The organism is Streptomyces sp. NPDC044719 (genome assembly GCF_056433405.1).
In genome coordinates this window covers 277,048-332,377 of sequence record NZ_JBWKHE010000007.1, presented here as the reverse complement: position 1 = coordinate 332,377, position 55,330 = coordinate 277,048, and the positions used below count along the sequence as shown (strand labels likewise).

Below are 55,330 nucleotides of genomic sequence, written 5' to 3'. Positions count from 1 at the left end.
GCCGGCCGCCGCCATCTCCCTGTTCGCCCGGCCCCTGGAGACGAAACAGGGCGCGCAGATCATGCTCGACGACCTGGTCCACGTCCTGAGGGTGGACGAACTGCGGTCGGCGGACGTGTCACCCGGCCTCAGGGACCGGCTGGTGTCCGCCGCCGAGGAGTGCCGACGCGTCGGCGCCCTGTCGGACGCCTACTGGGCCTGCTACGCCCGCCCGGCGGACGGACTGCGCGGGGACTCGGACGAGATCACGTCCCTGTGGCTGGACGAGATGAGCGGGCACGTGCCCGGCTATCTCCAGTACCGGCTGCGGCTCTTCGCGAGTCTGCTGTTCGAGACCGGCTATCACTACAAGGCGGGGATCACCCGCAACGACCTGGGCGTCGAGGTGGCGCACCCCCGCCTGGAGGACACGCTCGGCACGTACGTCGACGGCATGGCCAGGGACCTGCCGTGGCTGTTCCGGGGCTGGTTCTGGCTCGCCGTGGCGCTGGTGCTGGCCGTCCGTCCGGGCAGGGGCGTGTTCTCGATGCCGGTCCGGGCGCTGGGCATCAGTTCGGCGGCGTACATCCTGGGCTATCTGCCGATCATGCCCGCGACGGACTTCCGCTACGTCTACTGGCCGGCGATCGCCTGCTCCCTGGGCCTGCTGCTGCTCTGGCTGGGCCGGGGCACGGCTCCCCCGCCGCCGAAGAGCCCCGGCGCCGCCGCCGACCGTGCCGTGACGGCACATCAGCCGGCGGACACCGGGGGCCGGTAGAGCGTCAGTCGAGGACCGGCAGCAGCTCCGGCAGGTGGCCGTCCGAGGCCGCCGCCGCCCGCTGCCGCTCCTCGGGGACCTCCCCGTAGAGGGTGTTCCGGGCCTTGGCGGGACGCCCGGCCGCATCCGCCACCGCGATGAGGTCCTTGACCGACTTGTACGAGCCGTACGACGAGCCCGCCATGCGGGAGATCGTCTCCTCCATCAGCGTGCCGCCGAGGTCGTTCGCGCCCGAGCGGAGCATCTCGGCCGCGCCCTCGGTGCCCAGTTTCACCCAGCTCGTCTGGATGTTGGGGATGTACGGGTGCAGCAGCAGCCGGGCCATGGCCGTGACCGCGCGGTTGTCCCGCATGGTCGGGCCCGGGCGGGCGATCCCGGCCAGGTACACCGGCGCGTTGGTGTGCACGAACGGCAGCGTCACGAACTCGGTGAAGCCGCCCGTGCGCTGCTGGATGCCCGCGAGGGTGCGCAGGTGCCCGAGCCAGTGCCGGGGCTGGTCGACATGGCCGTACATCATCGTCGAGGACGACCGGATGCCCAGCTCGTGGGCCGTGCTGACGACCTCGATCCAGTCGGCGGCGGGCAGCTTGCCCTTGGTGAGGATCCAGCGGACCTCGTCGTCGAGGATCTCGGCGGCCGTGCCCGGGATGGTGTCCAGGCCCGCTTCCTTGGCGGCGGTCAGCCACTCACGGATCGACATGCCGGTGCGCGTCGCGCCGTTGACGACCTCCATCGGCGAGAAGGCGTGCACATGCATGCCCGGAACGCGTTCCTTCACCGCCCGCGCGATGTCGAAGTACGCCGTGCCGGGCAGGTCCGGGTGGATGCCGCCCTGCATGCAGACCTCCACCGCGCCGACGTCCCAGGCCTGCTGGGCCCGGTCGGCGACCTGGTCCAGGGAGAGGGTGTAGGCGTCGGCGTCCGTGCGGCGCTGGGCGAAGGCGCAGAAGCGGCAGCCGGTGTAGCAGACGTTGGTGAAGTTGATGTTGCGGGTGACGATGTAGGTGACGTCGTCGCCGACGGCCGACCTGCGTACGTCGTCGGCGACCCGGGCGAGCGCGTCCAGCGCCGGTCCGTCGGCGTGCAGCAGGGCCAGCGCCTCGTCGTCGGTGAGCCGCGTGGGGTCGTCGGCCGCCGTGCGCAGGGCCTCGCGTACGTCGGTGTCGATGCGCTCGGGTGCCATGCCCGGGGCGGCGGCCTCGCGCAGGGCGCCCCAGTCGCCGTACACCTCGTCGAAGTCGTCCCGGCGGTCGGAGGTGCGGCCCTCGGTGTCGATCGCGGAGTGCAGGTCGGTGCGGCCGGAGGCGGTGAAGACCTCCTCGGGCTCCTGCCACGGCAGGCCCTGCGGAAGGGCGTCGGGGCGGGCAAGACCGGTCTCCGGGTCGGCCAGCGCCGCCACGTGCGGGCGCAGCCGCGGGTCCAGCCAGGGCTCGCCGCGCCGCACGAACTCCGGGTACACGCACAGGCGTTCCCGCAGTTCGAACCCGGCCGCCCGGGACTTCTCGGCGAGCTGCTCGATCTGCGGCCAGGGGCGCTCGGGGTTGACGTGGTCGATGGTCAGCGGGGACACCCCGCCCCAGTCGTCGATACCGGCCGCGATCAGCCGCTCGTACTCGTCGTCGACGAGGTTGGGCGGGGCCTGGATGTTGCCGCTCGGGCCCATGAGGAGCCGGGCGACGGCGACCGTGGCGACCAGCTCGTCCAGTTCCGCGTCGGGCATGCCGCGCATGGCGGTGTCCGGCTTGGCGCGGAAGTTCTGGATGATCAGCTCCTGGACGCCGTGGTACGCCCGGCTCACCTTCCGCAGCGCGAACAGCGATTCGGCGCGCTCCTCGTAGTTCTCCCCGATGCCTATGAGGACGCCCGAGGTGAAGGGCACGGAGGAACGCCCGGCGTCCTCCAGCACCCGCAGCCGCACCGCCGGCTCCTTGTCGGGAGAGCCGTGGTGGGGACCGCCCGGCTCCGACCAGAGCCGGGTCGCGGTCGTCTCCAGCATCATGCCCATGCTGGGCGCGACCGGCTTCAGGCGCTGGAAGTCGGTCCAGCTCATGACGCCCGGGTTCAGATGGGGCAGCAGGCCCGTCTCCTCCAGGATGCGGATGGAGATGGCCCGTACGTAGGCGAGGGTGTCGTCGTAGCCGTGCGCGTCGAGCCACTCGCGCGCCTCGGGCCAGCGGTCCTCGGGCTTGTCTCCGAGGGTGATGAGGGCTTCCTTGCAGCCGAGGGCGGCGCCCTTGCGGGCGATGTCCAGGACCTCGTCCGGGGACATGAACATCCCGTGGCCCTCGCGGCGCAGCTTGCCGGGGACGGTGACGAACGTGCAGTAGTGGCACTTGTCCCGGCACAGTCGGGTCAGGGGGATGAAGACGCTCTTCGAGTACGTGATGACACCGGGCCGGCCGGCCGCCTCCAGGCCCGCGTCCCGGACCCGGGCGGCCGAGGCCGACAGGTCCTCCAGCTGCCCGCCCCGGGCCTGGAGGAGCACCGCCGCCTCGGCGACATCGAGGGAGACGCCGTCCCTGGCCCGTTTAAGGGCGCGACGCATGGAGTTCTCGGTGGGGCCGGTTCCGGAGGTCGCGGAAGTCGTCATCCTTCGAGCATACGATTGCGCTGATCAACCCGGGTGAGCCCCGTCAGTGGAAGGCCAGCCAGCCTATGCCCAGGGCGGATGTGAGCCCGGCGGCGACAACGGCGGCCGGTCTGTTGCGGTGCAGCGCGAACCAGACCAGCGCGGCGGTCACGAGCACGGCCAGCGTGCCGATCGCGGCGGGCAGCAGCCCTTGGCTGTAGCCGTATTCGTCGAAGTGGCGCGCGAGCCAGGCTAACCAGGCCAACCTCATGACGCGGTGACGCTCCCCCCATGCACCCTGACCGAGTTGTCAGGTACCTGGAAGATACCCCGTCAGATCGTCCAGCGCCTTCAGCACCTCCGCCTCCCCCGCCGGAGGCAGTTGCACCACGACCTCCTCGATGCCGAGGCCGGCGTAGTGGGCGAGCTTGCCCGGAGTCGGGTGGACGGCGTACGGGACGACCTGGAGGGCCTCGGGGTCGCGGCCCGCCTCGGTCCAGGCGGTGCGCAGCCGGGGCAGGGATTCGGACAGGCCGCGCCCGCCGATCGGCAGCCAGCCGTCGGCGTACTCGCAGATGTGGGCGAACAGCTTGGGCCCGGCGGCCCCGCCGAGCAGCGTGCGCGGGCCCACGACCGGGCCGCGCGGCTTCCGCACGGGCTTGGGGTGCGCGTGACTGGCCCGGACACCGCCGAACTCCCCCTCGTACGCGACCGGTTCCTCCGACCACAGCGCCCGCATCAGCGCCATCCGGTCCCGGCCCAGCTCGCGCCGGGTGCGCCACCGTACGCCGTGGTCGGCGGCCTCCTCGACGTTCCAGCCGAAGCCGACCCCGAGGGTGAACCGGCCGCCGGAGAGGTGGTCCAGGGTCGCGACCTGTTTGGCCAGGTCGATCGGATCGTGCTGGGCGACGAGCGTGATGCCCGTGCCGAGTCCGAGCCGCTCGGTGACGGCGGCGGCCTGACCGAGCGCCACGAACGGGTCGAGGGTACGGCCGTACTCGCGCGGCAGCTCGCCGCCCGCCGGGTACGGAGTGGTCCGCTCGACGGGGATGTGCGTGTGCTCGGGCAGATACAGCCCGGCGAAACCGCGGCCCTCCAGCTCCCGGGCGAGCCGGGTCGGGGTGATCGTCTCGTCGGTGAGGAAGATCGTTACGGCGATACGCATGGCCCATCTCTACCCGAGGGGGGACCATGCGTCCATACCAGCCGGTCGGGCTTCATCCTTCGGCACTCACACGACCGTCGCGAGCGCCGCGAAGCCGCTTCCGGCCTCGGCGGTGGCCCACAGAGTCGCGGCGACGGTGCTGTAGGGCGCGATGCGGTGGTAGGGCAGGCGAGTGGCACCCGCGAGGTGCGGGGCGAGGGTGCGGAGCACGGGGACGAAGCGGGCCAGGAAGACGGCCCGGCCGCCGCGGCGGTCCATCAGGGTCTCGGCGTTCCGCCAGGCGGCGGACGGGACACGGCTGCCCAGGCGTCCCGTGCGCAGACGGTCGCCGAGCAGGGTCCCGGTGCGGTGGGCGAGGAAGTCACCGGCCACCGCCGCGACGGCGGCGGCACCGATGACGAGGGGCAGGCTCAGGTGTCCGGTGCGGGCCAGCGCACCGGCCGCCAGCAGCAGGCCGAGCGTGGGGACGAAGGCACCGACCAGCAGGACGGACTCGGCCAGGACCGCGGCCGCCAGCACCGCGTAGGCGGCGCTGGCGGGGGCCCGGCCGAGGAGGTCCGGGAGGTCCCACGGGACGGTCACCGACCGGCTCCGGCGACCGCACGCGGCTCGCCCGGCGTGTCCTCGGCAGCACGGTGCGGGCTCCGCAGCTGACAGACCCTGGCCGGAGGAAGGTTCGCCCACACGGTCCAGCGGCCGGTGGCGTAACGACGCTGGTACCCGGCCATGACCTCCTGGACGGCCTGGTGCCGGCGGGCTTCGGCACGGGAGGACAGCAGGGTGCGGGCCTGACGGGTGCCCAGGTAGGCGAAGTAGGCCAGGGTGCCGCCCGGGTGCAGCAGCTCCAGGCAGCGGGTCATGATCGCGTCGACCTGGCCGGGGGTGAAGTTGGTCAGGGGCAGGCCGGAGACGATCACGTCGTAGCGCTGTTCGCCGGGGAGGTCCTCGACGTAGGCGCAGCGGACGCGGACCCGCTCGGGCTCGCCGGCCAGCCGGGGGTGGGTGTCGACCAGCCGGCGCAGGCGGTCGGCGAAGCGCGGGTTGGCATCGACGACGTCCAGGCGGCTGCCCTGCGACAGTTGGGGGATGAGGGCGCGGGTGACGGCGCCGGTCCCGGCGCCCACCTCCAGGACGGTCAGCGGCCGTGGGGCCAGGGCGCGCACCGGTTCGGTCAGCGCTCGGGCCAGAGCCCTCCCGCTGGGGGCGAAGGCGCCGGTGGTGCGCGGGTCGCGGGCCGCTTCGGTGAAGAACGCCCAGTCCATGGTTCGGAGATCCATGGTTTTGACGCTAGGGACGGGGGCACGGCCGGAGATCACTCGTTGTGCGGCCATCACCCCCTACGAAAGTTGGGGGTCACGTGAGACCAGGGTCGGCCGACGGCTCTGCCGGGCCCGCCTAGGATGCCGGGAGTGATACGGAGAGAGAGATTCCGGTGGGGCGGCTACGGGCGCTGGTGCCTGGTCGTGCTGCTGACCGCCCTCGCCGTGCTGAACAGCGCGTCCATCGACGGCGGCCGGTACGCGACACCGGCCACCGTCCTGGCCGTGCTGTGCGGACTGGCCCTGCTGGTGCGCCGGGTGCCCTGGTACGCCTCGGCCGTACCGGCCACCGTGGCGACCGGGCTGTGGGGGTGGCCGCTGCTGCCGCTGCTGCTCGTCGCGCTGTTCGACATGGCGGCGCACCGGCGGGTCCGGGTGGCGGTGGGCTGCGCCGCGGCCGCGCTGAGCGCCAACCTGCTCATTCCGCCGACCTTCTCGCTGTGGACCCCGCAGCAGTACGGTTCCACCCTGTTCGTGCTGCTGGCCCTGGTGGGCGGGCTGTGGGTGGGCAATCGCCGCCGGCTGCTGAAGGCGCTCGGCGACCAGGTCGAGCACCTGCGGATCGAGCGGGAGTTGCGCGAGGAGGCGGCCCGGTCCGCCGAGCGGTCCCGGATCGCGGCGGAGATGCACGACGTACTGGCGCACCGCCTGAGCCTGATCGCCCTGCACACGGGTGTCCTGACGGCGAGGAGCGAGCCGCTGCCCGAGCCGGTCGTGGCACGCCTGGCCCTGCTGCGCACCGCCTCCACCGATGCCCTGGCCGATCTCCGCGACGTCCTCGGGGCCCTGCGCGACCCCGGGGCCGAGCCCGCCGAAGCCGCTCCCGTCCCCGTCCTGCGCGCCGTGGACGAGCTGGTCGAGCAGGCGCGGGCAGCAGGGCAACTGGCCGAGCTGCGGATCGAGGGCCGGCCCGAACAAGTCCCGGCCGCGCACCGGCTGGCCGTCTACCGTCTCGTCCAGGAAGCACTGACGAACGCCGGCAAGCACGCCGAGGGCGCCCCGGTGCGCATCCACCTCGGCTACCGCCCGCCCGCCACCACCGTGGAGGTCACCAACGCCCCCGGCAGCCCGGCCGCGCACGCCGTCGCCTCCGGGTTCGGGCTGGTCGGCCTGCGTGAGCGCGTCACCGCCCTCGGCGGCCATCTGCACGCCGGGCCCAGCGGGGCCGGCAGCTGGCGGCTGGCGGCCCGTATCCCCCACCCCGCCTCCGCCGAGTCCACCAAGTCCCCCGAGACCTCCGCGACCTCCGGGACCTCCGGGACCTCCGGGACCTCCGACCAGAACGGCACCCGCGCATGATCCGCGTCCTCATCGCCGACGACGACGCCCTGGTCCGCCTGGGCCTGGCCGACCTCCTCGACGGGGACCCGGGCATCGAGGTCGTCGCCCAGGCGTCCGACGGACTGCTCGCCGTCGAACAGGCCACCGCGCACCGCGTCGACGTCGCCCTGGTCGACGTGCGCATGCCCCGCATGGACGGCATCACGGCCACCGCCCGGCTGCGCGCCCTGCCCCACCCGCCGAGGGTGATCACGCTGACGACCTTCGACCTCGACGAGTACGTCTACGACGCCCTCACGGCCGGGTCCGACGGCTTCCTGCTGAAGGACACCGATCCGGCCGAGATCCTGCGCGCCGTCCACCTCGTCGCCGCCGGCTCGGCGATGCTCCACCCCAGCGCCGCCCGCCGCCTCATCGACCGCTACCACCGGTCGGGCGCGCCACGGGCGACCGCCGCCCGGGCCGGCCTCGACCGGCTCACACCCCGGGAACGCGACGTGCTGGCCCTGCTCGCCCAGGGGGAGACCAACGCCGACATCGCCGCCCGGCTCGGCATGCGCGAGAGCACCGTCAAGGCCCACGTCAGCCGCATCCTCACCGCGCTGGAGGTCACCAACCGGGTGCAGGCGGCCCTGCTGGCCCGGGACGCGGGGCTGACGGCCTGACCCCGGCGGCCTGTTCGCCTGTTCCCCGCCGTCCAATTCCCTTCCCTTGCCCGGCGGTTCACGGCTGAATACAACGGTTGCACGCACCACGCCCGCACCACCCATGCCATGTCACCGACGACACCTTGGGAGCAGCAGCATGTGCGAGGACCATCAGGAGGACGGCCACGAGGACGGCCGGGGCGGGCTCGCCCGGCGGGCCCTGTTCGTGACGGGAGCGGCCGCCGCGCTTACGTTGGGAAGTGTGAGCTTCGCTTCAGCGGCCGACGGTGACCAGGAGACCAGAACGGTACGGGGCACCCTGCCGCCCGGCTCCCCCGACTTCGTGTACCTGCCCGTCGAGGTCCCGGCCGGGGTCCGGGAGATCAAGGTCGCCTACACCTACGACCGGCCGTCCGTCCCGGCCGGCACCACCGGCAACGCCCTCGACATCGGCGTCTTCGACGACCGGGGCACCGATCTCGGCGGCCGGGGCTTCCGGGGCTGGTCGGGCGGGGCGCGCACCGAGTTCTTCCTCCGCGCCGACGACGCGACGCCCGGCTACCTCCCGGGCCCGGTGCGCGAGGGCACCTGGCACATCGCGCTCGGCCCGTACACGGTCGCCCCGCAGGGCCTGGCGTACGAGATCACGATCACGCTGACGTACGGCGAGCCGGGCGAGGCCGCCCGGCCGGTGTACCCGCCCGAGCGGGCGAAGGGGCGGGGGCGTGCCTGGTACCGGGGTGACTGCCATCTGCACTCCTGGTACTCCGACGGCCGCCGCACCCCCGCCGAGATCGGGGCCCTGGCGCGGGCCGCGGGGCTGGACTTCATCAACTCCTCCGAGCACAACACGCACTCGGCGCACGCGCACTGGTCGGATGTGGCCGGGGACGATCTGCTGGTCATGCTGGGCGAGGAGATCACCACGCGGAACGGGCACGTGGTGGCGCTCGGCACCGACCCGGGCACCTTCGTCGACTGGCGCTACCGTGCCCGCGACAACCGCTTCGGCCGGTTCGCCCGCCAGATCCGCCGCGCCGGCGGCCTGGTCGTCCCGGCCCATCCGCACGCGACCTGCGTCGGCTGCAACTGGAAGTTCGGCTTCGGCGAGGCGGACGCGGTGGAGGTGTGGAACGGCCCCTACACGCCCGACGACGAGGTGACGCTGGCCGACTGGGACAGCATGCTCGTGGCGTCGGTGCGGGGCGAACGCGGCTGGATCCCGGCGATGGGCAGCAGCGACGCCCACCGCGACCCGGACCCCGTCGGCAGCCCCCAGACGGTCGTCCTGGCCGACGACCTGACCCGCCAGGCCATCCAGGAGGGCATCCGGGCCGGGCGGTCGTACATCGCCGAGTCCGCCAAGCTCTCGCTGTCGTTCCGGGTGTCCGGGGGCCGCGGTGAACACGCCGGCATCGGCGAGCGTCTCACCGTCGCCCGCGACACCCCGGTCACCGTCCGCCTGGAGGTCACGGGCGCCCCACGCTGCACGGTCCGCTTCGTCACCGACCAGGGCGTGCTGCACACCAGCGCGCCGCTGCCGGTGGCGGGAGCGGGGGTCGTGGAGTGGCGCACGACGCCGTCGTACGCGGCGTACGTACGGGCCGAGGTGCGGCACGAGGCGGCGGCGGGGCCGATCCCCGGGCCGCTGGCGGCGTTCACCAATCCGGTGTTCCTGGGGCGCCGCGCGGACTGAGGGATCCTTGAGGGGGTACCGCCGCGTGGCCGGAAGGCCGGGCCCACTGTGAGAGCTTCGTGCGAAGGAGACCCCCCGACGATGTCCCGCCTAGCCGACATCAGGTTCCGTGCCGCCACGGCCTTCCAGCGCCGGATCAATCCGCTGTTGCGCCGCCTCCCCCTCCAGACCGTCGTCGAGACGACGGGCCGCGTCTCCGGGCTGCCCCGGCAGACGCCGGTGGGCGGGCGGCGCGTCGGGGACTCCTTCTGGCTGGTGTCGGAGTTCGGCGAGCGGTCGCAGTACGTCCGCAACATCAAGGCCGATCCGCGGGTCCGGGTGCGGATCCGGGGGCGGTGGCACACGGGGACGGCACAGCTGGTGCCGGACGACGATCCGGTGGCCCGGCTGCGGCGGCTGCCCCGCTTCAACGGCCTGGGGGTGCGGGCGTTCGGGACGAATCTGCTGACGGTGCGGGTGGACCTGGACGCCTGAGAGGCGTCAGCCCGGCCACACGATCGCCTGCACCTCGCTGTAGGCGTGCAGGGCGTAGGAGCCGACGTCCCTGCCGACCCCGCTCTTCTTGAACCCGCCGAAGGGTGCCTCCATGTTGCGGCCGACGGTGTTGACCCCGACCCCGCCGGCCCGCAGCCGCCGCGCCACCCGGAAGGCGCGGGCCACGTCCCCCGACCAGACGTAGTCGATGAGGCCGAAGTCGGTGTCGTTGGCGAGGGCGATGCCCTCCTCCTCGTCGCCGAAGGGGATGACGGCCACCACCGGCCCGAAGATCTCCTCACGGGCCACGCGCATGTCGTTGGTGCAGTCGGCGAGGAGGGTCGGAGGGACGTAGAAGCCCTTGGACAGGGCGGGACGTTCGCCCCCCGCCCTCACCACCGCGCCTTCCTTCCGGCCCAGTTCGACGTACGACTCCACCCGGTCCCGGTGCGCCGCCGAGATGACCGGCCCGACCACCGTGTCCCGCTCCCTCGGGTCCCCGACCTTCAACCGGCCCGCGTAAGCGGCCAGTTGCTCGACGAGACGCTCGTACACGCCGCGCTGCGCCAGCACCCGCGTCGGTGCCGTGCAGATCTGGCCGCTGTAGAAGGAGAAGGTCGTCCCGATTCCGGCCACGGCCGAGCCGAGGTCCGCGTCGTCGAAGACGACCGCCGCCCCCTTCCCGCCCAGCTCCATCAACTGCCGTTTCATACCGCGCCCGCACACCTCGGCGATGCGCTGCCCGACCGCCGTGGAGCCGGTGAAGCTGACCATGTCGACGTCCGGCGACTCCACGGCCGCCTCGCCGACCTCCGTACGGGATCCACTGACCACGTTCACCACGCCCGGGGGCACGCCCGCCGCCTCCAGGGCCTTGGCCATCCGATAGACCGACAGCGGGTCCTGCGGGGCGGGTTTCACCACCACCGTGTTGCCCATGGCCAGGGCCGGGGCGACCTTGCCGGCCGCGTTGGCCCAGGGGTTGTTGTACGAGGTGACGCAGGTGACGACCCCGACGGGCTGGCGGACGGCCAGCGCGCCCATCACCCCCGCCCGGCCCATGGGCCCGGCCTCGTTGATCTGGGGCGGGATCGCCCACTCGGCGGGCTCCACGCGCGCGTAGCGCCGGAAGCGGGCGGCGGCGACCCCGACCTGCATGGCGCGTGCGGTGGCCGTGGTCGCGCCGGTCTCCGCCCGGGCCAGCTCCGCGTACTCCCCGACACGGTCGGCGATGATCCGCCCCGCCCTGCCGAGGACCGCCGCCCGTTCCTCGGGCGAGGTCCGTGACCACGGCCCGAAGGCCTCGCGGGCCGCGGCACAGGCCGCGAGCACCTGGTCCCGCGAGGCCTCCGGCGCCCACCCGACGGTCTCCTCGGTCGCCGGGTCGATCACCGCGTAGTGCCCACCGTCCGGCTCCGCCCAGGAGCCGCCGACGAACAGCGCCTGCTGCCTCATCACCTGGTGCTCACCGTCTCCGTGTCCCGGCCCGAGCGCAGCACACGCCCCGGCACGGCACCGGTCACCACGTCGTCCCGGATCGCCTCGACGCCGTTGACCCACACGGCCCGTATGCCGAGCGCCCGGGAGTCCAGCCGAGGGCTGTCACCCGGCAGGTCGTGCACCAGGGTGGCCGGGCCCGCGTCGATCCGCTCCGGGTCGAACAGCACGAGGTCCGCGTGCCAGCCCTCCCGCACCCGCCCCCGCTCCCGCAGGCCGAAGAGCCTGGCCGGGTCGTCGGTCAGCATCCGCACCGCCTGCTCCAGACCGACCAGCCGCCGGCCCCGCAGACAGTCCCCGAGGAACCGGGTCGTGTACGGCGCCCCGCACATCCGGTCCAGATGGGCGCCCGCGTCGGACCCGCCGAGCAGCACGTCCTCGTGCTGCCAGGTCTCCGCCCGCAGCGCCCAGGACGCCGGGTCGTTGTCGGTCGGCATCGGCCACAGCACCGTACGCAGCTCGTCGGCGGCGCAGATCTCCACCAGGCATTCGAAGGGGTCCTGGCCGCGCTCCTCGGCGATGTCCTTCACCACGCGGCCGGTCAGCCCGGCGTTCGCGTCGCTGTAGGTGTCGCCGATGACGTACCGGCCGAAGTTCGACAGCCGCCGGAAGACACCGGCTTCCTTGGACTGGGCGCGGCGCAGCAGCTCGGCCCGCACGGCCGGATCGCGCAGCCTCTCGATCCGCTCGGGCACGGGCAGCGCGAGCACCGGCCCCCACCCGGGGATCAGGTTCAGCGCGCAGAAGGTGCCCAGTGACATGTTCATCGGCGTGAGGATCGGCATGGTCAGCGCCACGACCCGGCCGCCCGCCTTCCGGGCCTGCTCGCTCGCGAGGAGCTGCCGGGGCACGCGCTCGGGAACGGCCGCGTCGACCGTCAGCACGTTCCAGTTCAGCGGCCGCCCCGCCACCGCGCTCATCTCCACGAACAGATCGATCTCGGCGTCGCTGAACTGATCCAGACAGCCCGCGACGATCGCCTCGATCTGCGTGCCCTCGTGCTCACCGACGGCCCGCGACAGCGCCAGCAGTTCGGCCGGTTCGGCATGCCGGGAGGCGACCGGCCGCCCGTCGCCGTCCGAGTGGCTGGTCGACTGGGTGGTGGAGAACCCCCACGCCCCGGCGTCCATGGCCTCGCGCAGCAACCGCACCATGTCGGCGAGCTGCTCCGCACTCGGCTGCCCGCCCACCGCCTCCGGCCCCATCACATACCGCCGCAGCGCACAGTGGCCCACCATGAACCCGGCGTTGACCGCGATCCGCCCCTCCAGGGCGTCCAAATACTCCCCGAAGGAATGCCAGCTCCACGGCGTCCCCTCCTCCAACGCCACCAGCGCCATGCCCTCGACCTTCGACATCATCCGGCGCGTGTAGTCGGCGTCCCCGGGGCGTTCCGGATTCAGCGGCGCCAGCGTGAACCCACAGTTCCCGCCCGCGACGGTGGTGACCCCGTGGTTGAGAGAGGGCGTGGCGTACGGATCCCAGAAGAGCTGGGCGTCGTAGTGGGTGTGCGGATCGACGAACCCGGGCGCGAGAACGAGACCGTGCGCGTCCTCGCTGGTACGCGCTTCCTGGGTGACCTCGCCGATGACGGCAATACGACCGTCCCGTATGCCGACGTCGGCGACAAAGCCGGGCCCGCCGGTCCCGTCGACGACCGTCGCACCTTTGATGACGTGATCGAGCATGAACCCTCAACTCCTCGAGCGAGATGTCCCTCTTAGGGGCGCGGGGAACTGCGCGACCAGCCCCCACGAACCCGCACCCGCCAACGACGCTCAAACTCCCTGCCGGAACCGCGAAGTCCGATGCACAGGATCCGTATCGATCTTGGGAATCACGTACTCCCCGACCAACCGAATCGTCTGCAACGTCTCCTCCTTCGGCACCCCCACCGGCAACCCGAAACTCAACTGATCCGCCCCCGCCTGCTCCCACCGCTTGCACTGCGTGAGCACTTCGTCCGGATCCCCGCAGATCAGCAACTCCTCCTCGATGAGCACCTCCACGAACTCCTCGGTGTACTCCGGCAGCGTCTCGGGCCACACCGGAAACCCCTCGGGCCGCGGAAACGTGTCGTGGTACCGGAAGACCAGCGAGGGCAGATAGTGCAGCCCCCCGCTCGCCGCGATCCGCACGGCCTCCGCATGGGTCGGCGCACAGATCGCCGTGGTCGTGACCATCACGTTGTCGTTGACGAAGTCCCCGACCGGCTCCGCGTCCACGATCGCCGTCTTGTACTGCTCCAGCACCCACTCCATGTCGGAGACCTTCTGCACGCTGAAGCCGAGCACGCCGAGCCCCTTCTTCGCGGCCATGGCGTACGAGGGCGGGGACCCGGCGGCGTACCACATGGCGGGGTGGGACTTCCCGTACGGCTTCGGCAGGATCTTCCTGGGCGGCAGCGACCAGTGCTTGCCCTGGAAGCCGGCGTACTCGTCCTGGAGCCACATCTTCGGGAACTCGGCGATGGTCTCTTCCCAGAGCTCCTTGGTGTGGTTCATGTCGGTGATCCCCGGCAGGAACCCGAGGATCTCGTGCGATCCGGCACCCCGCCCGCTGCCGAACTCGAACCGACCCTCGCTGAGGTGGTCGAGCATGGCGACCTTCTCGGCGACCTTCACCGGGTGGTTCACCGGGGCGAGCGGGTTGAAGATCCCCGAGCCGAGATGGATGCGCTCGGTCGCGTGCGCCAGGTACCCGAGGAAGACGTCGTTGGCGGAGAGGTGCGAGTACTCCTCCAGGAAGTGGTGCTCGGAGGCCCAGGCGTACTTGAAGCCCGACTGGTCCGCCTGGATGACGTACTCGGTCTCCTCCATCAGCGCCTTGTGCTCGGCGAGCTGGTCGGTCTCGGCCCGTTTGCCGACGTATCCCTGTACGAAGAGCCCGAATTCCACGGAGATCCACCGCCCCACGGTCACTTCTGACAAGCCGTCAGATTCATGGCTCCGACTGTTCCACCGGCCCCCGGGAGCGTCAATAGCTGATGGGGCGTCAGATGACGGTCACCCCGGCCAGCCACCCGCCGTCGATCACGAAGGGCTGGCCCGTGATGTACGACGAGTCCTCCGAGGTGAGGAACAGGGCGAGCCGGGCCACCTCCTCGGGCTGCCCGGCCCGCCCCAGCGGCACGAGCTTGCGGTAGAGCCGGTCGAGGCCCCGCGAGGCCTTCTCGGCGTCGGCGTCCGGGTCCAGCCGGGCCGGGTTGGACATCGCCGTGTCGATGGCGCCCGGACAGACCGCGTTGACGCGTATCCCCCGCCCGGCCAGCTCCAGCGCGGCGACCCGGGTCAGCCCGAGAACGGCGTGCTTGCTGGCGGCGTACGCGCCCACCGCGGCCATGCCGGTCAGCCCGGTGTACGAGGAGGTGTTGACGATCGTGCCCCCGTCGGCCATCTCCGGGGCGACCGCCCTGATGCCGAGGAAGCAGCCCACCTGGTTGACCTGGACGACCTGCATGAACTCCTCGAGGGGCGTGTCGAGGAGGGAGTTGAAGCGCAGGATGCCGGCGTTGTTGACGAGCCCGTCGACGTGCCCGTACGCCTCCTTCGCCACCGCGACGGCGGCCCGCCAGTCGTCCTCCCGGCCCACGTCGAGATGGACGTACCGGGCGCCGATCTCCTTCGCGAGGGCCTCGCCCTGGTCGTCCAGTACGTCGGCGACGACCACTCGAGCCCCCTCGGCGGCGAACAGCCGGGCCTCCTGCTCGCCCTGGCCGCGCGCGGCGCCGGTGACGATGACGACCCGTCCGTCGAGCTTGCCCATGGCTCTCCTCACAGGTGGGGGGCGACCTCGGCGCCGAACGCCGTGATCTGATCGGTGAGTTCGGTGCGGCTCCGGCTGCGGAACCGCACCTGGATCTGGTGCGCGCCCATCGCCCGGTAGGCCCGCAGCGACTCGGCGAGCTCCTGCGGACCGCCGGAGAGGGTCCGGCGGCCCACGTCCCAGCGGGGCGTGCCCACGTACAGCGGCTCGGTGATGGCGCCCACCGTGAAAGCGCCCTGGATGCCGGCCTGTTCGCGCAGCTCCCGGATCCGGGCGATCCGCGCGGGCAGCCGGTCCCTCGGATCCCCCTGCGGCAGCCAGCCGTCGCCCTTGAGCGCGGCCCGCCGTACGGCGGCGGGCGAGGAGCCGCCGACCCACAGGGGGACGCGGTCCTGCGCCGGACGGGGCCGCTGGCCGAGCCCCTCGAAGTCGTACAGCTTGCCGTGGTGCTCGGGGAACTCGTCCGGTCCGAGGGCGGAGCGCAGGGCGTCGAGACACTCGTCGAGCACGGCCCCGCGCTGCCGGAAGTCCACACCCAGGGCCTCGAACTCCTCCTGGACGTGCCCGGCACCGACCCCGAGGACCAGCCGGCCTCCGCTGAGGTGGTCGAGCGTGGCGTACTGCTTGGCGGTGAGCAGGGGGTGCCGCAGCCCGACGATCGCGACATGGCTGAGCAGCCGGACGCGTTCGGTGGCGGCGGCCAGGAAGGAGAGCGTGGCGACGGGGTCGTACCAGATGGTGCTCATCGCGGCGGCCAGCCTGCGGGGGATGCCGACGTGGTCGCAGCTCGCGAGGTAGTCGAACCCGGACCGGTCGGCCGCGCGGGCGATCTCCAGCAGGTCGTCCGGCCCGGCCTCCGCCTCCCAGCCCTCCGCGTAGAGGGTGCTCTGCGACTGGACGGGAAGCTGCATCCCGTACCGCAGGCTCACCGCGCACCACCGGCGCCGCCCGGCCACAGCCCTTCCTCCGTCAGCCCGAGCAGCTCGATGGCGTTCCCCCGCACGATCCGCTCCACCACGTCCGGCTCCAGATGCCCCATCTGCGCCTCGCCGACCTCGCGGGACTTGGGCCAGGTGCTGTCGGAGTGCGGGTAGTCGGTCTCGTACAGCACGTTTCCGACGCCTATCGCGTCCAGGTTCCTCAGCCCGAAGGCGTCGTCGAAGAAGCAGCCGTAGACGTGCTCGGCGAACAGCTCGGACGGCGGCCGGTGCACCTTGTCGGCGACTCCGCCCCAGCCCCGGTTCTCCTCCCACACCACGTCCGCCCGCTCCAGGATGTAGGGGATCCAGCCGATCTGCCCCTCGGCGTACATGACCTTGAGGCCGGGGAACTGCTCGAACTTGCCGCTCATCAGCCAGTCGACCATCGAGAAGCAGCAGTTGGCGTAGGTGATGGTGGAGCCGACGGCGGGCGGGGCGTCGGCGGAGGTGGACGGCATACGGCTGGAGGAGCCGATGTGCATGGCGACGACGGTGCCGGTCTCGGCGCAGGCGGCGAGGAAGGGGTCCCAGCCGTCGGTGTGGATGGAGGGGAGCCCGAGGTAGGGCGGTATCTCGGAGAAGGCGACGGCACGGGCCCCGCGCGCGGCGTTGCGCCGGACCTCGGCCGCCGCGAGCTCGGCGTCCCACAGCGGTATGAGGGGCAGGGGGATGAGCCGCCCGTGCGCCTGCGGGCCGCACCACTCCTCCAGCATCCAGTCGTTGTAGGCGCGGACGCAGAGCAGGCCCAGTTCGTGGTCCTTGGCCTCGGTGAACGTCTGGCCGCAAAAGCGCGGGAAGGTCGGGAAGCACAGGGCGGACTGGACGTGATTGACGTCCATGTCGGCGAGCCGGGCCGGGACGTCGTAGGAGCCCGGCCGCATCTGCTCGTACGTGATGACCTCGAGCTTGATCTCGTCCCTGTCGTACCCCACGGCGGTGTCGAGGCGGGTCAGGGGGCGGCGGAGGTCCTCGTAGACCCACCAGTCACCGACCGGGCCGTCGTCGCCGGGCTGTCCCATCACGGGCCTGAAGCGCCCGCCGAGGAAGGTCATCTCCTTCACGGGCGCACGGACGATCCGGGGCCCGACGCCCCGGTACTTCTCCGGAAGCCGGTCCTGCCACACGGTCGCGGGCTCCACGGTGTGGTCGTCCACGGAGATGATCAGCGGAAACGAGCTGTCGTGGGTGTCCATGGCGCTCACGGTAGCGCCGATCTGACGGATCGTCAGCTATGCGGAGGGCATCGACAACCGGCTGTGGACATGCATCGGCCGCGACGGCTCCCCCTCCGCGCCGCCGCGGCCGAACCCCGTGTGGGAGTGGCTTACTTCGTCGGCTTGAAGGGCTCCGACGTGGCGTGCAGGTCCTTCGTCTCGAGCGGCTCGTCGGTGGCGTGCAGGTCCTGCTTCTTCACGGCACCCTCGTCCGTGGCGTGCAGGTCCTCGGTCCCCAGCGGCTCGTCCGTCGCGTGCAGGTCCTGCGGCTTGAGCTCGTCGCCCATGATCGTCAACTCTCCTTGGCGTGGGTCGAGTAGTGAGGTGCGCGGGCCCGCCCGGTCACTCCCCCGAGTCCGACCGGGCGGGCCCATCCGAGCCGCTCACCCTAGTCAGCCGGTGTGCGACCCAGTGCGGCGACCCGTCTGCCCCCCGACGCGACGGATCGACTACGTCAAGCATGGCGTGGGGCGATAAACGAACGATGAACGCGACCGGCCGGACCCAGGAGCCTCGTCAGGCCGCCTGGACCGGGGACAGCAGCGCGCGCACCTCGGCGGCCTCGGGCGAGCCCAGCTCCTCGTAGATCCCGGCCGCTTCCTGCCAGCAGACCTGGGCCCTGCCCGTCTGCCCGATGCCGCTGAGCGCGCGGCCGAGGACGGTGAGGACGTTGCCGCGCCGCCACTCCCCGCCGATGCCGCGGAGCACGGTGAGCGCCATCTCGGCGTTCGAGGCGGCCTGCGCGGGACGTCGGGCGGCGAGGTCCAGCTCGGCCAGCCGGAACAGGCTCATGCCCTCCCAGAGGCGCTGCCTGCTGTCACGGAACACCTCCAGCGCCTCCTGGAGCCGGCCGGCCGCGTCGCCCAGGTCGCCGCTCTGGGTGAGCGCGAGGCCGAGGGCGTAGCGGGCGTTCGCCCCGCGCATGGAGTTGCCCATGGCGTCGTAGATGGCGATGCCCTCCTGGGCCAGCGCGACCGCGCTCTGGGTCCGCCCGGTCGCGAGATGGATCCGGGACAGGTTGCACAGCGCGGCGGCCTCGCCGGGCCGGTCGCCCAGGGCCCGGAAGTGCTCGATGGCCCGGGAGAGGTGCTCCTCGCCGTCCTCGTGCCGGTTCTGGTACAGCGCGATGATGCCGCGCGCGTTGCGCGCCCAGCAGACGGGCAGCAGGTCGTCGGCCTCCTGGGCGAGGAGGATGGCCTGTTCGGCCTCCTGGTCGGCCCGTTCGAAACGGCCGCTCATGTGGTGGACGATGACGACCGTCGTCAGGGCCCGGGCCTCCGCCCGCCTGATGCCCTGCTGCCGGGCCGCGTCCAGCAGGGCCTCGGCCGTCGCCTCGTACTCCCTGGAGTTGGCTCCGGACTCGGAGAGGTCGTGTGCGGCCCACAGCAGATCGATCGCCCGGGGGAGCGTCTCCGGCGCTCCCGCGGACTGCCGTACGCACGCGAGGACGCAGATGGCCTCCGTGTACAGCCAGTCCTGCGCGGCATGCCGGTTCTCGAACCGCAGCCCCGGATACGAGGCCGGTTCGAGGTGGTCCACCAGCCGGTCGCCCGGCCGCTCGAGCGCGTACACGCCCGCCGCGGACGCCAGATAGAAGTCCAGCAGCCGCGACATGGCCGCCGTCCGCTCGCTCGGCGGCCACTCGTCGCGTTCCGCGCACGCACGCGCGTAGAGCCGTACGAGATCGTGGAAGCGGTAGCGGCCGGGGGCCGCCGACTCCAGCAGGGACGTGTCGACGAGGGACTCCAGGAGGTCCTCCGTGTCCTCGACGGGCAGGTCCAGGACCGCGGCCGCCGCCGGGAGGGAGATGTCCGCGCCGTCGGCCAGGCCCAGCAGGCGGAAGGCGCGGGCCTGGGCGGGCTCCAGCTGGCCGTAGCCCAGCTCGAAGGTGGCCTTCACGGCCAGGTCGCCGGCCTGGAGTTCGTCCAGGCGGCGGCGTTCGTCGGCGAGCTTCGCCGCGAGGACCGACACCGTCCAGGTGCGGCGGGCCGCCAGTCGGGACGCGGCGATCCGGATCGCCAGCGGCAGGAATCCGCAGGCCGCGACCACGTCCAGGGCCGCCTTCCGCTCGGACGCGACCCGCTCCTCGCCCACGATCTTCGTGAACAGTGCCAGCGCCTCGTCCGGGGACATCACGTCCAGGTCGATCAGGTGGGCGCCCGCCAGGTCCACCATCCGCACGCGGGAGGTGACCAGCGCGGCGCAGCCGTCCGTGCCGGGCAGCAGGGGGCGTACCTGGGCGGCGTCGCGGGCGTTGTCCAGCAGTACCAGGACGCGGCGGCCGGCCAGGACCGAGCGGTACAGCGCCGCCCGCTCCTCCAGGGAGTCGGGGATCGCCGAGTCGGCCGTGCCGAGCGCGCGCAGGAACGAGCCGAGGACCGTCTCCGGCTCCGCCGACCGGGCGCCCGCGCCCTGGAGGTCGACGTACAGCTGCCCGTCCGGGAACGCCGCGCGCGCCTGGTGGGCCACGTGCACGGCGAGGGTCGTCTTGCCCACGCCGCCGATGCCGGCCAGGGCCGAGACCGCCATGACGCGGCCTTCGGCGGCGGTGAGGATGTCGCCGAGCTCGCGGACGAAGCCGGAGCGGCCGGTGAAGTCCGGCACCGTCGCCGGCAGCTGCGCCGGGCGGACCGGGGCGGAGGCGGGCTCGGGGGCCGGGGAGGAGGGCTCGGCAAGGCCCGGGTCGGCCTGGAGGATGCGCTGCTGCAGCTCGCTCAGGCCGGGGCGCGGGTCCACGCCCAGTTCGTCGGCGAGCAGGCGCCTGGTGTCGGCGTAGACCGCCAGGGCCTCCGCCTGACGGCCGCTGCGGTACAGCGCGAGCATCAGCAACTCGCGGAGCCGCTCGCGCAGGGGATGGGCGGCGGTGAGGGCCGTGAGCTCCGAGACGGCCTCCGCGTGGCAGCCCTGCTCCAGGTCCATGTCCAGGCGGGATTCGAGGAGCTGGAGCCGCCATTCCTCCAGGCGGACGCGCTGCGCCTCGGCGTACGGGCCCGGTACGCCGGCCAGGGTCTCCCCGTCCCACAGCGCGAGAGCGCGCCGCAGGGTGTCGCGGGCGTGGCAGAGGTCGCCCGCCGACCGGGCCTTCTCCGACTCTGTGGCCAGGTCCTGGGCGACGGCCAGGTCGAGGGCGCCCTCGGCCAGGCCGCGGACCGCGTAGCCGCCGGACTCGCTGACCAGGACGCCCGGGTCCAGCACCTTGCGCAGCCGGGAGGCGTACGTCCGCAGCGCGGCCAGGGCCTGCGAGGGCGGTTCCTCGCCCCACAGGGCGTCGATCAGCTCCGCGGCCGTGGCCGTACGGCCCTCGCGCAGCAGCAGGGCGGCGAGCAGGGCGCGTTGCTGGGGGGAGCCGGTGGTGATCGGCGTTTCGCCGCGCGAGGCGCGCACCGGTCCGAGCACGCCGAAGCGCAGCGTCGTCGAGGCCACCGGTTCTGCCGACTCCTGCGAGGAGTCCGGACGCCGCTGCTCCGGTACGCGCGGCACACCATCCGGTACACCGTTCATGCAGTCCCCCTAGACATCCTGAGCAACCACGCCAGTTTGCCTTGTGCGCGGCGGATACGTCAGCCGTGGGAGACACCGATCACAGGGCGACGCACGGGAGTCCACAAGGTCCGCACACTCTCTCCGCACATGAAGGAGCAGGGGCCGTTTTTGAAGGGGAGTTGGAGCCTTCGGGCGCGCTGCCCAAGCGCCGTACCCAGGTCAGGAAGTGGCAGGGGTGGCCAGATGCTCCAGTTGGCGGGTTGTGTCGCCGGGACGTGCCCGCGGACAGCGCGTCAGAATGGGGCACCAGCCGACTCCGACGCGAAGGCGGACGCATGCCCGGTGAGCAACCCCAGTTGTACGAGACCCTCGACGAGCGGTTCCGGACGGGCCGTTGTCAGGCCGGGGACTCGAGGCTGGAGGTGTTGTACGAGGGGTGCCGGTGGGCCGAGGGGCCGGTGTACGTGCCCGCCGGGCGGTATCTGCTCTGGAGCGACATTCCCAACGACCGGCTGCTGCGGTGGGACGAGACCACCGGGGCCGTCGGCGTCTTCCGCTCCCCGGCCGGGTATCCCAACGGCAACACCCTGGACGGGCAGGGCCGGCTCATCACCTGTGAGCAGGGCAATCGGCGGGTGACCCGGACCGAGCACGACGGGTCGGTCACCGTGATCGCCGAGCGGTTCCGGGGGAAGCGGCTCAACAGCCCGAACGACGCCGTCGTGAAGTCCGACGGGTCGGTGTGGTTCTCCGACCCCGAGTTCGGGATCTCGAGCGACTACGAGGGGCATCGCGGCGAGAGCGAGATCGGCGCCCGGAACGTCTATCGCGTCGACCCCGGCAGCGGTGAGGTGCGGCTGGTGGCCGACGGCTTCCAGGGGCCCAACGGGCTCGTGTTCGACCCCGGCGAGCACCGGCTGTACGTGTCGGACAGCCTCGCCAACCACATCCGCGTCTTCGACGTCCGGGACGACGGCACCCTCACCGGCGGCGAGGTCTTCGCCGAGTGCGCCAACGGCAGCTTCGACAACATCCGGTTCGACGACGCGGGGCGGCTCTGGGCCGGCGCCATGCACGGGGGTGTGCACTGCTACGACCCCGACGGCACCCTCCTCGGACGCGTCCTGGTCCCCGGCACCGTCGCCAACGTCCGGTTCGGCGGCGCCCGGCGGAACCGGATGTTCATCGCCGCCGACACCACCCTCTACTCCCTCGTCATGTCCGTGACCGGGACCCCGCCCCTGCCGCCGGCCCCCTGAGCCCGCAGCGCCCCCTTCAGGACCTTCCCGCTCGCGTTCCTCGGCAGTTCCGCCACGAACTCCACCGCGCGCGGGACCTTGTAGTTCGCCATCTCCCGGCGTGACCAGGCGATCAGGTCGTCCCCCGTCACCAACGCCCCCGGCCGCCGTACGACGTACGCCCTGCCGACCTCCCCGAGCCGGGCGTCCGGTACGCCGATCACCGCCACGTCCGCCACGTCCGGGTGGAGGCCCAGGAGCTGCTCTATCTCGGCGGGGTAGGCGTTGAAGCCGCCGACGATGAACATGTCCTTGAGGCGGTCGGTGATGCGCAGGTTGCCCTCGGGGTCCAGGACGCCGATGTCGCCCGTGCGCAGCCAGCCGTCCGCCGAGAGCACCTCGGCGGTGGCCGGTTCGTCCTCGTAGTAGCCGGTCATGACGTTGAAGCCGCGCACCAGGACCTCGCCCGGCGCTCCGGGGCCGGGCGACCCGCCCTCGGGGTCCACGACCCGTACCTCCGTGCCGGGGATCGCCCGGCCCGACGTCGACGCGATCACCGTCGGGTCGTCGCCGCGCCGGCACATCGTGACGACGCCGCCCGCTTCGGAGAGGCCGTACGCGGTCAGGACCGTGCCGACGCCGAGTTCGGCGCGCAGGCGCTCGACGAGACGCAGCGGCACCACCGCCGCTCCCGTCACCACCAGGCGCAGGGCCGACAGGTCGTGCGCGTCGCGTGCCGGGTGGTCCAGGAGGGACTGGAGGAGGGTCGGCGGACCTGGCAGCACCGACACCCGCTCCGCGGCGATGTTGGCCAGGACGGTGTTCACGCCGAACACCGGCTGGGGGATCATCGTCGCGCCCCGCATCAGGCAGGCGATCACCCCGGCCTTGTAGCCGAAGGTGTGGAAGAAGGGGTTGACGATGAGGTACCGGTCGCCTTCCGTCAGACCCGCCAGCTCGCTCCAGATGCCGTACGCCCGCAGCGTCTGCGCGTGGGTGATGACCGCGCCCTTGGGGCGGCCCGTCGTGCCCGAGGTGAAGATGATGTCCGAGGGCCAGGAGGCCTGTATCGCCCTCGCCCGGTCCCGGACATCGCCCTGACCCACGCCCTCTCCGCTCGCCAGGAAGTCCTTCCAGGTGAGGAAGTCGGCGGGAGCGTCCTCGGAGAGTACGACCACGCGCTCCAGGGCGGGCAGGCCGGGCAGCGGGCCGGCGCCCGGGCCCTCTCCCGCCGCTCGCCGCAGCGACGCCACGTACGACGTGCCGAGGAACGTGCCCGTCACGAACAGCAGCCGCGCCCCGCTGCGCCGCAGGACGTCCGCCGCCTCCGCGCCCTTGAACCGGGTGTTGAGCGGGACCAGTACCCCGCCCGCCGACACCGCGCCCAGTGCCGCCACGATCCAGTCGAGGGTGTTCGGCGCCCAGATGCCGACCCGGTCGCCCGGAGCGACCCCGTTCGCCAGGCAGGCCGCCGCCGCGCGCTCGACGCGTGCGCCCAGTTCCGCGTAGGTGATCCGGGTGCGGCCCTCGACGACCGCCTCGACGTCCGCGTACCGCTCGGCCGCCGCCCGGACCAGGTCCGGAACGCTCTCCCATGCCGTATCCGCTCGCACAGCACGCCTCCAGCAGTAGCCGAGTGGCCCGAGTGGCCCCGCACCGTAGCTGACTGTCCGTCAGATTAGCTGTAATCTGACAGTCTGTCAGCGACCGTCGTTCGGGCCCGGAGGTGCGCGCACCATGCCAGCAGGATCGGGGAGCCTCAAGGACGCCACCGCCGTCGTCGGCATCGGACAGACCTCCTTCGCCAAGCGACTCCCCGAGGACGAACGCACCCTGGCCTGCCGGGCCGTGCTGGCCGCGCTCGACGACGCCGGGATCGCGCCCGGCGAGGTCGACGCCCTCGCCTCCTACACCATGGAGGAGACGGACGAGGTCGAGCTGGCGAAGGCCTGCGGCTTCGGTGACCTCACGTTCTTCAGCAAGGTCGGGTTCGGGGGCGGCGGTTCGTGTGCCACGGTCGGCCATCTCGCCGCCGCCATAGCCACCGGACAGGCGAACGTCGGGGTCGCCTGGAGGTCGCGCAAGCGGGGCAGCGGGCCCCGGCCCTGGACCAACACCACCGTCCAGCTCCCGACTCCGGCCCAGTGGACCCGGCCGTACGGGCTGCTCAGGCCCGTCGACGAGATCGCCATGCTCGCCCGGCGCTATATGCACGCGTACGGGGCCACCCGCGACCACCTGTTCAACGTCGCCCTGGCCTGCCGCAACCGCGCCAACCAGAACCCCGCCGCGATCATGTACGACCGCCCCCTCACCCGCGAGATGTACATGACGTCCCGCTGGGTCAGCGAGCCGCTCTGCCTCTTCGACAACTGCCTGGAGACGGACGGGGCGCTGGCCTGCGTCGTCGTCTCCGCCGAGCGGGCCCGGGACTGCCGCCGCCAACCGGTCTACGTCCACTCCGCCGCCCAGTCGCTCCCCGCCCAGCACCACGGCATGGTCAACTACTGGAACGACGACCCCCTCACCGGCCCCGCCTGGAGTGCCGCCCGGCATCTGTGGAAGCACTCCGACCTGGCACCCGAGGACGTGGACGTCGCCCAGATCTACGACGCCTTCACCCCCCTGGTCCTGCTCTCCCTGGAGGGCTACGGCTTCTGCGGGCGCGGCGAGGGCGGGGCGTTCACCGAGGGCGGTGCGCTGGAAACCGGCGGGCTGCTGCCCGTGAACACCGGCGGGGGCGGCCTGTCCGAGGCCTATGTGCACGGCTTCAACCTCATCAACGAAGGGGTGAAGCAGCTGCGCGGGACCAGTACCGCTCAGGTGCCGGACGCCTCCGTCTGTCTGGTCACGGCGGGCGAGGGGGTCCCGACCTCCGCCCTTCTGCTGAGGAACTGAGGAGTTGTTCGATGCTGCGTCCCGTCACCGACCCCGACGGCGCCCCCTTCTGGGAGTACGCCGCCCGGGGCGAGCTCCGCGTCCAGGCCTGCGCGGCCTGCGGCGAACTCCGCTTCCCGCCCCGGCCGTGCTGCCCGCACTGCCAGTCCTTCCAGGACGAGTGGCGCCTGGTCTCCGGCGGCGGCCGTGTCTGGTCGTACGTCGTGCCGCATCCGCCCCTGCTGCCCGGCTACGCGGAGCTGGCGCCGTACAACGTGGTCGTCGTCGAGCTGGACGAGGCGCCGCGCGTCCGGCTCGTCGGCAATCTGGTCGCCGGGCCCGGTGAGCCGATCGGCTCGCTGCCGGTGGAGGGGATCCGTATCGGTGCCCGGGTGCGGGTCGTCTTCGACGACGGCCTGCCGCGATGGGTCCTGGAGCGGTCATGAGCAGTGTGCTCGTCAGCGCGGACAAGGACAGCGGGGTCGCCGTCGTCACCCTGAACCGGCCCGGCCGGCTCAACGCGATCGACCTGGAGATGGCCGGTCGACTCGCCGACGTCTGGCGGGAGTTGCGGTTCGACGACACCGTACGGGCCGTCGTCCTGACCGGTGCCGGGGAGCGCGCCTTCTGCACCGGTATCGACCGGGACGCCGTCGTGCCGCAGCCGAACTCGCCCTACGCGCAGGACGATCCGCTGCTCGGCGTCGGGCCGAAGGCGAACGACCTGTGGAAGCCGGTCATCGCCGCCGTGCGCGGGATGGCCTGCGGGGGCGCCTTCTATCTGCTCGGCGAGGCGGAGTTCATCGTCGCCGACACCACCGCCGCCTTCTTCGACCCGCACACCACCTACGGCATGGTCAGCGCCTACGAGTCCGTCCTCATGGCGCAGCGCATGCCCTACGGGGAGGTCGCGCGGATGGCGTTGACGGGGACGGCGGAGCGGATCTCCGCGCGGCGGGCGTACGAGGTCGGGCTGGTCTCCGAACTCGCCCCGGAGGGCGGGGCGACGGCGGCGGCGATCGCGTGTGCCGCCGTCATCGCCGGGCATCCGACGGAGGCCGTGCAGGGGACCGTGCGGGCGCTGTGGGCCGCGAGTGAGGCGGGGCGGGCTCAAGGGCTCGCGCAGGCGCCGCATCTCATCGCGCTCGGGAACGCGGCGGGTGAGCGGCAGGACGGGCTGTTCGCGGGGCGGGTGCGGGCGTACCGGTTGCGTTAGAAAATCGTTTACCCCTACACGCGTATGCTCGACCCGTGGTTGAGCATCGGATGATCGACGTGAACGGCATACAACTGCACATCGCGGAGCAGGGCGAGGGCCCCCTCGTGGTGCTGCTGCACGGTTTCCCGGAGACCTGGCACTCCTGGCGGCACCAGTTCGGGCCGCTGGCCGAGGCCGGTTTCCGGGTGGTCGCGCCCGACCAGCGCGGGTACGGCGGCAGTGACCGGCCCGAGGACGTGTCCGCGTACAGCATCTTCCACCTGGTGGGCGATGTGGTCGGGCTGATCCACGCGCTGGGCGAGGAGCAGGCGTTCGTCGTCGGGCACGACTGGGGGGCGCCGGTGGCCTGGCACACCGCGCTGCTGCGGCCCGACGTGGTGCGCGGGGTGGCCGGGCTGAGCGTGCCGCCGCCCTTCCGTGGTGGGCAGCCGCCGCTGAAGACCATGCGGGAGCGGTTCGGCGGGCACTTCTACTGGAACTACTTCGAGGAGCCGGGCGTCGCGGACGCCGAGTTCGCCGCCGACACCCGCACCGCCCTGCGCAAGCTGCTGTACTCCGCCTCCGGTGACGCGCCCGACGCCGGGCGCCCGGAGCAGGCCCTGGTCGAGGACCTGGGGCGCGGCTGGCTCGCGGACGCCCCGAACCCCGAGGTGCTGCCCGGCTGGCTCACCGAGGCGGACCTCGACACCCTCACCGAGAGCTTCGAGCCGGGCTTCACCGGCGCGCTCAACTGGTACCGCAACCTGGACCGCAACTGGGAGCTGACCGCCCCCTGGCAGGGCGCGGTGGTCTCCTCGCCGGCGCTGTACGTGTACGGCGACCGCGACTTGGTCCCGGCCTTCCCGGGCACGCCCGAACTGATCGAGGCACTGCCGGAGTTGATGCCGAACCTGCGGCGCAAGCCGCTCGTGCTGCCGGGCTGCGGCCACTGGACGCAGCAGGAGCGGCCCGCCGAGGTGAACGAGGCACTGATCGACTTCCTGACGGAACTGCGGGGCTGAGAGCCCCTGAGACGCGGGTCGGGCGGCCGGTCTCACCCTGGCCGGCCCGCCGGGCCCGGACCGTCCGTCACGGCCGGCCACCGCGTGGCGACCGGCGGGTACCCGGCGTAGCGTCTTGGGTGAGAGCGGTGATCGGACCGCTCCCCGCAGCGACGGCCGCCGTCTGGAACCCTTCCGTGCGCCGGTACGACGGCCGTCCCGGACGCGTCACGCGGTGCGCGCCGTGCCCGTGCCCTTCTCCGCGTCCAGCGCGTACACACAGCGGTCCTTGCTGCACGCGTACACCACACCGTCCCGGACGACCGGGGAGCCGGTGATCTCGCCGCCGGTGGCGAGCTTCCAGCGCAGCCGGCCGTCGTCGGCCTTGAGGGTGTAGAGGAGATGGTCGGTGGAGCCGAAGTGGATGCGGCCCTCGGCCACCGAGGGGGCGCCCACGATGTCGCCGCCCGCCTGGAAGCGCCACTTGGGCGTGCCGGTGACCGCGTCGAGGGTGTAGAGGCCCTTGCCGCTGCCCACGTGGACATGGCCCGCGGCGACCAGGACGGGCTCGACGGAGGCGCGGGACTCGGTGGCGATGCGCCAGCGGTCGCGGCCGTCGGTGGCGTCGAGGGCGTAGACCGTGCCGAGGTAGTCGGCCAGGTAGACGCCGCCGCCGGTGACGGCCGGGCCGGGGACGAAGGTGGGCGGGGACAGGAAGACCGCCGGGGCCTCGAAGTGCCACTTCACATGTCCGGCGGCCACGTCGAGGGCCAGGACGCGGGTGCCGGCGCAGACGTACACGTAGCCGTCGGTCGCCGGGGTGATCCGGACCGGGACGCCGCCGCAGGAGGCCGCGTCGCCGATCGGGTACGACCAGCGCTCGTCGCCGGTACGGGCGTCCAGGGCGCGCAGCCGGGCGTCCTGCCACACGTAGACCGTGCCGTCGTGCAGGGCGGGTCCGGCCTCGGGGGACTCGAAGTCGGTCTGGCAGCCGGTGATCTCCCAGAGCTTCTGGCCGCTCGAGGCCTCCCAGCCCTGGACGCCGCCGCCCCGGGTGCCGGTGACGACGGTGCCGCGGCCGGCCTGGAGCGCGTACACCCAGGCGTCCGTCTGCAGGCGCCACAGGTCGGCGCCCTCACGGGCGTCCAGGGCGAACAGCGTGGGCCCGTCGGAGGCGTGGATACGGCCGTCGGCGACCGCCATGGACCAGGCGACGTCCCGGGTCTTGAAGCGGCGGCGGCCGGTGCCGACGTCCAGGGCGTGCACCTCGAAGGAGGTGACGTAGACGAGGTCGCCGTCGACGGAGGGGGTGCCCCAGACGTCGTTGGACATACGGAAGCGCCAGGGCCGCCAGCCGCTCGCCTCGGGCGGCGCGGCCGGGGCCGGGGGCGCGGCGACGGCGGGGCCCACGGCGGGGTCGGTGCCGTTGACGCCGGGGCGGGGCTTGGACCAGGAGGCGGCGAGGGCAGCCTCCGGAGGGGGTGCCTTGACGGCGGCGGCACGGACGTCGGCGACGCGCGGGCCCGGGCCGATGGGCACCTGGGCGCCGGCCAGCCGGACGGGGCCGGTGTCGGGGCCGCCGCCCACGGGAGCCGCCACGGACGCGGGCGACGGGACGACGGGGTCGTGCGAGGGGGGCGGCGGGATGGGCGCCGGGCCGGGGGCGGGGCGTCCGCCGCCGCTGCGGCCGGCGCCGGGGGCGGGCTTGCCGGCCGGGCGGCCGTTGCGGCGGGACTCGATCAGGCTCACGGCCCGCTCGGGCAGCCACGCGGAGGCGGTGCCGCTGTCGTCGGAGCCGGAGCCGAAGAGGTGGGGAGCGAGCTGGGCCTGGAGGTCGGCCGGGTTGGGGCGGCCCGTCGCCTCCATCTGCATACAGGACTCGATGAGCGGACGCAGCTCGTCCGGCAGGCCCTCCAGGTCCGGGCCCTCGCGCAGCAGCATGAAGACCGTCTCGACCGGGTTGGCGCCGTGGAAGGGCGGGTGCCCGGTGGCGGCGAAGACCAGCATGGAGCCGAGGGAGAAGACGTCGGAGGCACCCGTGACGCTGCGGGAGTCCTTGGCCTGCTCGGGGGACATGTAGGCGGGCGTGCCGACGGCGACGTTCGTCATCGTCAAACGTGTGTTCGATACGCCGGAGGCGATACCGAAGTCGATCACCCGGGGGCCGTCCTCGACGACGAGGACGTTGGAGGGCTTGAGGTCGCGATGCACGAGCCCGGCGCCATGGATGGACTGGAGCGCCTCGGCCACGCCCGCCGCGAGCCAGCGCACCGCCTGGGCCGGGAGCGGCCCGCAGTCGTTCACTATCTCCTCGAGGGAGGGCGCGGGGACGTAGGCGGTGGCCAGCCAGGGCACGGCGGCGCGCGGGTCGGCGTCCACGACCGCGGCCGTGTAGAAGCCGGAGACCGCGCGGGCCGCCTCCACCTCACGCGTGAAGCGGACCCGGAACAGCTGGTCCTCGGCCAGTTCCGTGCGGACGGTCTTGATCGCCACACGCCGGCCCGATGCCGAGCGCGCGAGATAGACCAGCCCCATGCCGCCGGCACCCAGCCGTCCCAGCACCTCGAACGGCCCGATCCGCCGCGGATCGTGCTGCGTCAGCTGATCCACCACTCTGCCTGCCACCTCCCCGTACGCGCCGCGCCGAGCCACATGTTCCACGCGACCCCGTGCAGCGTCTCACCACCGCACCGCCATGGCGGCACGCACCCCGATTCTTCCTGGCCGGAGCCGTGGTGGCGAACCCGGCGACGAATGGGGTGTCTCCGTACACACAGGGGCAAAAGATGACCATAGGGCCTACGCCACCGCCTGGTCAGCGGCGCAGCAGCGCGAACGACGCCCCCTGATCGTCCGTGACGACGGCCACCCTGCCGTACGAGGTCTCGAAGGGCGGGACCTGGACACGGCCCCCGAGCCGGGTGACGTCCTCCAGCGCGGCCGGTACGTCCTCGACGGCGAAGTGGACGAGGAAGTGGGGCGGCATCTCGGCCGGGAAACGGTCCGAGACGGGGGCCCGGCCGAAGTCGGGCTCGGCGTCCGGCCCGAACAGGGCCTCCTGGAAGAGACCGCCGTAGAAGTCGTTGGCCGCCTCGGTGTCCCGCGTGTACAGCTCGGCCCAGGCGAAGGTGCCCGGCTCGTGCCGCACGCCGAAGCCGGGGTGCCGGTCCGGCTGCCACAGGGCGAAGACGGCCCCCTCCGGATCGGTGACCAGGGCGGTGACGCCCAGGTCACCGGCCGGCACCGGCGCCGAGACCACCTGCCCGCCGGCCGACCGGATACGCCTCACCAGCGCCACGGCGTCCGGGGTCGCGAAGTACACGGTCCAGACGGTGGGCAGCCGGCCGTCCACCTTGCGGACCAGGGCGGCCACGGGTTCGCCGTCCTTCAGCGCCTCGGTGAAGGAGCCGAACCACTCGTCCTCGAAGGTCCACCCGAAAAGTTCACCGTAGAACCGCTTGCCCGCCTCGACGTCGCGAAGCTGCGCGTCCACCCAGCAGGGGATGCCCTCTGCGTACACCGATGCCCTGTTTTCGGCCATGCGGCCAACGTAACCGCGACGGCCGCACCCCGCAGACCAGGCACACCAGCCTCCGCGCTCCCTCACACCCCATTTGCAGTCGGCCGAATCGCGCCTCGATCCCGCCTCGGTAAGCTGACGTCATGACAGGACAAGTGCGTACCGTCGACGGCCGTGTGGCCGGCCGGCGTGGGCAGGCGACCCGGCAGAAGCTGCTCGACTGCCTCAGCGAGATGCTCAGCTCCTCCCCGTACCGGGATGTCAAAGTCATCGATGTCGCCCGGAAGGCGGGCACTTCGCCCGCGACCTTCTACCAGTACTTCCCGGATGTCGAGGGCGCCGTCCTGGAGATCGCCGAGCAAATGGCGACCGAGGGCGCCGCGTTGACCGAGCTCCTCCAGGGCCGCTCCTGGGCCGGCAAGGCCGGCTGGCAGACGGCGCAGGAACTCGTCGACGGGTTCCTGGAGTTCTGGCGCAAGAACGACGCGATCCTCCGGGTCGTCGATCTCGGCGCCGCCGAGGGTGACAAGCGCTTCTACAAGCTCCGTATGAAGATCCTCAACTCGGTGAACAACTCCCTCGCGGACGCCGTCGCCGAGCTCCAGGCCAAGGGCAGGGTCGACAAGGACGTGAACCCGGCGGCCGTCGCGGGCTCGCTGGTCGCGATGCTCGCGGCCGTGGCCTCGCACCAGAAGGGCTTCACCTCCTGGGGTGTGAAGCAGGCCGAACTGAAGCCGAACCTGGCGTTGTTGGTGCACTTGGGCGTCACCGGCAGAAAGCCGACGAAGTAGCGGCCCCAGGCGGCACCTCTTCCTTTCCCGAGTCCTGTCTGGCAGGCGGTGGTCCACTCACGTGGGCTGCCGCCTGTCGCGCTTTCTACCGCCGCACGATCCGGAACAGCCGGATCTCCCGGTCCACCCGCGCCTGGTACGCCGCGTACGGCGGCCAGAACGCCAGCACCGCGTTCCAGGCGGCCGTACGCTCCTCACCCTCCAGCAGCCGGGCCGTGACCGGGATGTCCTCGCCCTTCCAGCTGATCTCGGCGTCGGGACGGGCGAGCAGGTTGTGGCTCCAGGCGGGATGGCCGGGCCGCCCGAAGTTGGACCCGACGAGGAGCCAGCCGCGCCCGTCCCGCTCCGGCATACAGGCCAGCGGCGTACGACGGGGCAGCCCGCTTCTCGCCCCGGTCGAGGTCAGCACCACACCCGGGAGCAGCCGCGCGCTGAGCAGCACCTTCCCCCGGGTGGCCCGGTGGACGAGCCGGTCCAGGGCGGGTACGACGTACGGCGCCACCCGGGCGAAGCCCCTGGTCGACGACACTTTCTGCACCACGCGCACGCCCCTCATGGGCCGGCCTCCTCGAAGACGTGTGCCGCGTCGGCCGCGTGCGCCCGCAGCCGGTGGACCGGCCCGAAGAGCAGCTCGTCGCCCGCGGCCCGCTTGAAGTACAGGTGTGCCTCGTGCTCCCAGGTGAAGCCGATGCCGCCGTGCAGCTGGATCCCCTCGGCGGCGGCGCGGCTCAGGGCTTGAAGCGCCTGGGCGAGGGCGAGCGGGCCGACGTGCTCCTCCCGCGCCGACGCCCACGCCGCGTAGTACGCCGCCGAGCGGGCCGCCCGCACCTCGACGTACACGTCGGCCAGCCGGTGCTTGACCGCCTGGAAGGACCCGACCGGCCGCCCGAACTGCTCCCGCTGCGCCACGTACTCCACGGTCCGCTCCAGCACCCGGTCGGCGGCCCCCGCCGCCTCGGCGGCGAGGCAGGCGGCGACGCTGTCGCCGAGCCGGGCGAGGGAGGCGGGGAGGTCTCCGTCGTCCTGCCCCAGCAACTCGGCTCGCACCTCGCGCAGTTGGATCCGGGCCTGCGGCCGGGTGGCGTCCAGCGCGGTCTGCCGTACGCGGGTGAGTCCGGCCGCGTCCCCGGGTACGAGGAACAGCAGCACCCGGGACCGGGCGAACCCCCCGGCGTGCGCGGCGACCAGGAGGAGCCGCGCGCTGTGCCCGTCGAGCACCTGCTCGGCCTGCCCGTACAGCCGCCATCCGTCATCCGCCCGCCGGGCCTGCACGCCCCCGGCGCGCCCGCCGCCCGCCCACTGTCCGCGCGGGTCGTGCCCGGTGAGGGCGAGGGCGGTGGCCAGGGCGGGCCCCGGTACGGCGAGGGTGGCGGTCAGTTGGCCGGCGGTGATGCGGGGGAGGAGTTCGGCCCGCTGGGCGTCCGTGCCGAGGGCGAGCAGCAGCGGGGCGGCGAGGACGGCGGTGGCGAGCAGGGGCGAGGGGGCGAGGGTCCGGCCCGTCTCCTCGCAGGCCAGGGCCAGCTCGGTCGCCGAACAGCCGACACCGCCGTAGGACTCGGGCAGGGCCAGGCCGGGCAGACCGAGCTGGTCGGCCAGGGCGGTCCACAGGGCGGAGTCGTGTCCGGCCGGGGTGTCGACGGCGGCTCGCAGCTCCTCGGGGCCGCACCGCTTGTGGAGCAGTTCGCGCAGGGTGCGGCGGATCTCGTCCTGCTCGGGGGTGAAGCGGGCGTCCATGGGGGAACCACCTCCGCAACTGACGGTGCGTCATATTAGGGCGCCGGGGCGGGGATGCCCAGAGCCCCGGCGCTCCCCCTGGCGGCCTTATCTGATGTACCGTCAGATTCATGGTGGCCCGGAGGAAAGTGGCCGTCGTCGGCGTGGCCCTCTCGGACTGCGGCCGCGTGGACGACGCGACCCCGTACGCCCTGCACGCCCAGGCGGCCCGCCGCGCCCTGGCCGACGCGGGCCTGGACCGGTCGCTGGTCGACGGCTTCGCGTCGGCGGGCCTGGGCACGCTGGCCCCGGTCGAGGTCGCCGAGTACCTGGGGCTGCGTCCCAGCTGGGTCGACTCCACCTCCGTCGGCGGCTCCACCTGGGAGGTCATGGCGGCCCACGCGGCGGACGCGATCGCGGCCGGGCACGCGCGCGTGGTGCTGCTCGCCTACGGCTCGACGGCCCGCGCGGACGTGAAGGCGGGCCGCCGCACCGGGACGCTGTCCTTCGGCACCCGCGGCCCCCTGCAGTTCGAGGCCCCCTACGGCCACACCCTGATCGCCAAGTACGCCATGGCGGCCCGCCGCCACATGATCGAGTACGGCACGACGATCGAGCAGCTCGCCGAGGTGGCGGTCCAGGCCCGGGCCAACGCGGCCCTGAACCCGGAGGCGATGTTCCGCACCCCCGTCACGGTCGACGACGTCCTGTCCGGCCCGATGATCGCGGACCCCTTCACCAAGCTGCACTGCTGCGTGCGTTCCGACGGCGGGGCGGCGGTGCTGCTGGCGGCGGAGGAGTACGTACGGGACTGCCGTACGGCACCGGTGTGGGTACTGGGCAGCGGGGAGCACATCAGCCACTCCGCGATGTCCGAGTGGCCGGACTTCACGGTGTCGCCCGCGGCGGTGAGCGGACGGCTGGCCTTCGAGCGCGCGGGCGTACGGCCCTCGGAGATCGACTTCGCCGAGATCTACGACGCGTTCACCTATATGACCCTGGTGACGCTGGAGGACCTCGGGTTCTGCGCGAAGGGCGAGGGCGGGGCGTTCGCGGAGAAGGGCCGGCTGCGGGTCGAGGGCGGCGAGCTGCCGGTGAACACCGACGGCGGCGGTCTTTCGGCCCAGCACCCCGGGATGCGGGGTCTGTTCCTGATGGTGGAAGCGGTACGGCAGCTGCGGGGCGAGTGCGGCGACCGGCAGGTGCGACGCGGCGACGGCTCCCTGCCGCGGCTGACGGTGGCGTCGGGGACGGGGGGCTGGTTCTGCTCGTCGGGGACGGTGGTGCTGGGTGCGGGGTGAGGGAACACGGGCGCCGGGGCCGGTGTTGGGTTCGTCGGAAGGATCTGAGCGAGCCGCTGGAGGAGACCCGGAATGGCCCTGACCCGCGAAGAACGCGAACAGTTCCTGGCCGAGCCGCACATCGCCGCACTGGCGGTCGACGCGGGGGCGGGCCGCGCCCCGCTCACGGTGCCGATCTGGTACCAGTACGAGCCCGGCGGCGACATCTGGATCATGACCGGCCTGGACTCCCGCAAGAACGAGCTGATCAGCGCGGCGGGCCGGTTCTCGCTGATGGTCGACCGGCTCGAACCCACGATCCGGTACGTGTCGGTCGAGGGCCCGGTCGTCGACACGGCCCCCGCGACCCTCGACCGGCTCCGCGAGCTCTCGGCCCGCTACCTCCCGGCCGACAAGGTCGACGGCTATGTCGACTTCGCCTGGAAGAACCACGGAGAACAGCTGGTGCTGCGGATGCGGCCGGAGCGCTGGGTGTCGTCGGACCTGGGACAGGTGTAGCGAACACCGTCGGGTGACAATCGGCCCATGGCACCCGATCTTCACGAGCTGCTGAGGTCACTGCGCGTCTGGGACCCGCAGTCCACGCACCTGCCGCCCTTCGACCCGACGGCCGCCCCCGCGACCCCGCTGCCGCTCTTCACCGAGTGGTTCGCGGCGGCGGTGGCGGCCGGGCAGACCGAGCCGCACACCATGTCCCTGGCGACCTCGGACGAGTCCGGCCTGCCCGACGTACGGATCGTCATGCTGCACGGCGCGGACGAGACCGGCTGGTCCTTCGCGTCCCACGCCGGCAGCCGCAAGGGCCGGCACCTCGCCGCCCGCCCGTACGCCGCTCTCGCCTTCTACTGGCCGGCGCTGGGCCGCCAGGTCCGGGTCCGCGGCCCCGTGACGGCCGCCCCCTCCGCCGATGCCCAGGGCGACCTGCACGCCCGCTCGACGGGCGCCCTGGCAGCCGCGCTGACCGGTCGCCAGAGCGAGGTGCTGGACTCGGTGGAGGAACTGGCCCGGGCCTCGGACTCGGCATGGGAACGGGCGTCGCGCGAGCCGGAGGCACCGGTGCCGTCCTGGACGCTGTACCGGCTGCGGGCCGAGGAGGCCGAGTTCTTCCAGGGGGACGAGCGCCGGCGGCACGTACGGCTGCGCTACCGGCGCGGGGAGGAGAAGGAGGGGTGGGTGCGGGAGCTGCTGTGGCCCTGAGGGGCTTCAGCTGAAGTCGTACACCGCGAAGTCCGCCACCGCCCGGTACCCGATCCGTTGGTACAGCCCGTTGCTGGTCGGGTTCGCCAGGTCGGTGAAGAGCAGTACCTCCTGTGCGCCGGAGGCGAGGGCGGTGCGGCTGATCTCGGCCGTGGCCGCGCCCGCGTAGCCGCGGCCGCGGAGGTGGGGCGGGGTGTAGACGGAGGCGACGCGGATCTGGCCGGCGATCCGCGGGGTCACGCTGGCCATGGCGACGGGCGTGCCGTCCGGGGCCTCCCAGAAGGTGACGCCGCCCTGTTCGATGCGGGCATCCACCCACTCCCCGGCGTCGTGGAGGGTGCCCATGCCGATCGCGGCGCTGAACTCCGCGTACCAGCGGATGAGCAGGGCACGGTCCGCCTCGACGGCGATCCGGGGAACGCCTGGCGGTGCGGGGTCGGGCACGCTCAGGGTGCCGAGCCGGTAGAGCCGCTGGCTCTGACGGAGCGTGGCCGTGGCACCCGTGTGCCGCTGCCAGGCCTCGCTGAAGGCGGCTGCCGTGTCGCGGTCGGCGTTCACGCCGGGCAGTCGCCGCCCGAGAGCGGCCAGTCGCGCCGCGAGGGCGTCGGCCTCCTCGGGGGTGAGGGCGGTGAGGTTCAGCCAATGGGGCGGAGTGCGGAAGAACGAGGCCCGGACGGCCCCGCCCCGCTCCAGTACGCCGAACTCCGGCACTCCGTCGCCGTAGACGTGCGGCCCACGGGTGCGCAGCATCTCCGTCACGGTCAACGGGACGGTGTGCAAGGCCGGTTGGGAGCGGAGGAAGGATCCCGCGCGGGCGAGGAAGTCGTCGAGGTCCTGGGTGAGGTGCCAGTCGTCGGTGCGCATGCCCCATGGTGCCGCCCGCGTCCCCGTCGGCACCTCCGAATTACGGCCGGGTCTCCGCGCCCGCCTCCGGTTCCGGGTCCGTCGCCAGCCGCGCGTGCAGGTGGGCGTCCCGGAACGCGTCGTGCCGGTCCTCCTCGAAGATCGCCCCGCGCAGGGTTCCCTCGTACGCGAAACCGCATCGCGCGGCTATCCGGCACGACACGTCGTGGCCGACCGCGTGGTCCAGCTCCACCCGGTGCAGGCCGAGTTCGGCGAAGGCCCAGCGGGTGGCGAGCAGCAGGGCCCGGGTGGCGACGCCCCGGCCTCGGGCCTCGGGGAGCACCCAGTAGCCGACGCGGGCGACCTTCAGGTGGTACTTGATCTCGTTGACGCCGATGTGCCCCAGGGGCGTATCGCTGCGCGCGTCCGCGACCCGGAACGACACCGACGTGCCCTCCACGGCACTCTGCGCCCGCGCGAGCAGCGACTCCCGGGCGCTCGTCCGGTCCGTGACCAGCCGCAGCGGGGTGTTCCAGCGCCGGAACTCCGGATCCCGCATGCCGCACAGCCACGTCTCGACGTCGGCGCCGGACGTGGCGTCCCAGGGGCGAAGACGGAGGCCGTGGCCGTGGAGCTCGGGGAGAGCGGTCGGGGACTGGTCGCGTATGGGGGCCATGGGGACATTCAAGCCCGTGGGGCGGGAGGGGTCACCTCTCTTCGTGATGCCGAAGTGGGCTCCTCCTGTCGGGAGGCGCCCACTTCGTCAGATGGGCCAGGGGCTATTCCGTGCGCAGGCCTTCCGGGCGCATCATCCGCAGCAGTGGCGGCAGGCTGAGCAGCGTGACCACGCCGACCACGGCCGCGCCCACGCCGGTCATGGTCAGGACGCTCGCCCAGTCCATGGCCACCGGTGTGCGGGTCATCTTCAGCAGCACCGAGCCGAGGGTGACACCCACCGTCGTGGCCAGTACGAGGCCGAGTCCGACCGGGAGGGCCGTCTGCCACAGCACCGACAGGCTCAGTGTGCGGCGCCGGGTGCCGAAGGCGACCAGCGCGGAGAGCAGCTTCCTGCGCTCGCGCAGCTGTTCCAGCTGGGAGACCAGCAGACTCGCGCCGATCAGTGCCAGCACGAAGGCGGAGCCGACGAACAGGCCGGTGCGGATGGAGGTGTACTTGGCGTCCTCCTCGGTCGCCGCCCAGGTGTAGGTGCTTGCCAGGGGGTCGATCCGGGCGGCGACGTTGCGTATGTACTCCCGTGAGTCCGGCACCGACGGGTCCAGACGCAGGTAGACCCCCTCCGAGACCAACGCGGGCGCGGCCTCGGCGGGCAGGGCCGCGGGGGTGACCAGCAGACTGTTGGTCTCCACCAGTGGGTCCTTGCGCGCGTTCACCACCCGCACGTTCGCCGGAACGGTCCAGGGCGCCTCGACGCGGCGTTCGGTCGCGTCGCCGAACGACGGGTCGAGGTAGAGCTGCCGGCCGGGCTTCACCACGGCGATCTCGTCGGCGTTGCTGGGGTTTTCGTAGTGGCTCCTCGTCCGCGTGACGAACACGTCGCCGTCCTTGCAGGAGGGAAGCGTGGCGAGTTCGCGCAGGGCGGTGCAGTTGCCCACGGTCATGCCGCTGGTCTGCTCCGGGTCGCGACGCGTATCCCCGTACTCCAGGTTGGCCAGGGACACCGCGGCCCGTACCCCCTTGGTGCCGGTGAATTCGCGCTCTACACCGGACAGCGGCTTGCGGTCGCTGAACTCGACCTGTATCCCGACCCGGCCGGGGTCCTGGCCGGTGGCCTTGGTGTACTGGCTCTCCGTTCCCGTGAACAGCATCTGCAGGGCGATGGCTCCGGCCACGGCGACGGCGATGCCGTTGACCATGCGTGCGGCGGTTCCGCTGCTCATCTGCAGCCGTCGAACCGCGAGTTGCCAGGACAGCGCGCCCTTGCCGAGGCGGACGACGACCGCCTCCACGACCCAGGGGAGCAGCGCGGTGATGCCGATCAGCAGCAGCAGCACGCCGCCGATGACGTAGTACTGGTTGAAGTCGCCGTTCTCGCGGCCCTTGCCGATCATCGGGTAGAGCATCGCGAGGCCGGCCAGCGGCGGCAGCAGCCGCCACCACAGCCGGCGGCGGCGCTGCTTGGCCGCGCGCACGACGCCGAGCGGTTCCACCACCACGCCGCGCATCGCGAGCAGCGTGACGAGTACGGCGGCGACCGGGATCGACACCGCGACCAGAACGGCGAGCGCTGGGGAGGGATCGAGGTAACTGGGCCAGACGCTCACGCCCAGCAACTCGGTGGAGCCCAGCGTCTGACGGCCGAGGAGGAAGAAGCCGGTGCCGACGACCAGGCCGAACAGGGCTCCGGCGAGTGCTTCGCCCGCCGCGATCCGCCGGGTCATGTGGCTGTCCGAGCCGACCAGGCGCAGCGCGGCCAGCCGGCGGTCGCGGCGCTCGCCGCCGAAGCGGACGGCGGCGGCGATGAACACGGCGACCGGGGTCAGCAGCACCACGAACACGACCAGGATCATGAGCAGCAGCACCGGGTCGGTCTTCTCGGGTGTCGTGTCCGCGTCCGGTCTGCCGTATCCGGTCAGCCGGTGCACGGAGGAGAAGTCCGTGAGTTCTAGCCCCGAGGCGCCCGCGTAGTAGGCCAGTTCGTGGGAGCCGATGAGTCCGCTCTCGCCGATCGTGCCGGTGATCTTGTAGGGCAGCCGCTCGCGCAGCAGCTTGGCGCCGTCCGAGGCGAGCAGGTCCTTGAGCGCGGGGGAGACGACCATCTCGCCGTCGCGCGGGAAGCTGTCGACTCCTGGGGGCAGCGGCGCCCGCTTGCCCTCGGGCTCGATGAGCCGCCCGCGGATGTCGTCGTCGTGCCAGGTGGTGTCGGTGCCGGCGATCAGGAAGGTGTTGTCGGCCTTCGGCGGGGCCTTGTCGGAGTACAGGAACGTGTAGTCGTAGCGGGCGTCCTCCACCGTGCCGCGGGCGGCGAACACGTTGGGCAAGGCGGTGCACAGCAGAAGCAGTGCCACGCCGAGGCCGACGCCGACGGCGGTGAGCGTCATCCGGACCCAGCCCTCGCGTCCGCCGGTGACGGCGAAGCGTGCCCCCATGGCCAGGTCTGTGGCCCACTGTCGAGGACTCATACGGCGCGCTCCATGGCACGGGACTTGCCGTCGCGTACGACGATCTCGCGGTCGGAGTAGGCGGCCACGCGTGTCTCATGGGTGACGAGGACGACGGCGGCGTTGGTCGAGCGGGCCGCTTCGGTCAGCAGTTCCATCACGCGTTCACCGTTGAAGGAGTCGAGCGCGCCGGTGGGTTCGTCGGCGAACAGCAGGCGCGGTCCGGTGACCAGCGCGCGGGCGACTGCGACGCGCTGGCCCTGGCCGCCGGAGACCTCGCCGGGACGCTTGGCCCCGAGGTCGTCGACCTCCAGGCGCCGCATCCAGCCGAGCGCGGTCCGCTCGGCGTCCTTGCGGGACGACCCGCTCAGCCGCAGCGGCAGGGCGACGTTCTCCACACAGGTCAGCTCGGGCACCAGCTGGCCGAACTGGAACACGAACCCGAAATCGGAGCGGCGCAGCGCGCTGCGCTGGGCATCGCTCATCTTCGTCAGTTCACGCCCGTTGTAGGTGATCGACCCGGAGTCGGGCGGCACGATTCCCGCGAGGCAGTGCAGCAGTGTGGACTTGCCGGACCCGGAGGGGCCCATCACGGCGACGACCTCGCCGGGGTGGATGGAGAACTCGGCTCCGTCGAGCGCGGTGGTAGGGCCGTACGCCTTGCGCAGGTCCTGGGCGGCGAGCAGGGAATCGGCGGGAGAAGTCGTCATCGGGTCAGTGCCTCACGGAGTTTGTCGAGTCGGGCGGCGGTCAGTTCCAGCCAGCGCAGGTCGGCTTCCAGGTGGAACAGGGCGTGGTCGCAGATGAGCTGGTCGGCGAGGTCGCCCTTGCGCTTGCGGTCGGTGAGGATCCGCATGCTGCGCAGGTGCTCGGAGCGCTGGTTGTCGAGGATGTCGGCGGCGTCACGGTGGGTGAGCAGCGCGAGGACGACCTTGGTGTAGAGGGTCGACTGGAGGTAGGGCTCCGGCTTCTCCGGCGTCGCGAGCCAGCGTTCGACGTCGGTGACGCCGGCCTCGGTGATCGCGTACCGCTTGCGCTCGGGCCCGTCGCCCGCCTCGAAGCCGTCGACCTCGACGAGCCCGTTCTTCAGCAGGCGGGACATCGTCGAGTAGACCTGGCCGTAGTGGAGCGGCCGGTCGTGACCGAACTTCTCGTCGAAGGCCCGCTTCAGGTCGTAACCGTGCCGCGGGCCGGACTCCAGGAGCCCCAAAAGGGTGTGACCGATGGACATGCCGAGCACTCTACACACCGTGTATACGCGGCATGTATACACGGCATGCATACACTCAGTGCGCGGATCGTGGCGGGGTGTACGAGAGCGCAGGTGAGGGAGAGGTTCTCAGCGGATACCGGGCTCGATCCGGAACACCGGGATTCCTTCCCGAAAGGTCACTTCCAGGCCGGCCCCGGCGGACAGCTCCCCCTCCCCCACCACCTCCGTCATCATCCGCGGCCCCTCGGCCAGATCGACCACGGCGGCGACGTACGGCGTGCGTTCCGCGAAGGGCGGCAGGTCGTTGCGGTGGACGACGGACCAGGTGTAGAGGGTGGCCCGGCCGCTCGCGGTCTCCCAGACGACGTCCTCGCTCCAGCAGCGGGGACAGAACTCGCGCGGGTAGTGGTGCGCCCGTCCGCAGGCCAGGCAGCGACGGATCAGCAGCCGCCCCCCGGCGGCCGCGTCCCAGTACGTCCGTGTGAAGCCGTCGGACTCGGGCAGGTCGAAGCGCCCGGCCATCAGAACAGCCCCAGCGCACTGTCCAGCGACCAGGCCTGCCAGGACATCCCGAACAGCCCGACCACGGACATCAGCGCCATCATCGAGTTCTGCCCCTGCTCGGCGACGTCATGGATCATGAGCGTGAGGTAGAGGGCGTTGAGGAGGAACCCGCCGACCAGGGCGACCGGGGTGAGGAAGCCTGCGATCAGGCCCAGGCCCAGGGCGAGTTCCGCGTAGACGACGACGTACGCCATCACCCGCGGGTGGGGTGCGACGACCGTGGCGAAGCCCGAACGGACGGCGTTCCAGCGGTGCTCGGCGGCTATCCCGGCCGCCCACTTGATGCCGGTGCCCCGTTCGAACCAGGCCTTGCGGTCCTTGTGCCGCCAGCTCTCCAGCCACCACAGCCCGAGCCCGATCCGCAGTACGGCCAGCCACTCCGCTCCGCCGAGCCAGATCGTGTCCATGCGATCTGACGGTACGTCAGTTCTGCCGATCCGCAAGCCCTCCCGGCGAGTCCACGGAAGGGCGTCAACGTGAAGCACAGCGCAGCCAGGCGGGCAGGAGCGTCACGCTGGGGATCGGGACGACGGCCGACGCCGCCACTGTCGGCGGTCTCGCCCTCAACGCACATGCCCCACGCCCCGTCAGGAACGATCACGAGCCCGCCACAACCAGGCCCGCTACGGCACGAGCCCCACCCCCTCCTCCTACAGCCGTGATCAATCCGCAACCAATTCCGGTCTTGACCGAGACCCATCAAGCGGGCTCGTGATTACGCTCCCGCTCATGGCCGACTCCACGCCCTCCCCACATTCCTCCGGGCACCCCACACCGGAGCGCCCCGTCTACGTCATCGGCGGCGGCCCCGGCGGACTCGCCGCCGCGTACGCGCTGCGCGCCCGGGGCATACGGGCCGTCGTCCTGGAGAAGTCCGACCGCGTCGGGGCGTCCTGGCGCCGCCACTACGACCGGCTGCACCTGCACACCACCCGCCGCCTGTCGGCCCTGCCCGGGCTGCCGATGCCGCGCCGGTTCGGGCGGTGGGTGTCCCGGGACAACGTGGTGCGGTACCTGGAGAAGTACGCCGAGCACCACCGCCTGGAGATCGTCACCGGCGTCGAGGTGTCCCGGATCGAGCGCGCGCCCGACGGCACGGGCTGGCTGCTGCACGCCACCGGCGGCCGGGAGCTGACCGGCTCCGCGGTGGTCGTCGCGACCGGCTACAACCACACCCCGCGCCTGCCGGACTGGCCCGGTCGCGACACCTTCACCGGCGCGTTCCTGCACGCCTCGGAGTACCGCAACGGCGAGCCCTACGGCGGCCGTGACGTGCTCGTCGTCGGCATCGGGAACACCGGCGCCGAGATCGCCGTGGACCTGGTGGAGAGCGGCGCCTGCCGGGTACGGCTGGCCGTGCGCACCGTCCCGCACATCGTGCGCCGTTCGACGGCCGGCTGGGCCGCCCAGTACAGCGGTGTCCTGGTACGCCGGCTGCCGGTCGGGCTCGTCGACCGGATCAGCCGGGCGCAGGCCAAGGTGGCGATCCCCGACCTGTCGGCGCAGGGGCTGCCGCGCCCCGACACCGGGCTGTACACCCGGGTGAAGCAGGGCGCGATCCCGGTGCAGGACGTGGGCCTGATCGACGCCGTGCGCAAGGGCAAGGTCGAGATCGTGGCCGCCGTGGAGACCTTCGAGGGCGACGGCAAGATCGTGCTGGCCGACGGCACGCGGCTCTCCCCGGACGCGGTGATAGCCGCCACGGGGTACGTCCGCGCCCTGGAGGGCCTGGTCGGCCACCTCGATGTGCTCGACGCCCACGGCAAGCCGGTCGTCCACGGCGCCCGCAGCCCGAAGACGGCCCCCGGCCTGTACTTCACCGGCTTCACCAACCCGATCAGCGGCAACCTGCGCGAGCTGGCGCTCGACGCGGTGAGCATCGCGAAGGCCATCGCGCGCGACAGTTCGGTGTAGGTGGCATTCAATCTCGGCCATTCGGGGCTGATTCTGCGCTTTCAAGGCCTTTTCCGCCGCTTGTACCGTAAAGGTCGACAGGGAGCTTCACTACTCGAAAAAATCCGGGAGTGCCAGCCGCGTGCAGAAATCCACCATAGCCTCGGGCGCGTCGGTCGCCCTGCTCGTCTCCATCGCCGGTCCCGCGCAATTCACCCCGAGCGCCTTCGCCGATACGTCGCCCGGCGTCACCGCGGCTTCGAAGACCATCGGCTGCGGCTTGCGAGGAGCCAAGGGAAACGCCACCATCTACGACTGGGGCCCCGGCAGCCCCACCGGCGGCGAGAAGAAGGTCACGCTGAAGGCGAAAGACACAAGGACCGACGGACGGCGCGTAGGAATTCGCTTCTACACCAAGCACAGCGGCGCGGACTGGAAAGCCTGGAAGTGGCGTTTCAACAAATCCGGAAAGGGCGCCACCAAGACGTGGCACACCAGCGTGCTGGACTACCAGGGAATTCACGGGATAAAGGTGCGCGTCGCCACCTTCAACGGCAAGAAACTCGTGAAATCGTGCACGGACACGGTCAACCCTTCGGGCTGAGCGGCCGGGTCGCGCAGCGGGCTTGAGCCCTCGCCCGCCTCACCCGGCCCGCCTGGGGACCGGCACCCCGAGGAACCACCCGTCCCCGCCTCCAGACACCCCCCGCTCGACGGCTTTGCTTGCTGCACGGCCATTCCTGACGTCGCATCAGTTCAGTAATCTGACAGGGCGTCAGTTAGCGGCTGTCTCACAGGGAGCGGGCGGAAACGATGCTTGGATCGACCCACGGCACCCTCACCACCGACTCCCGCCGGGCCCGGGCCATCGCCTGTGGCGAGCGGCCGGGGCCTGCCGTGCACGGCAGGCCGGCCCAGGAGGGCGACTTCGACGTCAGCGGGCGCCCCCTGCACGCCGACGTACCCGATCTCGACCACTTCTTCCGGCCCCGGTCCGTCGCCGTGATCGGCGCCTCGGACGCCGAGGGACGCCCGAACACCGGGATCACACGGCAACTGGCCGACTGGGCCGACCGGGTCGGCGCCCGGCTGTACCCGGTGCACCCGAGCAGGCCGTCCGTCTTCGGCCTCCCCTGCTCACCCTCCGTCGCCGACCTGCCCGAGCGGGTCGACCTGGCGGTCGTACTCGTCGGCGGCCCCCTCCCCGTACTCGAGGAACTGGCCGAGGCCAAGGCGCGGTTCGCGGTCGTCTTCGCCTCCGGGTTCGCCGAGACCGGCCCTGAGGGCGAGACCGCCCAGCGGCTGCTCGCCGCCGCCGTCGAGGGGTCCGGGCTGCGGCTGCTGGGCCCCAACACCAACCTGAACGCCTTCGAGCACTTCCGCGACGACCTCGACGGCCCCGCGATCGCCCTGATCACCCAGTCCGGCCACCAGGGCCGCCCCGTCTTCGCCCTCCAGGAACTCGGCATCCGCCTCTCCCACTGGGCGCCCACCGGCAACGAGGCCGACCTGGAGACCGCGGACTTCCTCTCCTACTTCGCCGAGCAGCCCGGGATCGGCGCCATCGCCTGCTATCTGGAAGGGCTGAAGGACGGCCGCTCCTTCCTCCTCGCCGCCGACCGGGCCGCCCGGCGCGGAGTCCCGGTCGTCGCCGTCAAGGTGGGCCGCACCGAGACCGGCGCCCGCACGGCCGCCTCCCACACCGGCAAACTGACCGGAGCGGACGCGGTGGTGGACGCGGCACTGCGCCAGTACGGCGTGATCCGCGTCGACGGCCTCGACGAACTCCAGGACACCGCGGCCCTGCTGGCCCGGGCCAGGCCCCCGCGGGCGGACGGCGTCGTCGTTTACTCGATCTCGGGCGGCACAGGCGCGCACGTCGCCGATCTGGCGACCGGGGCGGGCCTGCGACTGCCGGTCCTGTCCGAGGCGAGGCAGGCCGAGCTGCACCAGTGGATACCCGGGTACCTGAGCGTCGCCAACCCCGTCGACAACGGCGGGCATCCGGTCGGGGACTCGCGCGGCCGGAAGATCATCGACGCGATCCTCGCCGACCCCGAGGTCGGCGTGCTGATCTGCCCGATCACCGGCCCCTTCCCGCCCCTGAGCGACCGGCTGGTACGGGACCTGGTCGACGCGGCCGAGCAGACGGACAAGCTGGTGTGCGTCGTATGGGGATCGCCGGTCGGCACCGAACCGGCCTACCGCGAGGTCCTGCTCGGCTCCTCCCGCGTGGCCACCTTCCGCACGGTCGGCAACTGCCTCACCGCCGTCCGCGCCTACCTCGCCCACCACCGCTTCGCGACCGCCTACCGCTCCCCCTTCGACGAGGCCCCGCGCACCCCCTCGCCGTCCTACCGCAAGGCCCAGGCGCTGATGCGCCCCGGTGAGCAGCTCAGCGAACACGCCGCGAAGCAACTGCTGCGGGCGTACGGCATCCGCGTACCGCGCGAGCAACTGGTGACCAGTGCGGCGGCGGCAGTCCGTGCCGCCGGCCTGGTGGGCTACCCGGTGGTGATGAAGGCCTCGGGCGCCCGGATCGCCCACAAGACGGAACTGGGCCTGGTGAAGATCGGTCTGACCTCGGCGAGCCAGGTCCGCGACGCCTACCGGGAGCTGACCGACATCGCCCGCTACGAGGATGTCTCCCTGGACGGCGTACTGGTCTGCCAGATGGTCGAGCAGGGCGTCGAGATGGTCGTCGGTGTCACGCACGACGACCTGTTCGGCCCGACGGTGACCGTAGGGCTCGGCGGGGTGCTGGTCGAGGTCCTGCGCGACACCGCCGTAGCCGTACCGCCCTTCGGTGAGGAGCAGGCGCGGGACATGCTCGCCGGCCTGCGCGGCCGGGCCCTGCTCGACGGAGTCCGGGGCCGCCCGCCGGCCGACCTGGACGCCCTGGTCGAGGTCGTCCTGCGCGTACAGCGCCTGGCGCTCGAACTCGGGCACCAGCTGGCCGAGTTGGACATCAACCCGCTGATGGTGCTGCCGCAGGGACAGGGCGCGGTGGCGCTGGACGCGCTGGCGGTGTGCCGCTGATGCCGGCCGTGCTGCACGCGACGGCCGGCCAGGTCCTCTCCATCACCCTGAACCGGCCCGAGACGCTCAACGCCCTCACCCCGGACCAGCGGGACGAGATCGTCGGTCTCCTGGCGGAAGCGTCCGCGACCGCCGGCACACGAGCGGTCGTGATCACGGGAACGGGGCAGGGTTTCTGCTCCGGCGCGGACCTCCGAGGCACCGCGCCTGCGCTCGAACGCGGCGTCGGCGATGTCGCCCGCACCCTCCGCACCGGCGCCCAGCGCCTGATCGCCGCCGTCCTCGACTGCGAGAAGCCGGTGATCGCGGCGGTCAACGGCACGGCGGCAGGCCTCGGAGCCCATTTGGCACTCGCCTGCGATCTCGTCCTGGCCGCCGAGTCGGCCAGGTTCATCGAGGTGTTCATGCGGCGAGGGCTGGTCCCCGACGGCGGCGGCGCGTATCTGCTCCCCCGCCTCGTCGGCCCACAGCGCGCGAAGGAGCTGATGTTCTTCGGCGACGCGCTCACGGCGACGGAGGCGGAGGAGTTGGGCCTGGTCAACCGGGTCGTTCCGGACGAGGAGCTGGAGAAGACGACCCGGGCGTGGGCCGAACGCCTCGCCGCCGGCCCGACCCGTGCCCTCGCCCTGACCAAGCAGCTCGTGAACGCCTCCCTGGACACCGACCGGGCGACCGCCTTCGCCGCCGAGGCCGCGGCGCAGGAGATCAACATGACGACGGCGGACGCGCAGGAGGGGGTACGAAGCTTCGTGGAGCGGCGGAACGCGGTGTACAGGGGTCGCTGAAGGTCTGCGCCAGGAAGGCTTCGCAACGCTTCCAATCTGACGACTCGTCAGCTTCAATCGTAAGCGTGATGGGACAAGCAGGAATGGCGGAAGCCGCCGTCCGCTACCTCAGGTCGACCCGCGCCACGGCCCCGCGGCCCGTGGAAGCGCTGCCGCGCCCCGAGCTGCGGTGCGTGGGCGAGGACGAGCGCGCTCCCCTGGACCGGCAAGAATTCCGCCGCGTCCTGGGCGGCTTCGCGACGGGCGTGACGATCGTGACGGCACCCCCGGCCGCCCCCGGCACCGCCCCCGCGGGCTTCGCCTGCCAGTCCTTCACCTCACTCTCCCTCGACCCGCCCCTCGTCGCCTTCATGGTCGGCCGCACGTCCACGACGTGGCCCCGGATCGCCCGCGCCGGCGTGTTCTGCGTGAACGTCCTGGGCGCCGGCCAGGGCGAGTTGTGCCGCTCCTTCGCGGTGAGCGGTGCGGACAAGTTCACGGGCGTGGCATACGACGCGACACCGGTGTCCGGCTCACCGCGCCTCTCCGGCGCGGTCGCCTGGATCGACTGCGCGATCCACGCCGTCCACACCGGCGGCGACCACCTGATCGTCGTCGGCCGGGTGAAGGCCCTCGGCACGGGCGCGGACGATCCGGACGGACCGCTGCTGTTCCACCGAGGGCGCTTCGCACGGCTGACGGAGGGCTAACCGGCAGTCAGCCGCCACAGCGAGGTGACCTCGGCGGCCCGTACGGCGTGCAGCGGATCGTCGGTGTCCCGCACGCGGGCATGGCGCGGTCGGGCATCCAACCGGCCGACCACCCGCAGTCCGGCCCCCTCCACGGCGGTCATCAACTGCTCCCGGCTGCGCAGCCCGAGGCGCTCGGCCAGGTCGGACAGGACGAGCCAGCCCTCACCGCCGGGTTCCAGCCGCCCGGCGAGCCCGCTCAGGAAACCGTGGAGCATGCCGCCGCCCGCGTCGTAGACACCGAGGTCGAGGTCGGAGGCGGGCCGGCCGGGAATCCAGGGCGGGTTGCACACGACCAGGTCGGCGCGCCCCGGGGGATACAGCTCGGGCCCGGCCACCACCCGCACCACCCCCGAGAGCCCCAGCCGCCCCACGTTGTCCCGCGCGCACGCCCGCGCCCGCGCGCTGACGTCGGTCGCCACGACCCGCCCGGCACCCCGACGGGCCAGCACGGCGGCGAGCACACCGGTCCCGGTGCCCAGGTCGAACGCGACACGTACGTCACCGCCACGCGGCAGCGGAGCCTGCGCGACGAGATCGACATACTCGCTCCTGGTCGGCGCGAACACCCCGTAATGCGGGTGCACCGGTGCCCCCAGAGCCGGGACGTGGACGCCCCTCTCCCGCCACTGCCGGGCGCTGATCACCCCCAAGAGTTCCGTGAGGGCGACGGCGACAGGCCCTTCGGACGGCCCGTACGCCTCGTCACACGCCCGGCGCACATCAGGCGCCCTGCGCAGCGCCAGGACGTGATCCGGCTCCAGCAGGACGAGCACCTTGCCGAGCACACGGGCGCGGTGGGCGCGGAATCGGCGCTGAAGGTGAAACACCTCGGCCGGGGTGCCGACTCCGCCGGGCGCGGTACGCCCGACACGACGGTCCATGGCACGCAGCAACTGCCGCGCCTGGTGAAAATCCCCGCGCCACAGCAACGCGGTTCCCTCGCAGGCCAGCCGGTAGGCGACGGCGGCCCGCATACGGTCGTCCGCGACGACGACCCGGCTGGGCAGCGGCAGCCCGGACTCAGAATGCCAGCGGGCGGAACGGGGTTGAGTCTCGATCCAGTGGATCGTGGACACGGCATACTCCTCGGAAGTTCGGGCGTGAACGAGCGTGCTGGGTCACGACGTCCACGTCACCGAGGACCATGCCGAGTGTCATCAACGGGCCTTTCGAAGCGATGAGTTGCCGGTTCCAGGGTGCCAGACGCTCAGCCGGACAGCCCCCGGACGAACGAGGCGACCAGCCCCGCCACCGCCTCCGGAGCCTCGAGGATCATGGGGTGGGTGGCGTCGATCCGTTGGACGCTGATCGTCGGCCGGGCCCCGGAGAGCAAGGCCAACTCGTCGGACACCTCCCGTGCGAACCGGGTGCTGAACTCGTCGAACCACTCCATGCCGGGCGCGGGCGGCAGCCGCCGGCCGGCCTGCACGACCAGCAGCGGCCGCTCCACCTGTCCAAGCCACGCCGCGACACCGCACGCGCCGATCCGGTGCAGTTCGTCGACGATCTCCAGCGCAGCCGCGCGCTCCGGCAACGTCTGCCAGGTGCCGTCGGACAGGGGACGCGCCGCCGCACGGGCAGCGGCCTCCGCACGGCCAGCGGGAACCCCGAACCGGGCGGAGTTGGCGACCTGCTGCTCGACATACTCGGCCGACGCCACGCCCCCGACCGACGCCAGCAGCCCTTCACTCACCTGTTCGGCACCGGGGTAGTCGCGCCTCCACCAGAAGCCGTCGAGATTCACGGCGGCCCGGGCATGGTCCGGGTACACCCGGGCGTACTCGACGGCGACCATTCCACCGAGGGAGTGGCCCACCGCAACGGCCTCCGATACACCGCACGCATCGAGCGTCTCCGCGATGTCCCGCACCACGGCGGGGATGCTCCAGGGGGAGATATCGGGAGAGCGGCCGTGCCCGGGAAGATCGACGGCGAGGACACGATGCCCGGCGGCGAGCAGGGCGGCCGAGGAGGCGTCCCAGTCGGCCAGCGACCGTCCGAAGCCGTGCAGAAGAACCAATTGCGGGCCATCGCCCCCATAGTCACGAGCGTGTAGGAGAGTCATATGGGGTTCACCGTAGGACGGCCCACGGCCTCAGGAACACCGAATTACGGACGGCCGGACCCACCCACCGACAACCGCTGAGCCCACCCGGCGTCCATGCGAGACCGAGCGCGCCCGCCGACGCCGCTCAGCGAACCAACGCACCTGAGCCCGCAAAGGACTCGGCCACCCGCCTCCCCGGACCGCCAGTTACAGACTCCCGGAGACCCTGACGCGGCCCTGAGATGCCCTTCCTGAACCCCTGGCCGCCGCCTACGCTCCCGGCATGGCTGACTTTCTCCAGGTATCGACCGCGACCCCGACTCATGACCAGGCCATTGAACTCGCCCGTTCGATCGTCGCCGAGCGGCTCGCGGCAGGCGCGCAGATCGTCGGCCCCGTCACGTCGGCGTTCTGGCACGACGGCGAGTTCGGCACCGGGGAGGAGTGGCAACTTCTGCTGAAGACCACCCGATCCCGCTACCCGGAGTTGGAGTCCCACCTGCTGAAGCACCACCCGTGGCAGAACCCGGAGATCGCGGCCGTGCCGATCGAGACCGGCTCACAGGGGTGCCTGGACTGGATCGCCGCGAACACCACACCGCCCGCGTAGCTCAACTGCGCGCGTGCTCCAAGACCTCGGCAACCGCGGGGAGCTCCTTGTGCTCGTTGAGCCGCTGCAGGACAGGCGCAAGCCGCTGTCGTGGCCGTACGGACGCCACCCCGGAGGCGAGATCGAGGGCGCGGCCTGTGACCGTGGCCGCCTGTTCAACCTCCCCGGCGGTCAGATAGGAGTCTGCGAGCCACGACAGGTACAGGGCCTTGTCCCGCGCATGAGAGTCGTCGTACCGGGCCAGCGCCACTTCCAGGACAGACACGGCCCGGAGGGGGCGACGGAGTTCCGTCCAGCAACGGCCGGTCATGATGTCCAACTCCGTCTGATCAACCCAGGCGGCCCAGTCCGGCTGCGGCTCCCCGGCCTGCCGCTCCCCGTCCAGGGCAGTTCGCGCGGCCTCCAGTGCCTGCTCGACGCGGTGAGGCAGGCCAGCGACGGCACAGGCCCACGCCATCCGCTCGTACAGGAGCGCACGCACACAGGTGGGCGTGCTGGGGGTGATGGTGGAGCAGCTGCTTGAGGCGATCTCGACCGCCGTGTTCCTCTCGGCGGTCTGATAGGCCAGGAACGCGTACGCGTTGCCCAGAAGATCGCTCTCCACCGCTTCACGGGCCGCGCGTCTGCTCTCCTGATAGAGGCTCTCGGCTTGCTTCTGCTGGCCTCCGTCGAATGCGGCCCAACCCGCTTGCTGGGCCTGCTCGGCGAGCAGGGCGACTGTGCGGCGACGGGACTCCGGGGTAAAGGTGGAGGTGCGCAGCAGGGCCTTGGTGGCCTGGTACTCGCTGACATAGACGCGGTATGTGTCGCCGCCTCCGAGGATGTCGTCGAGTCGTCTGAGGCGTGCCGTGCGATGCCGCATGCGCTCGACATCCCCGTCGGAGACGTGCCGGGGGGCCGGCGGTTTCGTCAATGCAGGGAGGGCGGCTGCCAAGCCGGTGGTAGTGGCGGCTTGGAGGACGGTTCTGCGGCGCACGCTGGTCTGTCCCCTTCGTGGGTCGTACGTCTGCATGGGAGGTTCGGCGGTCTCCCACGGGCGTGGAGCCAGACCCACCATGTGGCCGGGGACGCGTAACGCGTCCGCGATCTGCCGGACCTTGTCGAACGTGGTGACCCTTCCCTGCCCCTTGGCCATCGTGCCGACCCGGTCCGGCTTGATGTCGCACTCAGCGGCGATGCGTGAATAGCTGATCCCGGCGCGGCTCTTCGCAAGCCGGAACACCGTCCCGAAGTCGTGCTCCTCGAGCGCTCGGCGCATTTCCTGATCTGCGAGAAGTTCCGGGGGCAGCGCGGTCGGTGACTGGTGAATCATGCGTGCACTTCCTGCTCGCCACAGTCTGCGGGGTGTCTTTCTGAGGGCTGTACCCATCATGGGTATACCGCGCTGCGGGAGGTGCGTTCTTCGCGAGAAACCCATTCTGGACGCGAAGAGCCCCGGCGGCCACGGTGCCGCCGCTCTGCCGGGGCACGAACGACTGTGAGGAGTCGCCACCATGCGTGAAGCTACCCAACACGCCACAAGGCCAGAGGATGTGGAGGAACCGTCCACGCCTGGGATCGCGACCGGCGCTGAGCGTGCGCTTCTGCTTGAGCACTGGCTCCTGACCACACTCCCCGCACCAAACCGCGACCGCGCCCGCCTGGAATGGCAGCAGCACGACGTGGCCATGCTCCCGCTCGGCGTCCTGTTCTCCGCCGTACGGCTCCCCGGCCGCCTCGTGGTCGCCCTGGCGGACAGCACCGAGGCGTCGGAGCTCGACGAGTTCATGCGCCAGGCCCTCGACGGCGGCCCGGTCATCTGCGATCCGCGGCACCTCCGCTACTACGCCCTGGTCCCCGCGAGCATGCCGAGAACGTGGCGTCAGGCCGTCGACGACTGGAGGCCTCTGGACGTGGACTGCCTGGGCCTCGGCAGCTACCTCGGAGTCCCCAGGGCGGACGCCGTGGAATGCGCCCACGCTCGCGCCACGTACTGGTCAGTGCCGATGGACCCGGCCGCGACCCTGTGCAGGCCCTTGAAGGTCGCCCGGCTGATCGCCGCCGCCAGGCACTGCCTGACCACGGAGCCGGAAGCGTGAGCGACACGGCGGCTCCGTACGACGCGGCGCGGATCCGGCGACGGTGCGAGGAGGCACTGTGGGGCCCCGGCGGGCAGCCGGGCGAGCAACAGGCCCGCCTCCAGGAGATGGAGGGGTACGTACGGCTGCTGGCGCCCGAGCTGTCGAAGCTCATGCCGCGGATGCGGGACGGCATGAGGGCCACCGCCCGGATCGTCCTGCGGCATGCGAATGAACTCCTCGACAGCGGTACGGCATCAGGTGATCCGGCAAGGCGGCTACACGATGCCGGAGTCAACGCCCGTGCGCTGCTGAGCCTGCTCGAACGCCCCGGCGAGCTCATCCCCGACCAAGCTCGGGAAGCAGGCACATAGCGACGCAGCCTGCGGCTCCGGCACCATCCACAACGAGGTCCGGTGGAACTTCGGCGATGCCGGGCACACCATTCGAAACCTCTGATGGGTCATTGGAACGAAAGCCGACGCTACGGATCGGCCGAAGTTCCCGCGGACCTGCTGCGCCGCAGAGGCTTACCTCCCCATAGATCGTCGCGAAAGGCATTGCGTACAGCAAATTCCGCGTCCTCGAATTCTTCGAGCAATCGATCCATCGTGGCATCACCTGAGGGCAGGTACAGCTGCCTGCGGTGGGTGACCTGCGAGTGCAGCGCATAGGCGCAGTTCACCAGGCCGATCATGGCGTCCATCACGGGATCTGCCGCGATGCGCATACTGAGCGTTGCCGCGACGTTGGCGAGATCCGCGTAAAGAGCGCGCACCTCGTTCGCGAGATCCGCAGAAATCTGCGACGCCTCCGCAGCATGGCCTACGGAAGCGCGAAAGCGAAACATGGTGCGAACGAAGTTGGCGTAGTCCTCGCTGCGAAGATGCCACTCGGCTTGTTTGCGCTGAGCTTCTGCGGCCTTCGCTACCTGCCGGAGCGCTGCCCAACCGGCTATGCACCCGACTACGAGCGCAGAGAGCGCGCCAACCGCTGCGGCGTACAGCGCTGCCTGTGTCTCTGTCACGGTCCTGATGGTGACAGGAGGGGGCACGGCGGTGCATCCGCGTAAGAAAGTCGGGGGCTGGAGAATATCGACCGTCCAGACACAGCGGCCGATTGGCACGTCGGCTCGGCCCAACCCGTTGTCCATCTCGTACGGCCGCTTCCCGGAGCCGCGTCACCCTACAGAAGGGGGCGCGATCCCGCAGCATTACCCAGACCGCGGGACGATGCGTTGGGTCCGGTGGAAGGGTGAGCGCCATGGCGACCGACTCCACCCCCGTGGACCATTCCCTCATCGAGCTGGCAGAAGCCGCGATGGCCAGGCCCGCTTTCCAACAGGGCTTCCTCCAGTTCGCAGAGGCCCTTGACCGCCTTCTGCCGCCCCGTCAGGCCATGATGGACTCCATGGTCAGCGTCCTGCTCATGGTGGGGCAGGCGTTTGCTCCGGGTGACCGCGAGCCGGTCAACCGGCTTCTCGACGAGGCCTACCAAGCAACCGTCTCAGCCCGGCAGAGGCCGGACGAGGAGCAGGTGGCCGCGCTGGCGGACAGCGTGCGCGAGTTCACCAGCTCCCAGGCCGGGTTCATCCCACGCAAAATGCAGAAGCCGGCGTTCGTCTACTTCTGCGGCCTGGTGGTACTCCTCGCGCTCATGCAGGTGTCGTTCCAGTCCAATACCGCCGATGCCGTCCTCGGCAAGACCTCTGAGGCCCTCCCCCTCGCGGCCGCGGCGATGGTCGCCGCAACTGCGGCCTGGGACCGTTACGGACGCCGCCCGGAGGACGGGGACGACGAGGACTGAGCGCAAGCTCATCCAGGCGCGTACCCAGCTGGCCGCAGCAGGTCCCGGACGACACCTCACCGCTGCGTCCCTGCCCGGGGCGCTGGAGTGGGAAGGTCTCTCAAAGCGGCGGTAAGCCTCAATGGCACGCTGCACCGATTCGCCCGAGGGGATGGCGATTTCTCGCAGTCGGCGGAGGCGACCACTCTGGCCGTCCACGCGACCCCTCAGCGCCCCCGGCCCGCGTTGAGCCGTGCCGCCTGCCGTGTCAGATGGTCTCGCTCGGCGAGGTTCGGGGCTTTGTGGGCCGCCTCCGCGTAGAGGCGGGCCGCCGTCGCCAGGTCGCCGTCGCGCTCGTGGAGGTAGGCCGCCACCGCGGTGTGGCGGGGCAGTGAGGCATCGACCGCCGCGAGCGCCGCGAGCCCGGCGCGCGGGCCGTCCGCCTCCCCTACCGCCACCGCGCGGTTGAGCCGTACGACCGGGCTGTCGGTGAGGCGTGCGAGCTCGTCGTACCACTCGACGATCTGCACCCAGTCGGTCTCCTCGGCGGTGGGCGCGTCGGCGTGGAGGGCCGCGATGGCGGCCTGGGCCTGGAACTCGCCCAGCCGGTCGCGGGCGAGGGCCGCCTGGAGGATCCCGACGCCCTCGGCGATCGACGCGGTGTCCCAACGGGCCCGGTCCTGCTCGGCGAGCGGCACCAGGCTGCCGTCGGACGCGGTCCGGGCGGCACGCCGGGCGTGGTGGAGCAGCATGAGGGCGAGCAGACCGGCCACCTCGGGGTGGTCGATCGCGGCCGCGAGCTGCCGGGTGAGCCGGATGGCCTCCGCGGCGAGGTCGACGTCACCGGAGTAGCCCTCGTTGAAGACCAGGTAGAGCACGCGCAGGACGGTGGCCACGTCCCCGGGCTGGTCGAACCGCACACCGGAGACCGTGCGCTTGGCCCGGCTGATGCGCTGCGCCA

At 72.0% G+C, this 55,330-nt stretch carries 53 protein-coding genes (2 of these 53 running past the window's edge); 23 read left to right on the top strand and 30 right to left on the bottom strand.

Annotated elements, in window-relative coordinates; translation table 11 throughout:
* Positions 1 to 757, top strand: partial view of a hypothetical protein gene (locus tag AC07DF_RS28180; protein WP_478977163.1) — the 3' portion only. Its footprint begins 656 nt before the window's first position; the window shows 757 of its 1,413 coding nt (coding positions 657–1,413); its start codon lies beyond the left edge, outside the window; its stop codon occupies positions 755 to 757.
* A 4-nt stretch (positions 758 to 761) separates the two neighbouring features.
* Here AC07DF_RS28180 and AC07DF_RS28175 read toward each other — a convergent pair whose 3' ends face one another.
* The 5 genes from AC07DF_RS28175 to AC07DF_RS28155 all read right to left on the bottom strand — a co-directional run bounded on the left by AC07DF_RS28175 (position 762) and on the right by AC07DF_RS28155 (position 5,768).
* Entirely contained in the window at positions 762 to 3,347 is a 2,586-nt protein-coding gene (locus AC07DF_RS28175) for a bifunctional FO biosynthesis protein CofGH (protein WP_478977160.1), read from the bottom strand.
* A 43-nt stretch (positions 3,348 to 3,390) separates the two neighbouring features.
* Positions 3,391 to 3,597 (bottom strand): hypothetical protein, encoded by a 207-nt coding sequence (locus tag AC07DF_RS28170; protein ID WP_478977157.1) that lies wholly within the window; start codon positions 3,595 to 3,597, stop codon positions 3,391 to 3,393.
* Between the two features lie 39 nt (positions 3,598 to 3,636).
* Positions 3,637 to 4,491, bottom strand: coding sequence for an LLM class F420-dependent oxidoreductase (locus AC07DF_RS28165; protein ID WP_478977154.1), 855 nt, complete (start codon positions 4,489 to 4,491; stop codon positions 3,637 to 3,639).
* Between the two features lie 66 nt (positions 4,492 to 4,557).
* Complete coding sequence (locus AC07DF_RS28160) at positions 4,558 to 5,073, bottom strand: DedA family protein (protein ID WP_478977151.1); 516 nt, start codon at positions 5,071 to 5,073, stop codon at positions 4,558 to 4,560.
* Positions 5,070 to 5,768, bottom strand: coding sequence for a class I SAM-dependent methyltransferase (locus tag AC07DF_RS28155; protein WP_478977148.1), 699 nt, complete (start codon positions 5,766 to 5,768; stop codon positions 5,070 to 5,072). The genes AC07DF_RS28160 and AC07DF_RS28155 overlap by 4 nt, the downstream gene beginning before the upstream one ends.
* Positions 5,769 to 5,891: 123 nt before the next feature.
* On the opposite strand from AC07DF_RS28155, the gene AC07DF_RS28150 reads away from it, so the two are divergent.
* The 4 genes from AC07DF_RS28150 to AC07DF_RS28135 all read left to right on the top strand — a co-directional run bounded on the left by AC07DF_RS28150 (position 5,892) and on the right by AC07DF_RS28135 (position 9,908).
* Complete coding sequence (locus tag AC07DF_RS28150) at positions 5,892 to 7,109, top strand: sensor histidine kinase (protein WP_478977145.1); 1,218 nt, start codon at positions 5,892 to 5,894, stop codon at positions 7,107 to 7,109.
* Positions 7,106 to 7,756, top strand: coding sequence for a response regulator (locus AC07DF_RS28145; RefSeq protein WP_478977142.1), 651 nt, complete (start codon positions 7,106 to 7,108; stop codon positions 7,754 to 7,756). The genes AC07DF_RS28150 and AC07DF_RS28145 overlap by 4 nt, the downstream gene beginning before the upstream one ends.
* Before the next feature lie 139 nt (positions 7,757 to 7,895).
* Positions 7,896 to 9,434, top strand: a complete 1,539-nt coding sequence (locus AC07DF_RS28140; protein WP_478977139.1) for a CehA/McbA family metallohydrolase — start codon at positions 7,896 to 7,898, stop codon at positions 9,432 to 9,434.
* An 81-nt stretch (positions 9,435 to 9,515) separates the two neighbouring features.
* Positions 9,516 to 9,908: a nitroreductase/quinone reductase family protein gene (locus tag AC07DF_RS28135; protein WP_478977136.1), complete on the top strand. Its 393-nt coding sequence runs from the start codon at positions 9,516 to 9,518 to the stop codon at positions 9,906 to 9,908.
* Between the two features lie 6 nt (positions 9,909 to 9,914).
* Here the strand turns inward: AC07DF_RS28135 and AC07DF_RS28130 are convergent, their stop codons facing one another.
* The 8 genes from AC07DF_RS28130 to afsR form a co-directional block, all read right to left on the bottom strand.
* Entirely contained in the window at positions 9,915 to 11,363 is a 1,449-nt protein-coding gene (locus AC07DF_RS28130) for an aldehyde dehydrogenase family protein (RefSeq protein WP_478977133.1), read from the bottom strand.
* Complete coding sequence (locus AC07DF_RS28125; RefSeq protein ID WP_478977130.1) at positions 11,363 to 13,093, bottom strand: N-acyl-D-amino-acid deacylase family protein; 1,731 nt, start codon at positions 13,091 to 13,093, stop codon at positions 11,363 to 11,365. Before AC07DF_RS28125 ends, AC07DF_RS28130 begins: the two co-directional genes overlap by 1 nt.
* A gap of 90 nt (positions 13,094 to 13,183) precedes the next feature.
* Positions 13,184 to 14,302, bottom strand: a complete 1,119-nt coding sequence (locus AC07DF_RS28120) for an LLM class flavin-dependent oxidoreductase (protein WP_478977931.1) — start codon at positions 14,300 to 14,302, stop codon at positions 13,184 to 13,186.
* A 97-nt stretch (positions 14,303 to 14,399) separates the two neighbouring features.
* The gene (locus AC07DF_RS28115) at positions 14,400 to 15,170 is read right to left on the bottom strand and encodes an SDR family NAD(P)-dependent oxidoreductase (protein ID WP_478977127.1); all 771 of its coding nucleotides are present in this window, start codon (positions 15,168 to 15,170) and stop codon (positions 14,400 to 14,402) included.
* Positions 15,171 to 15,178: 8 nt separating this feature from the next.
* On the bottom strand, positions 15,179 to 16,081 hold the full coding sequence (locus tag AC07DF_RS28110) for an LLM class F420-dependent oxidoreductase (RefSeq protein ID WP_478977124.1): 903 nt from the start codon (positions 16,079 to 16,081) through the stop codon (positions 15,179 to 15,181).
* Positions 16,082 to 16,095: 14 nt separating this feature from the next.
* Entirely contained in the window at positions 16,096 to 17,343 is a 1,248-nt protein-coding gene (locus tag AC07DF_RS28105; RefSeq protein ID WP_478977121.1) for an amidohydrolase family protein, read from the bottom strand.
* Between the two features lie 131 nt (positions 17,344 to 17,474).
* Positions 17,475 to 17,651, bottom strand: a complete 177-nt coding sequence (locus AC07DF_RS28100; protein WP_356918124.1) for a hypothetical protein — start codon at positions 17,649 to 17,651, stop codon at positions 17,475 to 17,477.
* A gap of 229 nt (positions 17,652 to 17,880) precedes the next feature.
* A complete protein-coding gene (gene afsR, locus AC07DF_RS28095) occupies positions 17,881 to 20,865 on the bottom strand; it encodes an SARP-family global regulator AfsR (RefSeq protein WP_478977117.1) in 2,985 nt (994 codons plus the stop codon).
* Between the two features lie 317 nt (positions 20,866 to 21,182).
* Here afsR and AC07DF_RS28090 point away from each other — a divergent pair, with 317 nt between their 5' ends.
* The gene (locus AC07DF_RS28090; protein ID WP_478977114.1) at positions 21,183 to 22,106 is read left to right on the top strand and encodes an SMP-30/gluconolactonase/LRE family protein; all 924 of its coding nucleotides are present in this window, start codon (positions 21,183 to 21,185) and stop codon (positions 22,104 to 22,106) included.
* On the opposite strand, the gene AC07DF_RS28085 is transcribed toward AC07DF_RS28090, so the two are convergent.
* Positions 22,052 to 23,698 (bottom strand): FadD3 family acyl-CoA ligase, encoded by a 1,647-nt coding sequence (locus AC07DF_RS28085; RefSeq protein WP_478977106.1) that lies wholly within the window; start codon positions 23,696 to 23,698, stop codon positions 22,052 to 22,054. The two genes, AC07DF_RS28090 and AC07DF_RS28085, sit on opposite strands and share 55 nt — an antisense overlap.
* Positions 23,699 to 23,822: 124 nt before the next feature.
* Between AC07DF_RS28085 and AC07DF_RS28080 the strand changes: the two genes are divergently transcribed.
* From AC07DF_RS28080 to AC07DF_RS28065, 4 genes are read left to right on the top strand one after another with little or no spacing between them, the layout of a single operon-like run.
* Complete coding sequence (locus AC07DF_RS28080) at positions 23,823 to 24,983, top strand: lipid-transfer protein (protein ID WP_478977103.1); 1,161 nt, start codon at positions 23,823 to 23,825, stop codon at positions 24,981 to 24,983.
* Between the two features lie 11 nt (positions 24,984 to 24,994).
* Positions 24,995 to 25,408 carry a Zn-ribbon domain-containing OB-fold protein gene (locus AC07DF_RS28075; protein ID WP_478977100.1) on the top strand — a complete coding sequence of 138 codons (414 nt, stop codon included), beginning with the start codon at positions 24,995 to 24,997 and terminating at the stop codon, positions 25,406 to 25,408.
* The gene (locus AC07DF_RS28070; protein WP_478977097.1) at positions 25,405 to 26,178 is read left to right on the top strand and encodes an enoyl-CoA hydratase/isomerase family protein; all 774 of its coding nucleotides are present in this window, start codon (positions 25,405 to 25,407) and stop codon (positions 26,176 to 26,178) included. The genes AC07DF_RS28075 and AC07DF_RS28070 overlap by 4 nt, the downstream gene beginning before the upstream one ends.
* A gap of 50 nt (positions 26,179 to 26,228) precedes the next feature.
* Complete coding sequence (locus tag AC07DF_RS28065) at positions 26,229 to 27,182, top strand: alpha/beta fold hydrolase (RefSeq protein ID WP_478977928.1); 954 nt, start codon at positions 26,229 to 26,231, stop codon at positions 27,180 to 27,182.
* Positions 27,183 to 27,389: 207 nt separating this feature from the next.
* Here the strand turns inward: AC07DF_RS28065 and afsK are convergent, their stop codons facing one another.
* Together afsK and kbpA are read right to left on the bottom strand one after the other, a co-directional pair.
* Positions 27,390 to 29,774 carry a protein serine/threonine kinase AfsK gene (gene afsK, locus AC07DF_RS28060; RefSeq protein WP_478977094.1) on the bottom strand — a complete coding sequence of 795 codons (2,385 nt, stop codon included), beginning with the start codon at positions 29,772 to 29,774 and terminating at the stop codon, positions 27,390 to 27,392.
* 202 nt (positions 29,775 to 29,976) lie between these two features.
* Positions 29,977 to 30,702: an AfsK-binding protein KbpA gene (kbpA, locus tag AC07DF_RS28055; protein ID WP_478977091.1), complete on the bottom strand. Its 726-nt coding sequence runs from the start codon at positions 30,700 to 30,702 to the stop codon at positions 29,977 to 29,979.
* Positions 30,703 to 30,824: 122 nt separating this feature from the next.
* Between kbpA and AC07DF_RS28050 the strand changes: the two genes are divergently transcribed.
* On the top strand, positions 30,825 to 31,472 hold the full coding sequence (locus tag AC07DF_RS28050) for a TetR family transcriptional regulator (RefSeq protein WP_376390461.1): 648 nt from the start codon (positions 30,825 to 30,827) through the stop codon (positions 31,470 to 31,472).
* A gap of 85 nt (positions 31,473 to 31,557) precedes the next feature.
* Here AC07DF_RS28050 and AC07DF_RS28045 read toward each other — a convergent pair whose 3' ends face one another.
* Positions 31,558 to 32,028 carry a nitroreductase family deazaflavin-dependent oxidoreductase gene (locus AC07DF_RS28045; RefSeq protein ID WP_478977087.1) on the bottom strand — a complete coding sequence of 157 codons (471 nt, stop codon included), beginning with the start codon at positions 32,026 to 32,028 and terminating at the stop codon, positions 31,558 to 31,560.
* Complete coding sequence (locus AC07DF_RS28040) at positions 32,025 to 33,206, bottom strand: acyl-CoA dehydrogenase family protein (protein WP_478977084.1); 1,182 nt, start codon at positions 33,204 to 33,206, stop codon at positions 32,025 to 32,027. The genes AC07DF_RS28045 and AC07DF_RS28040 overlap by 4 nt, the downstream gene beginning before the upstream one ends.
* A gap of 110 nt (positions 33,207 to 33,316) precedes the next feature.
* Here AC07DF_RS28040 and AC07DF_RS28035 point away from each other — a divergent pair, with 110 nt between their 5' ends.
* From AC07DF_RS28035 to AC07DF_RS28025, 3 genes are all read left to right on the top strand, one after another.
* Positions 33,317 to 34,486: a thiolase C-terminal domain-containing protein gene (locus AC07DF_RS28035; RefSeq protein WP_478977081.1), complete on the top strand. Its 1,170-nt coding sequence runs from the start codon at positions 33,317 to 33,319 to the stop codon at positions 34,484 to 34,486.
* Between the two features lie 72 nt (positions 34,487 to 34,558).
* The gene (locus AC07DF_RS28030) at positions 34,559 to 34,984 is read left to right on the top strand and encodes a pyridoxamine 5'-phosphate oxidase family protein (RefSeq protein WP_478977078.1); all 426 of its coding nucleotides are present in this window, start codon (positions 34,559 to 34,561) and stop codon (positions 34,982 to 34,984) included.
* 27 nt (positions 34,985 to 35,011) lie between these two features.
* Positions 35,012 to 35,683 carry a pyridoxine/pyridoxamine 5'-phosphate oxidase gene (locus AC07DF_RS28025; RefSeq protein ID WP_478977075.1) on the top strand — a complete coding sequence of 224 codons (672 nt, stop codon included), beginning with the start codon at positions 35,012 to 35,014 and terminating at the stop codon, positions 35,681 to 35,683.
* Between the two features lie 6 nt (positions 35,684 to 35,689).
* On the opposite strand, the gene AC07DF_RS28020 is transcribed toward AC07DF_RS28025, so the two are convergent.
* From AC07DF_RS28020 to AC07DF_RS27990, 7 genes are all read right to left on the bottom strand, one after another.
* A complete protein-coding gene (locus tag AC07DF_RS28020; RefSeq protein ID WP_478977072.1) occupies positions 35,690 to 36,547 on the bottom strand; it encodes a GNAT family N-acetyltransferase in 858 nt (285 codons plus the stop codon).
* 40 nt (positions 36,548 to 36,587) lie between these two features.
* Entirely contained in the window at positions 36,588 to 37,202 is a 615-nt protein-coding gene (locus AC07DF_RS28015) for a GNAT family N-acetyltransferase (protein ID WP_478977069.1), read from the bottom strand.
* Positions 37,203 to 37,305: 103 nt separating this feature from the next.
* The gene (locus AC07DF_RS28010) at positions 37,306 to 39,666 is read right to left on the bottom strand and encodes an ABC transporter permease (RefSeq protein WP_478977066.1); all 2,361 of its coding nucleotides are present in this window, start codon (positions 39,664 to 39,666) and stop codon (positions 37,306 to 37,308) included.
* Complete coding sequence (locus tag AC07DF_RS28005) at positions 39,663 to 40,355, bottom strand: ABC transporter ATP-binding protein (protein WP_478977063.1); 693 nt, start codon at positions 40,353 to 40,355, stop codon at positions 39,663 to 39,665. The genes AC07DF_RS28010 and AC07DF_RS28005 overlap by 4 nt, the downstream gene beginning before the upstream one ends.
* A complete protein-coding gene (locus AC07DF_RS28000; protein ID WP_478977059.1) occupies positions 40,352 to 40,876 on the bottom strand; it encodes a PadR family transcriptional regulator in 525 nt (174 codons plus the stop codon). Before AC07DF_RS28000 ends, AC07DF_RS28005 begins: the two co-directional genes overlap by 4 nt.
* Before the next feature lie 108 nt (positions 40,877 to 40,984).
* Positions 40,985 to 41,380 (bottom strand): Zn-ribbon domain-containing OB-fold protein, encoded by a 396-nt coding sequence (locus tag AC07DF_RS27995; RefSeq protein ID WP_478977056.1) that lies wholly within the window; start codon positions 41,378 to 41,380, stop codon positions 40,985 to 40,987.
* Positions 41,380 to 41,829: a DoxX family protein gene (locus AC07DF_RS27990; RefSeq protein ID WP_478977053.1), complete on the bottom strand. Its 450-nt coding sequence runs from the start codon at positions 41,827 to 41,829 to the stop codon at positions 41,380 to 41,382. The genes AC07DF_RS27995 and AC07DF_RS27990 overlap by 1 nt, the downstream gene beginning before the upstream one ends.
* 322 nt (positions 41,830 to 42,151) lie before the next feature.
* On the opposite strand from AC07DF_RS27990, the gene AC07DF_RS27985 reads away from it, so the two are divergent.
* From AC07DF_RS27985 to AC07DF_RS27965, 5 genes are all read left to right on the top strand, one after another.
* Positions 42,152 to 43,336, top strand: coding sequence for a flavin-containing monooxygenase (locus AC07DF_RS27985; protein ID WP_478977050.1), 1,185 nt, complete (start codon positions 42,152 to 42,154; stop codon positions 43,334 to 43,336).
* 121 nt (positions 43,337 to 43,457) lie between these two features.
* Entirely contained in the window at positions 43,458 to 43,919 is a 462-nt protein-coding gene (locus AC07DF_RS27980; protein ID WP_478977047.1) for a hypothetical protein, read from the top strand.
* A 209-nt stretch (positions 43,920 to 44,128) separates the two neighbouring features.
* Complete coding sequence (locus AC07DF_RS27975) at positions 44,129 to 46,354, top strand: acetate--CoA ligase family protein (protein ID WP_478977044.1); 2,226 nt, start codon at positions 44,129 to 44,131, stop codon at positions 46,352 to 46,354.
* Positions 46,354 to 47,139: an enoyl-CoA hydratase/isomerase family protein gene (locus AC07DF_RS27970; RefSeq protein WP_478977041.1), complete on the top strand. Its 786-nt coding sequence runs from the start codon at positions 46,354 to 46,356 to the stop codon at positions 47,137 to 47,139. Before AC07DF_RS27975 ends, AC07DF_RS27970 begins: the two co-directional genes overlap by 1 nt.
* A gap of 68 nt (positions 47,140 to 47,207) precedes the next feature.
* Positions 47,208 to 47,828, top strand: coding sequence for a flavin reductase family protein (locus AC07DF_RS27965; RefSeq protein WP_478977038.1), 621 nt, complete (start codon positions 47,208 to 47,210; stop codon positions 47,826 to 47,828).
* Here the strand turns inward: AC07DF_RS27965 and AC07DF_RS27960 are convergent.
* Positions 47,825 to 48,946: a methyltransferase gene (locus AC07DF_RS27960; RefSeq protein ID WP_478977035.1), complete on the bottom strand. Its 1,122-nt coding sequence runs from the start codon at positions 48,944 to 48,946 to the stop codon at positions 47,825 to 47,827. The two genes, AC07DF_RS27965 and AC07DF_RS27960, sit on opposite strands and share 4 nt — an antisense overlap.
* Positions 48,947 to 49,077: 131 nt before the next feature.
* Positions 49,078 to 49,890 (bottom strand): alpha/beta fold hydrolase, encoded by an 813-nt coding sequence (locus tag AC07DF_RS27955; RefSeq protein WP_478977032.1) that lies wholly within the window; start codon positions 49,888 to 49,890, stop codon positions 49,078 to 49,080.
* A 310-nt stretch (positions 49,891 to 50,200) separates the two neighbouring features.
* Between AC07DF_RS27955 and cutA the strand changes: the two genes are divergently transcribed.
* Positions 50,201 to 50,527 (top strand): divalent-cation tolerance protein CutA, encoded by a 327-nt coding sequence (gene cutA, locus AC07DF_RS27950; protein WP_478977029.1) that lies wholly within the window; start codon positions 50,201 to 50,203, stop codon positions 50,525 to 50,527.
* A 1-nt stretch (position 50,528) separates the two neighbouring features.
* Here cutA and AC07DF_RS27945 read toward each other — a convergent pair whose 3' ends face one another.
* Positions 50,529 to 51,785, bottom strand: coding sequence for a helix-turn-helix domain-containing protein (locus AC07DF_RS27945; RefSeq protein WP_478977026.1), 1,257 nt, complete (start codon positions 51,783 to 51,785; stop codon positions 50,529 to 50,531).
* Positions 51,786 to 52,020: 235 nt separating this feature from the next.
* Between AC07DF_RS27945 and AC07DF_RS27940 the strand changes: the two genes are divergently transcribed.
* Positions 52,021 to 52,605 carry a hypothetical protein gene (locus AC07DF_RS27940; RefSeq protein WP_478977023.1) on the top strand — a complete coding sequence of 195 codons (585 nt, stop codon included), beginning with the start codon at positions 52,021 to 52,023 and terminating at the stop codon, positions 52,603 to 52,605.
* Positions 52,602 to 52,958, top strand: coding sequence for a hypothetical protein (locus AC07DF_RS27935; protein WP_478977020.1), 357 nt, complete (start codon positions 52,602 to 52,604; stop codon positions 52,956 to 52,958). Before AC07DF_RS27940 ends, AC07DF_RS27935 begins: the two co-directional genes overlap by 4 nt.
* Before the next feature lie 110 nt (positions 52,959 to 53,068).
* On the opposite strand, the gene AC07DF_RS27930 is transcribed toward AC07DF_RS27935, so the two are convergent.
* Positions 53,069 to 53,611, bottom strand: a complete 543-nt coding sequence (locus AC07DF_RS27930; RefSeq protein WP_478977017.1) for a hypothetical protein — start codon at positions 53,609 to 53,611, stop codon at positions 53,069 to 53,071.
* A 236-nt stretch (positions 53,612 to 53,847) separates the two neighbouring features.
* On the opposite strand from AC07DF_RS27930, the gene AC07DF_RS27925 reads away from it, so the two are divergent.
* Complete coding sequence (locus AC07DF_RS27925; RefSeq protein WP_478977014.1) at positions 53,848 to 54,390, top strand: hypothetical protein; 543 nt, start codon at positions 53,848 to 53,850, stop codon at positions 54,388 to 54,390.
* Positions 54,391 to 54,596: 206 nt separating this feature from the next.
* Here the strand turns inward: AC07DF_RS27925 and AC07DF_RS27920 are convergent, their stop codons facing one another.
* Positions 54,597 to 55,330, bottom strand: the 3' portion of a protein-coding gene (locus tag AC07DF_RS27920) for an RNA polymerase sigma factor (protein WP_478977925.1). The gene runs 412 nt beyond the window's last position; only the last 734 of its 1,146 coding nucleotides appear in the window; the start codon falls outside the window, past its right edge; the stop codon is at positions 54,597 to 54,599.

Coding starts and splice junctions, on each gene's coding strand:
- AC07DF_RS28140 (WP_478977139.1), top strand. CDS start 7,896: ATGTGCGAGGACCATCAGGAGGACGGCCACGAGGACGGCCGGGGCGGG.
- AC07DF_RS28010 (WP_478977066.1), bottom strand. CDS start 39,666: ATGAGTCCTCGACAGTGGGCCACAGACCTGGCCATGGGGGCACGCTTC.
- AC07DF_RS27985 (WP_478977050.1), top strand. CDS start 42,152: ATGGCCGACTCCACGCCCTCCCCACATTCCTCCGGGCACCCCACACCG.
- AC07DF_RS27940 (WP_478977023.1), top strand. CDS start 52,021: ATGCGTGAAGCTACCCAACACGCCACAAGGCCAGAGGATGTGGAGGAA.
- afsR (WP_478977117.1), bottom strand. CDS start 20,865: ATGAACGGTGTACCGGATGGTGTGCCGCGCGTACCGGAGCAGCGGCGT.
- AC07DF_RS28040 (WP_478977084.1), bottom strand. CDS start 33,206: ATGGACGCCCGCTTCACCCCCGAGCAGGACGAGATCCGCCGCACCCTG.
- AC07DF_RS28070 (WP_478977097.1), top strand. CDS start 25,405: ATGAGCAGTGTGCTCGTCAGCGCGGACAAGGACAGCGGGGTCGCCGTC.
- kbpA (WP_478977091.1), bottom strand. CDS start 30,702: ATGGCCGAAAACAGGGCATCGGTGTACGCAGAGGGCATCCCCTGCTGG.
- AC07DF_RS27925 (WP_478977014.1), top strand. CDS start 53,848: ATGGCGACCGACTCCACCCCCGTGGACCATTCCCTCATCGAGCTGGCA.
- AC07DF_RS28030 (WP_478977078.1), top strand. CDS start 34,559: ATGGCCCTGACCCGCGAAGAACGCGAACAGTTCCTGGCCGAGCCGCAC.
- AC07DF_RS28035 (WP_478977081.1), top strand. CDS start 33,317: ATGGTGGCCCGGAGGAAAGTGGCCGTCGTCGGCGTGGCCCTCTCGGAC.
- AC07DF_RS27975 (WP_478977044.1), top strand. CDS start 44,129: ATGCTTGGATCGACCCACGGCACCCTCACCACCGACTCCCGCCGGGCC.
- AC07DF_RS28155 (WP_478977148.1), bottom strand. CDS start 5,768: ATGGATCTCCGAACCATGGACTGGGCGTTCTTCACCGAAGCGGCCCGC.
- AC07DF_RS28130 (WP_478977133.1), bottom strand. CDS start 11,363: ATGAGGCAGCAGGCGCTGTTCGTCGGCGGCTCCTGGGCGGAGCCGGAC.
- AC07DF_RS27970 (WP_478977041.1), top strand. CDS start 46,354: ATGCCGGCCGTGCTGCACGCGACGGCCGGCCAGGTCCTCTCCATCACC.
- AC07DF_RS28145 (WP_478977142.1), top strand. CDS start 7,106: ATGATCCGCGTCCTCATCGCCGACGACGACGCCCTGGTCCGCCTGGGC.
- AC07DF_RS28135 (WP_478977136.1), top strand. CDS start 9,516: ATGTCCCGCCTAGCCGACATCAGGTTCCGTGCCGCCACGGCCTTCCAG.
- AC07DF_RS28065 (WP_478977928.1), top strand. CDS start 26,229: ATGATCGACGTGAACGGCATACAACTGCACATCGCGGAGCAGGGCGAG.
- AC07DF_RS28150 (WP_478977145.1), top strand. CDS start 5,892: ATGCCGGGAGTGATACGGAGAGAGAGATTCCGGTGGGGCGGCTACGGG.
- AC07DF_RS28175 (WP_478977160.1), bottom strand. CDS start 3,347: ATGACGACTTCCGCGACCTCCGGAACCGGCCCCACCGAGAACTCCATG.
- AC07DF_RS28125 (WP_478977130.1), bottom strand. CDS start 13,093: ATGCTCGATCACGTCATCAAAGGTGCGACGGTCGTCGACGGGACCGGC.
- cutA (WP_478977029.1), top strand. CDS start 50,201: ATGGCTGACTTTCTCCAGGTATCGACCGCGACCCCGACTCATGACCAG.
- AC07DF_RS27990 (WP_478977053.1), bottom strand. CDS start 41,829: ATGGACACGATCTGGCTCGGCGGAGCGGAGTGGCTGGCCGTACTGCGG.
- AC07DF_RS28020 (WP_478977072.1), bottom strand. CDS start 36,547: ATGCGCACCGACGACTGGCACCTCACCCAGGACCTCGACGACTTCCTC.
- AC07DF_RS28105 (WP_478977121.1), bottom strand. CDS start 17,343: ATGGACACCCACGACAGCTCGTTTCCGCTGATCATCTCCGTGGACGAC.
- AC07DF_RS28075 (WP_478977100.1), top strand. CDS start 24,995: ATGCTGCGTCCCGTCACCGACCCCGACGGCGCCCCCTTCTGGGAGTAC.
- AC07DF_RS28025 (WP_478977075.1), top strand. CDS start 35,012: ATGGCACCCGATCTTCACGAGCTGCTGAGGTCACTGCGCGTCTGGGAC.
- AC07DF_RS28000 (WP_478977059.1), bottom strand. CDS start 40,876: ATGTCCATCGGTCACACCCTTTTGGGGCTCCTGGAGTCCGGCCCGCGG.
- AC07DF_RS28090 (WP_478977114.1), top strand. CDS start 21,183: ATGCCCGGTGAGCAACCCCAGTTGTACGAGACCCTCGACGAGCGGTTC.
- AC07DF_RS27945 (WP_478977026.1), bottom strand. CDS start 51,785: ATGCGCCGAGCGCTCGAGGAGCACGACTTCGGGACGGTGTTCCGGCTT.
- AC07DF_RS27965 (WP_478977038.1), top strand. CDS start 47,208: ATGGGACAAGCAGGAATGGCGGAAGCCGCCGTCCGCTACCTCAGGTCG.
- AC07DF_RS28080 (WP_478977103.1), top strand. CDS start 23,823: ATGCCAGCAGGATCGGGGAGCCTCAAGGACGCCACCGCCGTCGTCGGC.
- AC07DF_RS28115 (WP_478977127.1), bottom strand. CDS start 15,170: ATGGGCAAGCTCGACGGACGGGTCGTCATCGTCACCGGCGCCGCGCGC.
- AC07DF_RS28165 (WP_478977154.1), bottom strand. CDS start 4,491: ATGCGTATCGCCGTAACGATCTTCCTCACCGACGAGACGATCACCCCG.
- AC07DF_RS28110 (WP_478977124.1), bottom strand. CDS start 16,081: ATGCAGCTTCCCGTCCAGTCGCAGAGCACCCTCTACGCGGAGGGCTGG.
- AC07DF_RS28050 (WP_376390461.1), top strand. CDS start 30,825: ATGACAGGACAAGTGCGTACCGTCGACGGCCGTGTGGCCGGCCGGCGT.
- AC07DF_RS28170 (WP_478977157.1), bottom strand. CDS start 3,597: ATGAGGTTGGCCTGGTTAGCCTGGCTCGCGCGCCACTTCGACGAATAC.
- AC07DF_RS28045 (WP_478977087.1), bottom strand. CDS start 32,028: ATGAGGGGCGTGCGCGTGGTGCAGAAAGTGTCGTCGACCAGGGGCTTC.
- AC07DF_RS28015 (WP_478977069.1), bottom strand. CDS start 37,202: ATGGCCCCCATACGCGACCAGTCCCCGACCGCTCTCCCCGAGCTCCAC.
- AC07DF_RS27995 (WP_478977056.1), bottom strand. CDS start 41,380: ATGGCCGGGCGCTTCGACCTGCCCGAGTCCGACGGCTTCACACGGACG.
- AC07DF_RS28005 (WP_478977063.1), bottom strand. CDS start 40,355: ATGACGACTTCTCCCGCCGATTCCCTGCTCGCCGCCCAGGACCTGCGC.
- AC07DF_RS28100 (WP_356918124.1), bottom strand. CDS start 17,651: ATGGGCGACGAGCTCAAGCCGCAGGACCTGCACGCGACGGACGAGCCG.